This window comes from Serratia sp. JSRIV002, from assembly GCF_019968725.1.
GTDB lineage: Bacteria > Pseudomonadota > Gammaproteobacteria > Enterobacterales > Enterobacteriaceae > Chania > Chania fonticola_B.
In genome coordinates this window covers 2,530,660-2,585,668 of record NZ_CP074143.1, presented here as the reverse complement: position 1 = coordinate 2,585,668, position 55,009 = coordinate 2,530,660, and the positions used below count along the sequence as shown (strand labels likewise).

The window sequence follows — 55,009 nt, the reverse complement described above, 5'->3', positions numbered from 1 at the left end:
AAAAGGTGATAGGAGTGAGAGATAACCAGCTCCCTGCCGATTATCCGTTTGGTGACCTGCTGGAAGAATCAATCTCTGACTATGCACAGCGAATTGGCAAAAACCCGCAAACCGTTCGCACCCAGGCCGATGTCGGATCACTGCCAATTCTCCAGGACAGGCCTGGCGGAAAGCGTCGCGTAAACCTTTACGCCATCTATCTGCGTGCTAAACGCAATGCGGAAAAATTCGTAGAACGAATGGGTTAAGGAGACATGGCCATGATTGCACCATTCTTCGCTGCCGCTAACCGTGTGCTACGCATGTATGACATTCGACAAACCAGTAGTACGCGAGTCCCGGCTGACACTTCTGCCGAAGTCTTCTGGGCGGCAGAAAGGCTTCTAGATCTAGCCGGGGCCGCTGCCTACTCAGCCAGCACTGAAGCGGTAGCAATCAGGGAAGCCGCCGAGTACTGGAAGCGCTACGGAAAACATCCTGCCTTTTTCCCTGAAGAACTGATTGAGGAAGCAATCAAATGGTAATTACACAGTGTCCATCATTGGCTTCAATGCTAACCAATGGCCAGCAGATCACCCACCGCAAACACCAGCGCGGATGGATTGAGACCCCGGACGGTCGTCACTTCCAACCACGCGCCAGCGCCGTGCAGTTTATCCCTGGTATGCGCCTGCCGTTTATGTCTGGCCAGGCACGCAAGCCGCGCTGGTTCGCCCGCCTTATGGGTATATTCGCTTAATTGCGCCCTTCGGGGCGCTGCCCTATCTGTAAGCGCATCCCCTGGGTGTCCTTTCAAATAGAAGAAGGTTCCATGTAGTTGATTGCGTCTGTGTCCTTACAAGAGTGGACAGCAACAGGCGAAATATAACCACAACGGAAACATGCGCCGGGCATGAGCAGTTCCCGGCATTTATTTCAATATGGAAATACGGGATTCCCTGGCGCTTTTTATATTGCGCCGGGATTCGTATTGCCTGAATACGGAGTAACGGAAATGACAACAGCACTTTTAACACTCCTCACTATCGTCGTGGCTGTTGTCTATGCCGCGCTCGCTCTCCACTGCTGGCGTCGCTGCCGCCCGGCAGAACGTCCAGAAGAACGTAACTACGACTAACCAACCTGAAGGGGTACACCATGGCTACAATTATCGCTAATCGTAAATCATCAGTTATCGAAAACCTGCACGTCGTTATGGGTTTTATTCGAGCCGTTTGCCCTACCGACAATGTCCTGTCCAGGGAGCAAGGTAAGTTCTTGGCGGGCATGGTCAATGAGGCCATTGAAGAATTAGAAGCCAATAAGAAACGCACTGCCCACCTGGAAGAATATAAGGCGGGCTGGCTATCTGTTATTAACGCCTGCAATGAAGCTTATCCCAATTGGACACCGTTCCAGGAATCTGAATTCTTGCGCGTGGCTGATTTAATCAAGGCAATTGCCATTGACCCAGTAGGATTTCATGCCCGCGATAAAATCCTAGGTGATGATAACGGTGCATTCAGAAAGCGCTATTTTAAACATGGTAGCTGCTATCGTGTTTTGTTTGTCCATAATAAAGATGCCCAGCCTATCGACCTCCGCCAAACGATCGCTATTCAGGCGTTAAACGCCTTGATTATTTCAGGGCTGAATTCCGGCGCCTGGGAAGACTACGAAGACCTGGTCAAATCCGCCAACACCATCGCCGACGAGTTCCTGAAGGGAAGCCAAGGCGGTGCGCTATGACCATCCGTATCAAAGTTGACGATCGTTTCGTCATTACCAGCGACCAGTATCAATTCATCATCAATCACCGCAAGGTCGGCAAGACCGGCAAGGGTGCAGGCGAAGAACGCCTGGAGCCTTTCGCCTACTGCCAGACCATCAGCCAACTGGTTAACGCGCTTATTCACATCAGCGTCCGAGACTCTACCGCCCGCACCCTGGCAAGCCTAGCCGCTGAAGTAGAGCGCATCGGCCAGAAGTGTGAAGAGGCATTCAAGCACCAAGGGGAGCGTAAAGAGGATGTCAACGCTGGTTGGATGCAAAAGATAGACCTATCAGGCAAGCCAGAGGTGAAGTAATGAAACGCTGGAATGAAACAGAAGACAAGGCTTTGAAAGAAAGTGCCAGCACCTTAAGCGCTCAACAAATTGGTTGCTTACTCGGCAGAACGGAAAGATCCGTTAGAGCACGAGCGACCATCATTGGAATTGGCCTGAAAAAAAGTGGTGATACGCACCACAGCCGAAAGTATTCAGAAGCCGATATTGATCTCGCCCGCCAGCTGCACGACACAGGAATGAAACTGAATCTGATAGCTGAAAAACTGGAAATACCCTATCCATCACTAAAAAATTACTTTTACTAACGCGGCGCCGAAAAATGAGTAAGTCCCACAGAGGCCGTCGCCAGCCATCCCCGCCGCTGCCCTATCCGGGTGGCGGCGTTGTCGCGAGTGATCTCCCCTTCGCCTGGAATGAGCCACGCCCAGCGGTAAACCCACGTCTGGATGAAACCCCACAAACCGAACCGGCCCCGCATTCCCTGGCCGGTTTTCTTGCGTTGTATGCAGAAGACAACCGCTACCTGGTTGAGCAACAGGACGCGCTGACCGAGGCCACCTGGCGCAAATACTTCAACACTGAAGAACGCGACCCGGAAATGCAGAACTTCAACCAGGAAAAACGGTTGAGCAAAGCCAAGCTGGCGAAGGAACGGCAGCGACATAACCCTGCCCTGGCCGCCCAGGCTGACCTGAACGCGCAACCAAAATTTATCCGACAGCCGGTACAACAGCGGGTCGACTACTTGCGTCGGGAGAAAGGCGACGATCGGGCCAATGCGTTTTTATGTGAAATCGTCAAAAGCGAATTGGCACGGTTGGACGTAGTACGCGACCGGCAACAAACCATCGGCTTTCGTTACATGGCCCACCACGAAGGGCTGGACGCTTTACTGGTCTTGCCGGAACTCTACCAGGACGACGTTAAGGGGCTGGCCGTCAAGGTCGCCACCCATATGGATATGCTGTTCGTTGAACAGTACGAAGCGATCGTCGTCGATACCGACAACATTCCCCTGGCTGACATATTGGAGCTTTACCGCGTGGTCGCCAACGAGGCCGCCCGCCTATGCGTCCAGCCTCCGGGTTATTATGCGTTGCTGCATACCGGTACCCGCCGGGCAGACATCCCCTACGATTTGATCCCCGGCGCCTTGGCCAGGATGCGGTGCGCCAATTGGTGGTATCGCAAGTTATGGCGCCTGCGGTGTGAATGGCGGGAAGCCCAGCTCCGCGCCGTCAGCCTGGTACACAAATACGCGTCGGTCTATGTCAGCCATGACGCCCTGGTGCATAAGCGCGAACAACGCCGCAAGGCGCTGGAGTTCTTCAAGGCGCATGACCTGGTCAACACCGAAGGCGATGTCATTCCCATGGAAGACGTCGTCAACGCCAGCAACAGCAATCCCAAGCACCGCCGCAACGAGATGATGGCCGGGGCCAAGGGGCTGGAGAATATCGCCGAACTGCGCGGCGACTGCGCCGTTTTCTATACCATCACTTGCCCGTCCAAGTACCACGCAAACAAGGTGAACGGTCAGCCTAACCCGAAGTGGAACCACACCACGCCCCGCGAAACCAGCGACTACCTGGTCAATCTGTTTGCCGGTATCCGTAAGGCACTGCACCGCCGGGACTTGCGGTGGTATGGCGTGCGCGTGGCCGAGCCGCACCACGACGGCACCGTCCACTGGCATTTGCTTTGCTTCATGCGCAAGCGTGACCGTAAAGCCATCACCAAAATCATGCGGGATTTCGCCATCCGTGAAGACCGTGCCGAGCTGGGGCCGGGCCTGGGCAAGAACATCAAGCCCCGGTTTTTCGCCGATCTGATCACCAAGAAGAAAGGCACGCCGACCAGTTACCTGGCGAAATACATCAGTAAAAATATCGACGGTCGCGGGCTGAAAGACATCATCAGCAAAGAGACCGGGAAGTCCCTCAAAGACACCGTGGAGAACGTCACCGCATGGGCATCGCTGCACCGCGTGCAGCAATTCCGCTTCTTTGGCATACCTTCCCGCCAGGCTTACCGCGAGTTGCGTCTGTTGGCTGGCCAGATGTCCCGCAAGGGCGTGACCGGTCGCAAGACCCCGCGCATCAAGGACAAGGCGGTCGACGATGTGCTATCCGCTGCCGATGCCGGTTGCTTCGCGACCTACATCCTTAAACAGGGCGGCGTGCTGATCCCTCGCAAGTTTCACGTTGTCCGCACGGCGTACACCGAGTCAGACAAACCAAGCGCCTACGGTGACCACGGTGTGCGCATCTATGGCGTATACGCGCCGCGCCTGGGGGATGATTCCCGTATCTGTACCCACACCAGCACCTGGCAGATGGTGCGCAAAACCGACAGCAACACCACTAACAGCGCGCTCGACGCCAACGGCGACGACCGCGTGGGGGTTGCCGTTGACCTGCGGGGCGGCCCTTCCGCCCCTTGGACTCGTGGCAATAACTGTCCCCTTGAGCAAAATTCACCCAGCGAAGGGGGCGAAATTGCCACGCCTGATACGTTTGAACGTATCGACTTTGAGCAATTAGGCTTCAGGCAACGCCGGGAAATGTTCAAACGGCTACGGGATGGCCAGAAGAAGCCTCCAGGGGAAACACCAGCCAACCGGCGATCGACACCAGGCGAGGCCGCCCTGTCTCCAGACCAGGACGAATTGATCGGCCAATTGGACGACTACGCCTTCACCCTGGGGATTGATATCAGCCGGGCCGCCTTGCGGCGCTTGGTGATGGGCCAGACAGTGGATATTGACGGCCAGCGGTACCGGGCTGGCCGGGATGGCGTGTTGTATGTGGTTGCACGTCCACCGGAGCCACAGGACGCCGCATTGTTAGCGCGGGTGGAAAGGTTACGGCAGCGTAAAAAAGGGGCGTAAAAAAACCCGCTTTCGCGGGTTGCTGTTAAATCGCGTTGCCCTGGAGCAAATCAAGCGCCATCTGCTTTTCATCGGGCCTAAGCAAACTCAGTAGCGATCGTACCAAACTGTTACCCGTCCGGGCGCTGGGGCTGATAGTGTGCGAAAACGTCAGGTTCATAACAAACGTGTGTCCGCACTCGACATCCCGACACTGGCAGTAAAGGTCTGCCAGCTTGGGATCTTTACGGTTAGTTTTGCTTATGATCGCTGGCGACCCGCACTCAGTGCAATTAACCTTCATGACACGCATAATCTTCACCCCAAAGATTACAGAAATAATCATGATTATAGCTTAATCACGCAAAATATTAACGCCATTCCGGCTTGTATGTACCGGATATAATGATAGAGCCGTCAACCGGCAAGCCGACCCCATCGACAGCCCCGCCAACTTGGTTAACGTGAACAATTCGAATGGTATTTGATTTATAATTAAGTAAGCCTGCAATCATACTACCCACGTTCAAACCAGGGGAAATACACGATAAGAGTGTTGTAGGCCCAATATTTGAATACGGCAACCCGGTCAATAGCATTGTGCCAGTACCCGTATGTCCAGTCCACGCCACCTCACACTGAAATGACACGCAGCCGCCACTGACTTGGTAATGTAGGTTGCGTGTCGAGTAGGTTGCACTACCAGTAGTTGTTGAACCGCTAACCTTCGCTTGGTTGGTTGCTGTGTAGAACACATCTATTTGTCCGTTATCAACGACACCTATTGTCATTCCAGGCATTACACGCTGACCGCGAATAAATATGAGTGATGATGAATCACCATAAACTATTTTTTTATTCGTAACGGAATTAATATTTAGAAGATTTGGATTAATAAGCGACAATTGCGAGCCATTGACAGCAACAAATGCGGCGTTATCGCCAAGTACATTATTATGCGCAGAGTCAAAACCAGTTATAGTAACAGAACTGCCATTTAAATAACCAAACCTATCATCCAAACCCACACCGGAAACGTTTTCAGCACCATAGGAATCCATCACATACCCATGACAACGGTGAAAACGAAAACATGATAGTGTACCTGACTCTGAATAACAGGTACTGAACTTAGAATAACTACCATTTACGTGTTCAATTGAAACAGCAAAGCCAGAGAAACCAACTCGGCTATACTCATTTGATGTTCCACTGCCAGAAACAGGCTCATTATAACCGCCGCGTGGAATATGGTTTGAACCTATTAGCCCAGTCGAATGTCCCTGAAATATCACATTATCAAACTTGCATGAGTAGCTATCGCGTGAAAACTCACCAACAACCCCACCGATAAAACGACAGTTCTGGAACAGACACCGATTACTATGTGTGTGATATACATTATAATCAGATGGCTGGTTGTTTATATTTGTAATGTCAATGCCAACAAGTTGGGCGCGGCGCGTATAACTCTTATATTCATGGTGAAAAATAAACTGTGCGGTTATTTTGTCGAACTCTTCGATTTGCCCGCCAACATTTACAGCATCAGGCAAATCGTCCTTGGTTAATCTCTGTAATCCATACGTGATGAAAACGCCGATTTCAGGGTTTTCTGTTTCTAATGTCATCCAGCTTGTGACAATAATAGGTTTACTAACAAAATACGAACGCATAGATAGTTTGAAACGTATAGGCTTATATTTATTTCTCACCATGATATTGTAAGCACGATAAAAAGCAGGCCAGGAATCATCGCCAGGGACGACACCATCAGTCGGCAAACCCTTTGCTCCAAGTTGTTCAAGCGTAAGCGAGCCAAATTGAACACGCCGCCACATTAACGCCGGGTTTGGTGTTGAAAAAAGCTCTCCATCATCAGCAGTTAACCCCTCTGAAGATACCGCCTCAAGGGTGCCTCCCCCCAACAGATCCGAACAAATAGAATTATGGCCAGCAAACCAAGGTCTAGCATGATAAGCCCGTAATTTAATCCGTTGACCTATTGCTACTGGGGTCATTTTTTTTAATGTATCAACATCGGGACAAACACCGATTAATTTTAAACCGTCAGGCGCTGTAACTTGCCCACGAAATGTTAAATCACTGACATCTACCCAGGCATTTTCCCCGAACCCGCCTGTAGTTTCCGGTGTGGAGTTAGCCGGAACATTTTTAGGATGTGGGCCGCGCCATGAATAAAACATATTATTCGCTTTCCAGCGTAGCGCCTGACCGATAGTTTTTAGCTCAAAACCATCTTCAAATGAGTCTACCGGTTCAAAACCTGCGTTACGGATAGCGTCAATAACCGCATTAGGTGTTGGGTAACTTTTTTGTTCACCGTTTTCATTCAGTGACGCCTCTGCTATACCATCGACGTTTAAATATTCATCAACCCATAACTTTTCGGCTGTACGCCATACGTGGAAATACTGACCACTAACTGTTTTTTCTAAGCCTTCGGCCAGATTTACGACGGCATGGTCAAAATATAACAAACTGCGTAAGCCTGATAACGTTGCTGCTTTCGTCTCAAACCCACTTTCAAGAAATGAAGAAAACGGCAGTACATCAGCGTCGTTTAATTTATCTGTCCGGGTAAGGGAAGAAATTTTCTTCCCATTAGTATTCAGCGCCATCATTCAGCCCCTTGTGGTGTCTCAATATTAAATCTCAGGTGTAAATGCTCCGGGACTTCCGGGTCAGTGTTAACCGCATTCATAAACATCTGTTGAAGAGGGATCACTTCGTCTTTGCGATAGGTATCCCGCGCTTTTATCGGGTCGCCCAATCCGGCCGCATTTTCGGGAATAATGCCAGCCAGGCCAGCCGGGAAACGGTGGGCGTTCAAAATGTCCTGGGCGGAGATGTTCTTCACGTTGGCGAATTCGTCTTTCGCGCTGATATCCCCCACCGGGATAAACTTCACGCCTTCGGGGTCGCCTTTCGGAATGTTGATATAGAGGTTACGGAAGTTGCCGATCCCCTTGCTTTCCTCCACCTTTTTCTTGATTTCGTCCTCCACCTCATCGGACAGATTGGCGTCGGTCGTGTAGAGGATGCCCCCCATGTGGGCGCCGTTGTGGTAATAACGGCGGCGGAACAGCGTCGCCTCACTGTTGAGCAAGGCGCTGTTGATGCCGCCGATATAGTCTGGCAAGCCATAGACCTGTTGCTGGGGATCGTACTGCTTGATAAAAATCACGTCCTCCGCCGGATAAACCAGGGGTTCGCCCTGTTGCAACACGGCGAACGAGTCGTCCTTGCGCACACGTAAGTACAGCGACGGCAACGGCAGAAGGTCGATCACCCCGCCTAACCAGTTACGCACCTTCAACAAACCCGCGTCGCCAAAGGTAGTAAAGTCGAACGCCGTCGCCTTCAGTTCCTCATGGCTCAAACCCCCACCGAGGTAATCCGCCGCCAGCATGTTGCGCCTGGCGAAGATAACACCACCGTGTTGGCCGTTGCTGTTGACCAGGTTCGCCAGCGCCAGGCGATCGATAGGCTGGCGCCAAAAATCAAAGGTATTGTCGTACCAGATATCTTGATAATCGGTACCGCTGGTCAGCACCATTTCAGGCGGGCCAAAAAATACCGACTGGCCACCGCCGACAGCAGGCATCTGAGTCGAAAACTGTTTGCCGTTACGGCGGCTATGCTGGCGTTTTTTCTTTTTCATGCTGCCTTTCCGAATGCCCAGGTTGATTTGCGTTTGTGCTCGTAGTCGATTGGCTCGTTGGCTACGGCGTGCGAGATAGCGAAGAAGACGTCCGCGTGGCCGGTTTCGGCGGTACGGTCGGCAACAAAGGTCAGCGCGTTACCGCTGGCGGTGGTGGTGCGGCGAATGGCCAGGAAGCTGGCCGCGATTTCGGTCTGGTCTTTGTCCCACTCGATGCGGTCACCGCCCACCACGTCGATCATCTTCAGCACCAGGCGGTTTTTGCTCTCGACGCTGTAATGGATAGGCGTTGCTTCACGCATGGCAAAATGCTGCACCAGTTCGAACACACCGCGACCGGAGCCGGTGATATCGATACCGATGTAAGTCATGTTGTAGCGTTGTTTCAGTGCCTTGATTTGCTTCGCCTGGTAGTTGAAGTTCATCCCCTGCCAGTAGAAGGTGGCCAGAACGCGGAAGCGCTCCCCCTCAAACAGCGGTGGCGCGATGATCACAAAGGTGGAGGTGTCGCCAGTACGGGCCGGGTCAAACCCGCCCCATACTTCGCGATTGCCGAATGGCCGGTCGGCGTCCGGCTGGTGATCCAGCCAGGCGTCGGGGTCAACGCCGCAGCGCTGAAGCTGTTCAAATTTGAAGACGCTATCCCCGGAATCAACGAACACGCACATGTAAAGCATGTTGAAGGTGTCGGGGTTGTACTTGTTGCGAAGCCGCTCAATGCTGACGAGTTTCCCCAGGCCGCCCGCGATCGCATCTTCCATCGTGACCACAAAGCGCCATTGACCATCCGGGCAAAGCCGACCACCGTCGCGCATGGCGTCGAAGTCCGGGAACTTAACCGCGCTGCGCTTCTTGCTGCCGCGCTTCCATTCGTCACCTGTCCAGAACGGATAAGCCTGGTGCGTTTTCGCGCTAGGGGTGGAAAAGTAAGTCGTGCGCCAGCGGTCATGTGTGGCCATGGCGCTGGCCACTTCATTCAGGACATGGAAGTTAGGTACCCAGAAATATTCGTCACAGTACAGATGGCCGCTATGGGACTGCGCGGTGTTCTTGTTGGTCGACAGGAAAAGCAGATCGGCGCCGTTGCTCAAGCTGATATCTTTGCCGGTCAGCGTGATGTCGAACAGCTCCTGGGCAAACTTGACGATGTAAGAGCGGAACACTTCGGCCTGGCGTTTCGATGCCGACAGGAAAATCTGGTTATCCCCGGTCAACACCGCGTCTTCAAAGGCTTCAAAAGCAAAATACCAGGTCGCACCAATCTGGCGGGACTTCAGCAGGTTGCGGATAGACTGATGTTTATTGTCTCGCAACGTTTTCTGGTAGGTGAATAAGCTGTCTTCAGCAAACCGGTTGAAGTCGTCGGCGGTCAGTTTGGAAATATCATTTTTGCGGTACTTGCGCTTTTTCGGTGCCTGGTCGCCCTCAACGGCAACGCCGCCACCCTCCGGCTGCCCCGCAGCGTTGGCCGCCGCCATTTTTTCGGCGTGCTTGTTACGCTGGGCTAACAGCTTGACGTGTTTTTCGATTAAGAAGTCCAGCTCCTTGATCTCCCCTTCGCTCTTATTGTCGCGAGGGGTCAGCGCCTGAATGCGTCGGCTGATACATTCTTCGATACTTTCCAGGCCGAGCATATCCGCCCAGCCGAATTTCTTCGCCCAGTAGTAGATGATCCGCACGGACGGCAGATTAAGCTCTTGGCGAATTTCTTGCGGCGTCCACCTTTTAATAAAAAGTGAACGTGCAACGCCTTTTAAATCTTCTGAATATTTAGCCATGACTATATTATGCAGTGCCAAACCGGCAGGAATCACAATTAAAATTCGGACTCATTCGGTTAATGGCTTATATCCGAATACATCCGAAATAAAGTCGGTGCGGCTTAATAAAATATCCGCAATACTGCAAACCACTGAACAATCAATTATCCTTCACTGAATAATAAAGGTCTGTTATGCCGCAATTAATATCTGACTGGCGTTGCATCTGCACCTCTGGCACGTCCATTGATGGTCGCCCCATTGACCCGCAATGGTTGGTTGATTGTGCTAACAACTACAGCCGCGAGACCTATACCGCGCTGTTATGGCCGCAACATGAAGACGACATCACCAACCGCCAATACACCTGTAATTTAGGTGAGGTTGATTCATTGAAATATGAAGAGATCGACGGCAAGGTTAAGCTTTATGCAAAATTAATCCCCAATCAGTTTTTGATTGAGGCTAACCGCATGGGGCAAAAGTTATTTACCTCCGTGGAAATTGTGCCGGAATTTGGCGGCCAATATGCCAATTATTTAATGGGCCTAGCCGTTACCGATATCCCGGCAAGTTTGGGAACGGAAAAACTTTCCTTTGTATTTGATGGTGAAACCGTCGAAGCCAATCGCGGAAATGTGGAAGCCTTTAGCCTGGGTAAATTATCCAAGCGAGCCGAAAACCCCAGCGGTAAAAAGTCGTCATTCATTAGCCGCTTATTTACCCACGGTAAAACCTTCACCCCCGAAGACGATGCCGATCTCCCATCCGAAGAGGAAACAGGAAAAATGGATGAGTTAAAAGCCCTCATTGAAGCGCTGACCAACCGCCTTGCTGCGCTGGAAGCCAAAGCGACCGGCGATACCGCCGACACCCCGGAAGAAGCTGCCGACGCGGTAGCTGACCTGGCGGTCGAGATTGCCGAAGTGGCCGACGAAGTGGCCGCCGCCGCTGAAGACGTCGCCGACAACCCGGACGACGCGGTGAAGCAAGAAGAGTTCACCGCCAAGAAAGCCAAGCTGGCCCAGTTGTGGCTGACGTTCTCCACCAAGACCCCGGCAGCAAAACGCATGGCACGCCGCCAGGGACGCCGCCAACCGGCTGCACCGGCCCAGCAACAGGACTTCAGCGTCATTAAAGACCAGTTGGCCGCGTTGAACGACCGCATGACGCAACTGTCTGGACGCGCTACGCCGCTGCCGAGCAAGACGCCAGGCAAAACAGAAAAGCCGTTTGATTTCGTTTAACGGTCACTTTTAACCGACTTCAGGGGACGCAGAAATGCAACTGAATCAACGCGCCTACGCGCTTATTAATCAGTACGTGGCCGGTCTGGCGGCGTCGTATAACGTCGCGGACACGTCGCGATACTTTTCACTGACCGACCCGAAAGAAACCACGCTGCGCGATGCGCTGCTGCATAGCGTCGAATTCCTTCAGATGATCACCGTGATGGACGTCGACCAGCTCCAGGGACAGGTCGTGGCCGTCGGCAATCCGGGCCTGTTCACCGGGCGTAAAAAGGATGGCCGTTTTACCAAGCGTGTGGGCGTTGACGGCAACGAATACAAGCTGGTCGAGACCGATTCTTGTGCGCAACTGACCTTTGCCCTGCTGTCCGTGTGGGCGAACGCCGGTTCCGAGAATGAGTTTTTCCAGCGTGTGACCGAATTCAGCAACAATTCCTTTGCCCTGGACATGATCCGCGTTGGGTTTAACGGTACCAGCATCGCAGTTGATACTGACCCGGAGGCCAACCCGAACGGCGAAGACGTCAACCGGGGCTGGCACACCATCGTCAAAGAGCGCACCCCTAACCAAATCGTGACCGACCCGATTGTCCTGGGCGAAAACGGCGATTACAAGTCGCTGGACGCGATGGCCTCCGACCTTATCAACACCAAGATCGGCGAGACCTTCCGCCAAGAGCCGAGCCTTATCGTGTTGTGTGGTGCCGACCTGGTCGCGGCTGAAGAATTCCGCCTGTATCAAGCTGCCGACAAACCGACAGAGAAGAACGCCGCGCAGCTCCTGAGCAAGTCCATTGCCGGGCGCCGTGCCTTTGTACCGCCGTTCATGCCGGGCAAGCGCATGATCGTGACCACGCTGTCGAACCTGCACATTTACACCCAGCGCGGCACACGCCAGCGCAAATCGGAATGGGTAGACGACCGCAAGGCGTTCGAAAATAAATACCTGCGTAACGAAGGCTATGCCGTCGAGTATGACGAGCTGTACGCCGCCTTTGATGAAAACGCCGTCACGATCTCCGACGAGCCGCAGCCATAACCTTTAACCGTTAGCGAGGACAGAACATGGCACTTTCACCCTGCCAGCGCCACACCGCACGCATCATGGCCGAAAAAGCCCTGGCGGAAGGTCGCGCCTTATCAAGCAGCCCGGATGGCCTGAATGTGCAGCTCCGCAGCCTGGAAATGGACATCGCCCGCCTGCACGCGTTGCCGAACGTCGCCGACAAGGTGGAGATGAAACGTTCTGTCCTGCTGCCGAAGTGGATGCCGACCGTCGAGCAGTACCTTGACGACGGCATCAAGTACAGCAACCCGACGTTTGTCTATGTCGTGATCTGGCTGTTTGACGTTGGCGACTATGACCTGGCCCTTGAATGGGCCGATATCGCCATCGAACAAGGCCAGACCACCCCGGAAAATTTCCGCTCGTCATTGGCGACCTTTGTAGCCGACACCATGCTGGCCTGGGCAACCGCTGAAGCCGACGCAGGAAACAGCGTGGAGCCGTACTTCAGCCGCACCTTTGCCAACATTCGCGAAACGTGGCGGCTGCACGAAGAAATCAACGCCAAATGGTACAAGTTCGCCGCCTTGCTGTTGCTAAAAGACCAAGACGGCAAGGTGCAACCCACGGCGATCGACGACATTGCTGTCCTGGAGAAAGCCGACGCGTTGCTAGCCCAGGCCCACGCCTATCACCCGCCGGTCGGTGTGAGGACGCTGCGCACTAAAATCGCGGCCCGCGTGCGGGCGCTCCAGGACAAATAACGACTACCGGCAAGCCGGGGCGGGCGCGGAGGAGGCATTAAACTCGCAAGGTTTTGATGGCCTGGGATACCGGTCAGCCCGCTTCTCTCACAGGTGATTTATGAGCTTAGGATTCAGTGGCAAAAGCCTGGAATATCAGGACATCACGATCGCCAACAGTGCCGAACCGTTCTGGCCAGACTTGAACCTGGGCGAGTTTCAGCGGCAACGTGCCATCCCGCCGCACATGGATGGCGCCACCGCTGCCCAGGCCATCCTAGGAGCCGTGGGTGAGGTTAACGCCAGCCTGGCCGGGTATGTGGCCCAACAACAGGCCAAAGGTTATCAGGACGCGCTGGCAGTACCAGGGGCCACGATTGAAGGGGAAAACCAGTTAACTGCCCAGTACAAAAAAGCCGTGTATGCCCGCGCTAAAGCTGACTTGCTGGGCGAGTTCGCCAGCATTGGTCGCCGTGAAACGCACCCTGGCCAGGAAAGTACCGAGACCCGCGAATCGCTGATTGCCGAGTCGTCGTTGGTACTGCGCAACATCAAAGGGAAACTCCGCGTCGGGGTTAGCCTGATATGAGCCAGTTAACCTCGTTGACCCAGTTCCTCAAGGACAATTTACCGGAGCGGGTACGGGATTTCGACAGCTACATGGACGACCAGAAAATCGTGGTCAGCAACAAAGACATGGGGATGGGCCAGCGCCGCATAGGTTACACCACCTACACCGGCGAACTGCGCTGGGACAGTTGGCCCTACCGGATGTGTGATCCGCAGTTGCTTTATACCCTGGTGTTGGTCTGGCTGGGTGACTTTGCCGGAGCCTTGCGGGAAGACATTGGCCTGCTTGACCCTGATGTCGACGCCGTCATGATCGACGAACAAACCGCGATCGTCAGCGTTACCGTGCCGCTGGTTGATGCACTGGGGATTATTGAAGACAACGATGGGCCAATACCGCATGACGGCACGCGCTGGCGTTTGGGTGACCCGGTTGTCCTGGTAGCCGAACAGGCCACGATTTACGGCGCCGACGCGGTCGGGGCGTCGGTGGATAACCAAAGCACATGATCCAGGGAGAGCTGAACAAGGCGCAATTGGCCGCGCTGAAGGCCGCATTGGACGCGGTCGACCTGCCGCCGAAGAAGCAACAGCGCCTGTTATGGCGGATTGCCAAGCTGGGCATTATCACAGCGGCAAAACGTAACGCCCGCAACCAGACCGACCCGGACGGCCAGCCCTGGGAAAAGCGCAAGCGGGGAAAAAAGAAGATGCTGCGCCAGTTGCCGAAACTGCTGCACGTCAAGGAAATGCCGGAAATCAAGGCCGTGCGGATTTACCTCCAGGGCGGCAAGTACCAAAACGCAGGGAAACCCGTATCCGCCGGGTTAATTGGTGCCGTTCACCAGAATGGCGCCAGCGTCCAGGGGAGCGCCAGCACCGCCCCACGGGCCCGTGACCAGGACAAACCGGCCAACCCCCGGCAAGCCAGGAAACTGCGCAAGTTGGGTTATCAGGTCTGGCGGGGCAAACGGTATGCCAAGGCATCGGCACAAGAAATCATGGCCAAGATGACCATGGCCCAGGCCGGGCTGATGATTAGAAAACTCAGCGGCAAGCCGTCCAAGCAGACATGGAAAATTGACATTCCCGCCCGCGTGTTCCTGGGCGTGAATGATGAAGAATTTAACCGCATTCTGGCCCGCCAACTGCAAGCAATCGGATTTGGCGTGGCGTGAAGGCACAAGACATCAAGGGGAAACAACAATGACCTGGCCGAATGTCACCATTAACCAGCTCAACCAGTACCAGGGCAGCACCAACGAGGTGGAACGCGTCTTGCTGTTTATCGGTACCGGCGACACCAATGTCGGCAACCTGCTGTCCGTCAACAGCCAGTCCGACTTTGACGCCCTGTTAGGGGAAGACGACAGCGTGTTAAAAGCCAACGTGAAAGCCGCGTTCACCAATGCCGGGCAAAACACCTTTGGTTATGTCCAGGTATTGGCAGACGACGCCACCACCGCCGACTGGGTCGCCGCCGTCAACGCTGCGCAAGCCGTGGCCTCTGTCGAAGGTGTGGTGTTGCTGACGGATGTCGAAACCAAAGCCGACATCGACGCCGCCAACACGTTACGCGCCACCTTGATCGCCCGCTTCGGTCGCTGGACGTGGTTTATCCTGGGCGTACAGGGCATTTTGCCGACCGAAACCTGGGTGACCTATACCGCCCGCATGGCAACACTTCAAGAAGGGATCGCCGCGTTTGGCGTGCAACTGGTGCCGCGTCTGTGGGGGAATGAACCTGGCGTCCTGGCTGGTCGCCTGTGCAGTCGCGCCGTCACCATTGCCGACAGCCCTGCCCGCGTGAAAACCGGCCCCCTGCTGGACATCGGCAGCACCGAACGTCCGGTCGATAAAAACGGGGTCGAAATTACCCTGGCGGAATTGCAGACCCTGAACAGTAACCGTTTTTCTGTGCCGATGTGGTACCCGGACTTTGACGGCATGTACTGGGCCGACGGGCTGACGCTGGATGTTGAGGGCGGCGACTATCAGGTGATCGAGTACGTGCGCACCGTGGACAAAGCGGCCCGCCGCGTGCGACTGCAAGCCATCACCAAAATCGGCGATCGCAGCCTGAACAGTACGCCAGGCAGCATTGCCGCCAACCAGACCTTTTTCGGTCGTGTGCTGCGCGAAATGTCACGCAGTAGCCAAATCAACAACGTTGCGTTTCCGGGCGAGGTGAAAAGCCCCCGCGACGGCGACGTGGTGATCACCTGGATGGATAACAAATCGGTCAGCGTCTATCTGACAGTCCGCCCGTATGAAAGCCCGAAAGCGATCACCGTCAACATCTTGCTGGACACCAGCCTGGACACGGAGTAACCGCCAATGAGCACTAAACGCATTTCGGGGCAGACGTTCGACATCGACATGGGCGGCGTGGCCGTCCAGGTGAAAAACATCTCTTTGGATATCACCGATAACACCGAGGTGGCCACGACGCGCGGTATCCCTGACGGGTACACCGACGGGTCGGTCGCTGCCGAAGGGGAAATCGAAGTCGATACGCAAAACCTGAAGCTGATCCAGGTTAAAGCCCAGGCGGCAGGCTCCTGGCGCGGGATTGAGCTTCAGGACTTCCTGTTCTACGCGAAGGCCGGTAGCGAAGAACTGAAGGTCGAGGCCTTCGGCTGCAAGCTGAACGTGTCCAACCTGTTGGCGATCGACACTTCCGGCACTGGCACAACCAGTCACAAAATCAAGTATTTGGTGACGTCGCCGGACTTTGTCCGCATCAACGGTATTCCGTACCTGTCCGCTGATGATACCCGCGACCTGCTGGGATAAGGGGGCAGAAGATGCACGACCATGAAAGGAAAGTCCTCATCCTAGCGATCATCGGGGCCGTTATCGCCATTGGCCAGGTGTTGGTGAGCACCGACCCCATCACACCGCGCCTGTTTTTCGGTCGCGTGATCCTGGGGTCTGTCGTGTCGATGGTGGCCGGGGTGGCATTAGTGCAATTTCCTGAGCTGTCGCCGGTGGCCATTAATGGCATCGGCTGCGCCCTGGGGATTGCCGGTTATCAGGCTGTCGAGCGTTGGTTGCGCCATCGCGGCAGCAAAATCGTGAAAGGTGACAATCATGACGCTAAGTGAAAAACAGCAACTGTTTACCAAGCTGATCGCCCAGTTGATTCTGTGGGCTGATGAAAAGGGCTACCGCCTGACCTTTGGCGAAGCATACCGCACGCCGGAACAGGCCGCCCTGAACGCGAAATCCGGCAAGGGCATCGCCAACAGCCTGCACACCCAGCGCCTGGCCGTCGACCTGAACCTGTTCAAAAACGGGATTTATCAGACCGACAGCGCGGCTTACAAAGAGCTGGGCCTGTACTGGGAATCGCTGGGCGGTGCCTGGGGCGGGCGTTTTTCCCGACCTGACGGTAACCACTTTAGCCTGGAACATAACGGAGTCCGCTAGATGAACCTGTCACCGTTCGCCCTGATTGCGATCCTGGCCGCCGCCTTCGGGTGCGGCTGGACGACGGCGGGCTGGAACCAGGACAGCCAGCAACTGGTGATTGAGCGGGCCGCGAATGCCGGGGCCGAACAGGCGCGACGCTATACCGAGCAAATGGCCGGGGCATCGGCCAAACAGTTGGAAACCACGCTGGAGACCTTACGTGCTGATGGAATACGTACTGAACGGGAAATCCGTATTGAAACGGTTAAACCTATTTTTCGCAACGTGTGCGCTTCTGATGAGTATGTCCGGGTGTTCAACGATGCCAGCGACCGCGCCGAACGTGCCTTATCAGGCCAACCTCCGCGCCCGCTGCCCGACGGTCATGCCCCGGCTGACTGACAATACCGGCGAAGCCTTCGCCGTCGTGCTGGACGAATTCCAGCGGCTTTACCCCCTATGCGCTGCCAGGCACAACGCGCTGGTTGCAGAGATGGAACAACGAGAGAACGGGAAACTACCATGAGCGAACAAGTCAAAATCATTCTAGAAGTGGCAGGCGTAGAGCTGGTCTTTGAACCGACCACCACGGCCTATAACAAGATGGTCAACGAAACCAGCATGGACAACAAGGTCGCCCCGGCCACCAACTACCTGCGCCGCATCGTTGCCACCGAATCGAAAGAGGCGCTGGAAGCATTTCTCAAACAGCCCAGCGCCGGTATGCAGATCGCCGCCAAGGTCAACGAACGCTTTACCCCTGAACTGGACATCCAGGTAAAAAACTGACGGAGCGGGTCAAGGCGATCGAGTCCAACGAGCTGGAGCAATTCTTCGCCTTGCGGCGCCATTATTTGCCGCAGGAATCGGACGATAACGAGAGCCTGGCCCGCGCCATCTGGCTAGACAACCGGCACTGGCAATTTATGAGCATCGCCGTTAACAACGGCATTGCCAAAACGTTCAAAGGCGAAACATGAAACAGCTCGACTTTACCCTGAGCCTTATCGACAAAATGACCCGCCCGCTTAAGCAGGCCCAGTCGGCGGTCGGTAACTTTGCGGCAAAGTCGCAGGCCAATTTTCAACGGATCGGTATCGGTGCCGCCGCCATTTGGGGCGTCACCCAGTCCATCAAGGCCATGCTTGGGCCAGCCTATGAAATGCAACACGCCCTGGATGAACTCTCCTTGCGCGGCGTTGACGGCAAAGTCCTGAACAAGCTGTCTGGCGATGCCCTGCGCTTTAGCACCCGATACGGCAAATCTGCCGTTGAGTTCGTGACATCGGCATCGGCCATCAAAGGCAGCATTGCCGGTCTGACCGACGTCGAACTCCCCCGCTATGTCATGGCCGCCAATACCCTGGCCGCCGCCACCAAAACCAGCGCCGAAGAGGCGGGCGGTTTTATGGGCGCCATGTACAACCAATTTAAAAACCATGCCGACAAGATGGGCAAAGTCCAATTTGCCGAGAAGCTGGCCGGGCAAAGCGCCTACATGGTGAAGACCTTCGGCATGGACATGGCCACCATCCAGGACATGCTGGTCGGCAGCAAAGGCGAAGGCAGCAACTACGGTCTGGGGATGGAGGAACAGTTTGCCGTCCTGGGCGAATTAAATCGCACCATGGGCAGCGAAGGCGCGGGCGCTTACGAACAGTTTTTGAAAAGCGCCCAAGCAGGCGCCAAAACGCTGGGCATGAGCTTTACCGATGCAGGCGGCAAAATGCTGTCCATGCCAGCCATTCTGGAAAAACTGCAAGCCCGCTATGGCAAGACCATCGAAGGCAATCTCAAGGCCCAGGGCGAGCTGGATAAAGCCTTCGGGGAAGGGGCCAACGTGATCAAACGCCTTTACGGCAACGTGGGCGATCTGCGCAAAAACATGGACGCCATGGGCAACGCCCAGGGGATGAAGAACGCCATCGAAATGGCCGAGAAAATGGCCGACCCATGGCAACGTCTTATTGCCATCTGGAACGCGTTAAACATCATTATCGGGCGCACGCTGTTACCCGTGCTTAATCCCGTCCTGGCCAAAGTGGCCGCCATCGGGGAAAAGTTCGCCAAGTGGGCGGAAATGTTCCCGAATATCTCACGCTGGATCGGCTATATCGTTCTGGGCTTGCTGTCACTGGCCGCTGTCGGGGCGGTGATCACTATGTTAACCGGCCTCTTCGCCCTGCTTACCAGCCCGATCATGCTGATTATCGCCGCCCTGGCCATTTTGGCCTGGGCTATCTATGACCAATATTTGTATTGGAGCTGGGCATTCGGCGAGATTGGCAAAGACCTCACGGCCTTGTGGGAACAGATTGTCGGCGTATGGGATAGCGTGACCGCGTATTTCTCCGGCGTGTGGGACAGCATCACCCAGGGCTGGGAAAGGGTCGTCAACTTCTTTGCCGGGCTGTCGCCGCTGGCGGCCTTCGAAGGTTTCGCCGATGCCATCACCGGCGTATTCAGCGGGCTGTGGGACTACCTGAAAAGCGCATTCAGTGAGACCTACAACTGGATCGTTGACAAGCTGAACTACCTTCCCGGCGTCAATATCGACCTCAAAGAGACATCCCCCGTCATGCCGCCGTCCGCTCTGGGTACGCCGCAGGTCAGCCCCGTTTCCGCGCCGGTACTGACGGGCGGCCAGGCGCAATCGGTCGGGCCAGGGGGCATCGGTCGCCAGTTAGGCCAGGCGAACAATAACAGCCGACGGGTCGAGAATAACCAGAACATTAACCGGGTGGAATTCAACGTCGCGACCCCGTTGTCACCGCAACAACTTCAGGAATATCAGGAACTCTATGACTGATGACATGTATATCGACCTCCTGATAACTGACCGGGATATCACGCTGAACGCAGGCAATGAGCCGGAGCTGTGCAGCAATCGGGTCAGTATCGCCCAGGACATCAAGCACGCGCTGATGGAGTCCGGCTTGCCTGGTCTGTTGGTTGCTGAACGCAGCCCCACCCTACGGGCTGACATCATCATGCGCATGACCATCCTGGTGGAAGACGACGAACGGCTTGTCCCTGGGACGATTTTTATCAATGAAGAAACCCGCACGCGGTTAACCATCCTGGCCGAAACCTATGATTTTGGCCCGATTGATGCAGGGATATTGTATGGCGACTAAACCGAATATTGACTTTGAAGCCTCCCTCCGCGAAGGCGGAATGCCGGTTACAGAAGACCAAGTCCGGGCAGAATTTGACGCGATCGTCAAAGAAGAAGGACTCATCACCAACACGTCCAAAATGTCCCCATTCTGGCGGTTGATATCGGCGATCGTCAGTGCGCCGGTGATGTGGCTTAAAAATATCCTGGTCGCGACGGTCATGCCTAACATGTACCTGGCGACGGCCAGCGGCCCCTTTGTCGACCTGTTTGCCTGGGCGCTCAACCTCTCACGCAAAGAGGCTACCTATACCGCCGGATTGATTACCTTTTTCAAAGGGGACATGAGCGTCGCGATCACCATCCCGGCAGGAACCCTTATCCAGACCGAACGCATCAATAACACGGTTTACGCGGTGGCCGTCAACGCCGATACGGTGATACCGGCGGGGGTAAATTCGCAGGCTATCGCCGTCACCGCGACCGCGCCTGGTACCGCCTTTAACCTGGCGCCTGGCTATTACCGCATTCTGCCAAAAGAAATCAGCGGGATAGCATCGGTCGAGAACGCCGACAACTGGCTGACTTCCCCCGGTGCCGATCTGGAGTCGGACGACGACTTGCGCGACCGCAGCCGCAACCAGTTTAACCTGGTGGGGAGTTACCACGTTGACGCGGTATACCGCAGCATGATCGCCACCGTGGCCGGATTGAGCACTGACCGCATCTTCTTTGAACATGACGCCCCACGTGGGCCGGGTACCGCCAACGCCTTTTTGCTGTTGGATACGGGCGTGCCGTCCGACGCGTTTGTCGAGAAGGTCAACGACCATATCAACAATCAGGGCTACCACGGCCACGGCGATGATATGCAGTGCTTCCCTATACCGGAAACCCACCACGACCTGACCGTCCGTGCCTGGTACTTCAGCACGCTAAACCTCGACGACGACGAACAGGCCGAGCTGAAGCGGAAAATCATCGACGTGGTACGCAGTGCCTTTAGGGATAACGCCGACTACGCGGTCACCCGCACCTGGCCACACAGTCGGTTTAGTTTTTCGCGCCTGGGCGAAGAGTTACACCTGTTATTTCCTGAATTGGAGTCTGTGACCTTTTCAGTGCCGGACATTATCAGCGGTCTGAGCGTGCCTCGTCTGGACGTGTTGAGCGTGGAGTTGACCAGTGGATGAGCAACCAAAACTGACGATCACCCTGCCGTCATGGATGAACCTTGGCGAAGTTAAAAAACTGGCCGCCGCCGCGACCCGCTTCTGGCTGAAGGTCAAAGGGTGGATTAGCTGGCCGTTGGCGCAAACCGACCCGCTAACCTGCACCCTGTCCATGCTCAACCTGATCGCCTATCAGCGCGATATCACGCGCTTTGATGGGGAACCGTTATGGCTGTACCGCAAGCGGGTGAACTTTGCGTTTCTGAACGCTCAAGACAGCGGTAGCCTTATCGGTTTTTACCGAATTTTCCAGCGCCTGGGCGTTGGCGAGATTATCCAGCTTGAACGGCAACCCGGCATCGACTGGGACGTGATCATCATTCGGATGAACGATAGCCAGCTAGCCAGTAATTCGGCACTGATACAGGAAATCATTAGGCAATACGGGCGCACCTGCCGAAGGTACCAGTTCCAGGTGGTCAACACCGCAGCAACAGCGATTCACGCTGGCGAGTTCGACAACGATCACCAGGTCTGTGTCGCGACCCTGGATAAGAACATAAGAATCATGACGGAAGATACCGTCTATTTACTCACCGATGATGGTTTCTTCCTGACGGTGTAACGAGGGGTAAAGTATGTCAGCAATCATTACACGGCAGTTTGAGCAATGGTGTGCAGAGCGCACGGCCAACAACCTGCCCGCCAGGCCGGACACGTTCATTTTTGCTTATGTGCCAGGGCAAGACCCTGACGGAGAGATGGACAGGGACGAACCGTTACCGCCAGAAGACCAGGTCATGCACCGCGCACCGGTTGCCCAGTACGGCACAATAAATAACGACGCGGTGGCCTATTCCGTCGTGCTGGACACCAAGGTCGGGGACTTCGATTACAACTGGATCGGCCTGCTGGATGCGGAAAGTGACACGCTTTGCATGATTGTGCATACCCGCACCCAGAAGAAGATCGCCACTAACGGCCCATTCCAGGGCAACACCCTGTCCCGCACCTTGGTGATGGAATTCAACGGCGCGGCAGCGGCATCGCACATCACGGTCACCGCTGCCACCTGGCAAATCGACTTCTCCGCCCGTATCTTCGGCCAGGACGACCAGTTGCGTCTGGCGAATCTGGAGACATACGGCCAGGGGAGTTTCTTTGATAATGGTTTCCTGGTGATCCGCGAAGGGAATAGCTATTCGGCTATGGCAGGCCGGGGATATGTCGGGGGAATACGCGCAGAGCTAACCGGATATTACCCAATCACTGTAACCACAAAACCGACATTTATCTGGGCCGATGTGAGCTGGCAAGGGGCCACAACCAGCGCCTGGTCGGCGCATGTTGTGCTGACCGCTGCCGAAAACCTGGTCGACTACATCGACCCGCAGCGCTTTCCCCACTATGTGACCGCCATTGCCCGTATTGAAGCGGACGGCAGTGTCACCGACCTGCGTCCGAAAGGGTCACAGGGAGAACAAGAAGCCAATCGGCTGTTTTTGCGCAAAGACCAAAACCTGGGCGACGTCAAAAACAAGGCAACCAGCCGCGAAAATCTCGACGTCTATAGCAAAAGTGAAACAGATGGACGCTATGTAAACCAATCAGGCGACATCATGGCCGGGCCGCTCACCTCAACGTTTTCGGACACCTACCGGATAGTGAGCGGACGTTATGGGACGTTCTGGCGCAATGATGGCTCCGCCCTGTATTTGATGCTGACCAATCCCAATGACCAACAGGGTAACTTCAACGCCTTGCGCCCGTTTACTGTCAATTTGGAGTCGGGACGGGTATCTATCGCCAATGGCCTGTTACTTGGTGGTGACTGGCCAGCGCTCCAAATGTCGACAGGGACAACATTCCACCCTGACGGCAACATAGAGGGCAGTACCTGGGGCGGATTCCTGTCGAACTGGCTAAATGACCGTTTCACCAGCGTAAACAACAATATCGACACCCGCGCCACAAAGGACTATGTCAACGCAACCTTTGTTAAACAGTTGCGCCTGGGTGCAAACGTCTATTTTGGCGGCTATGACGGTACTGTCATGGCCCCATCTGGCTATGTGGTTACCGGTCTTGGTGACTTTGGCGCGGCTGATGGCTATGGCTATGCCGCCCCGCTGCAATATTTGATAAATGGCAACTGGATCACCATGGGGGTGGCCTGATGAGAATGAATAACTTTACTCAATACATACCAACCAACCCGCCCTTTGGGGAAAACGCTTTGTATTTGCAGGATGATAAAGGCCGTGATTGGTATGCCTCACAAAGCAAATTCAAAAAGGCGTTTAAGTTGGCGATCGATCCGGTTACAGGGGTTATTTATAGCATTACCGAAGATGTCTCCGCCCTTTTCCCTTCGGGGTTAACGGTCGTTGATATTGATGAAATCCCAGTAGGTTGCACGATTTCGGGCGACTGGATTTATCACGACGGTAACATCACAAAATCAGCCCAGTCAGACCAAAACAAAGCCAATCACCAGAAAGCGGAGCTGATGAAGACGGTCAGTGCGCAAATCGAAGTGCTCACCGATGCTATTGCCCTTCAGTTGGCCACTCCAGAAGAGGAAGCTCGGTTAGCGGAACTGCAAACGTACAGGGTGATGTTATCCCGTATTGATACCAGTACCGCCCCCGATATCACCTGGCCGGAGGCGCCATAATGTGGAAGCTGGCCCGATTGGGATTTCCCGAAGATCTGCAAGCCGTGACGTGTTCGCTGCTGGCTGTGCATCCCTGGACATATGGCGCAAACCAGGTCACCGAGTCGGGAGCATATCTTAGCCCCCAGAATGCCGTCGACCACCTGGCCGGAAAATTGCGCGGTGCGGGTGGCGACCAGGACGTGACCGTCTTCCTGTTGGCCAGCTACACCTTGCCCGATTTTAAGCAAGCCTTGGACACCATGGCGACCGTGTTCCCGCTGCCGGTATTTTTGCAGACCGCCCGCAAAAGTGCCGCAGCGGTCAACCTGGATATCACAAAAATGCAGTTGCCTGGTCAAGCCTCCGGCGGCCTGCCCGATAGCGTGCCGCTGTCCGTGAGTACCTGCCGCACGGCACTGAATGCCCAGCGGTTAGCCAAGGCCGCCGCCGAAGCCAGCCAGGGGACATCGTTGGCCAGCCTGGAAAGCGGGCTTTCTTCTTTGGCCGCGCTGCGTGACCAGGCCAGCCAGGCCGCCGGGAATGCCTTGGCAGAACTCCAGGGCAAAAGCGTCGAATTGTGGGTTTACCAGGCACATGGTGAGCCGTCGAATATCGCCGCCGACATTATCAACGGGGTACCGGTACAGGATGCGATCTACACCATGGCGACCTTGTTTGCTGGCGACCTTGGCGGCCTGAATAGGATGATAACGACATGACACAGATCATCATGCTGGCGCTCGACGGCGAAGCTATCCCGCTGCAAGAGCTGCTTGTCACGCCGCAAATGCAAATCCCTGACAAAGACCAATCCGGGCAGGCATCCGGGACGGCATCGTCGGAACAGGGCATCAAGGCGATGGAATTACGCGTTTCCGGCTATATCCCGTTCAAAAAATCGGAAGTGTTAGCCCGGTTATTTACCCTGGCGAAAGCGCAAAGCAACGGCGCCATGAAACGCTACCGCGTTGCGAACAAGACCGCCCAGGCGGTCAACTTCCGCGAAGGGGTATTCAGCGGCAATATTGACGCGGCAGAGCAGACCGGCAAAATGGCCTGGCTCGTCAACTTCACCCTTAAAGAGCGTGACAGCGTCGCCGAAAAGGCCGCAGCCCGTACCGCCTCCAGCGTGAAGAACCGAACCCAGAACGCGAACGGCACCAGCGCCACACCAGGGGCCGGTGATGAAGAAGGCAACCGGGAACTGACCACGTTCGAGCGGTTCCTGAAGAAAATCGACGATAAACTGGCACCCTCATCATGAAACCGATCATCACATTGCAGATTGACGCCCAGACTGTGCCGGTGGCCAGTTGTGAGCTGGTTATCGACCTGAGCGCGTGCGGTCGCGGGTTTATCACGGCGGGAACCGACCAGGACAACACCGGCAAACTGATCCGCGTGGACGTCGGCTATAACGAGCAGACATTACGCTGGTTTACCGGGTACGTGGAGCGCGACCAAGCCGCCGAAAATGGGTTTCGTCGCATGTTGGTGCGGGAGCTGGTCGGCGTATTCGAAAGAAGCTGGCCGATATCCATGCAACACCCCACGTTACGCCAGGTCACCGATAAGCTGGCGGCAGACTCCGGGCTGACCTTCATCCTACCGGAAGGAAAAGCCTACACCGACCGCGAAATCCCGCATTTCGTCCACAGCGGCACCGGCTGGCAACTGCTATCCAACCTGGGCCGCGCCTTTGAGATCGACGATTACATCTGGCAGCAATTGCCCGACGGTACGGTCTGGCTCGGACAATGGTCGGATTCACGCTTTGCTAACCTGCCGATCTCTATCCCGAACGAATACACCAAGGCCGCCGGGGCCGGTAACAGCATCACCTTGCCCGCTATACCGTCAATCCGTCCTGGTGTGCTGGCTGACAACCAGCGGATAACCCGCGTTGCGCTGAAGGACGACGACATCACGCTGACCTGGACACCACTTACCGCCAGCGGTAAACCCAAGCAGAAAACCCCCTTTGAGCGCCAGATTGAAAAAGCCCACCCGGAGCTGGCCGCCGGTCTTCACCTGCCTAAACTGGCCCGCGTAGAAGCCCCGGCAGAAGGCGCCAGCCTGGGCGATATTGCCGACCCTTTCCGCCCGCGCTTTGCGGTAGACGTGCAATTGCTTGACGAGAACGGCACACCGAACGCAGAGACCCCGGTTTATCCGGCGGTATCCCTGCCGGTACCGATGGCCGGTGATGAATCCGGCCTGATGCACTATCCCCCTGCCGGAACGCTGGTTGAGCTGGCTTTCACCGATGGCCGCCCGGACAAGCCCTTTATCCGCCAGGTACTGCCCCAGGGCAACAGCCTGCCCAGCATCAAGCCAGGGGAGCAACTCCAGCAGCAACGGGCAGAAGTGTCTCAACGCGTGACCCAGGCGGGCACCTGGGAGCGTAAGACTGACCAGGGAATCACCGAGAACAGCGCCACCCGCACGATCACCGCCGACGAAGAAACCCGAACACTGACCCAGCGGGCAACCACCATCCAGGCCAGCGACAGCACCACAGTGATCGGTACCGCCAAGCTGTTGGCCGGTGCGGTCGTCCAACTGTCCCAAGGCGACTACAGCCTGGGGACGTCGGGGCAATTGCTGGTCAAGGCAAAGAGCTTCACCGAGAAAATAGACCAGGGCGTCGACATCACCATCGGCGGCCAACTGACCGAAAAGATTGCCGGACTTCGCCGAAGCGCGTCCGCCAGCCTGGAGCTGATAGCCAGCAGTGTGCGCATGGGTACCGATGAAACCAACGTCCTTAGCCTGCTCCTGGAGACTCTCGACGTGATCCACGACCTGGCCCAGCATACCGCTGGCCACAGCCATTCGAACACCGGCACCCCCACCAACGCCGATGCGATCGCCGGTACCGGCACCACGGCCACCACCCTGAAAACCCGTTACGCCCCCTACATCGACTGACCCCACCCAGGGCGGATAACCCCGCCCAAACCTGCCCCCTTAAAACGATCCTGTAGCGCCCTCAGCGGGGCGCGCCTGCGCCACCACGCCCACGCATCACCGCGTAACCTATCGCCTTATCACAGCCCGCCCACAGCCCTAGCGCATGACGTGACGGAAAGCTTGCGCGACGAAATCGGCGCTACACCGCACCCGCCTGCACGTTTTGCTTACTAAAAATTTTGCAAAAGAATTTTGGTGCAAACCCTACCGCCAGCCCGCGCCGTTGCTGGGTTGTTGGCTGTCCTGGTCAATTGCACGCTGTGAAATGTTTTTCACTATTTTGCAAAATCTGGCGCGGGCGCCGTCCAGCCCTGGCTGGCTAACTGTCTGGTTTAAAAAGGATCGCGTTACTTTACGCGAGGATCGCCGGGAGAATTTTCGACGTTGTCACAATTGGCAAGCTGTGGGGAAAAGTCAGACGCGGCGCGGTCTGGCGGGTATTATGGGCAGCGGTTCAACTTTGCAAAAATTTCACAGTTGGATCGGGAAAGGATCGCGGCTATCCGTTATGGCCACAGCGCCTATCCGTTATCACGAAACCGTTATCCGTGATGATTTCATCGGGATGGCCACAACTCCCTTTAGGGTCACATTGTGGACACACAAAATAAAATATCCTTATAAATCAGAATAAATAACACAAAAAAAGGGAGGCCTAAGCCTCCCCATTAACTCCCCTACCTGAATCAGTTGTTACGGATGTATTCATCCATATCGGTTTTCAGGTTGTCGGATTTGGTACCAAAGATCGCCTGAACGCCTGAGCCAGCCACAACTACACCGGCAGCACCCAGTTTCTTCAGACCAGCCTGGTCGACCTTGGATACGTCGGCCACGCTAACGCGCAGACGGGTAATACAGGCATCCAGGTTGGTGATGTTTTCTTTACCGCCGAATGCCTGAACCAGCGCAGCAGACATTTCAGAACCGCCCTGAGCCACCTGCTCGGAAGCATTGTCTTCACGGCCAGGGGTTTTCAGATCCAGTTTGGCAATCAGCACGCGGAAGATGGTGTAGTACACCAGACCGTAGATGACACCAACGATTGGGAACAGCCAGATTTTGCTGCTGTTGCCGCTCAGTACGATGAAGTCGATCAGGCCGTGTGAGAAGCTGGTACCGTCACGCATACCCAACAGAATACAGATTGGGAACGCCAGACCGGCCAGGATCGCATGGATTACGTACAGGATCGGCGCAACGAACATGAAGGAGAACTCGATCGGCTCGGTAATACCGGTCAGGAACGAGGTCAGCGCAGCGGAGATCATGATACCGCCGACTTTGGCACGGTTTTCCGGCTTGGCTGAGTGCCAGATGGCAATCGCAGCAGCAGGCAGACCATACATTTTGAACAGGAAGCCACCAGACAGCATACCCGCAGTTGGGTCACCCGCCATGTAACGTGGAATGTCGCCGTGGAACACTTGACCGGCCGCATTGGTATATTCACCAATCTGCATTTGGAACGGAACGTTCCAGATGTGGTGCAGGCCAAAGGGTACCAGCGCACGCTCAACAAAACCGTAGATACCGAATGCCACCACAGGGTTCTGATAAGCCGCCCATTCGGAGAAGGTCTGAATAGCCGTACCGATTGGTGGCCAGATGAAGGAGAGGATCACACCCAGAATGATAGCGGCCAGACCAGAGATGATCGGCACAAAACGCTTACCGGCAAAGAAGCCCAGGTATTCTGGCAACTGAATGCGGAAGAAGCGGTTAAACATGTAGGCAGCAATGGCACCGGAGATAATCCCCCCGAGCACACCGGTATCCGCCAGGTGTTTGGCCGCAATCTCTTCGGCTGGCAAATGCAGCACCAGCGGCGCAACCACGGCCATGGTTTTCACCATGATGCCGTAAGCCACTACCGCGGCCAATGCAGAAACGCCGTCGTTGTTAGTGAAGCCCAGGGCAACACCGATAGCGAAGATCAACGGCATATTGGCGAATACGGAACCGCCGGCTTCCGCCATCACGTGAGAGACTACCAGCGGTAGCCAGCTAAAGTTGGCGGAACCGACGCCCAGCAGAATACCTGCGATTGGCAATACGGAAACCGGCAGCATCAGCGATTTACCTACTTTTTGCAGGTTGGCAAATGCGTTCTTGAACATAGTTGAGTGTGCTCCTGAGTAATAGTGCTTTGCTACTTCTCGCGAATTTTCGCGTTGCAGAGGGGGGAGAGAAAACCCCTGCATTTTCAGGGTGTCTGAGCACCCCTTTAATTTTTACGCAGAGTAAAATAAATACCCTGAACAATGTTTGATGGCAGTCACGTTTCGATGAATCTGACCGGCCATTTTTCAAAAATCGTCTACTTTTTGTGAAGAAAGATGAAAATTTGCCCGACCGATCCCCTGAAACGGGTGGGAACATTACCCGTTTCGAGGATTAATTACGAGCTTAAAAAGAATTAGATTATCGCCAGCGGTTTGCTAAGCCTAGACGAAGGTTCAGAGTTCGATGTGAAACAAACGTGAAAAGTTGGCGGTGGTCGCTTGCGCCAGGTTTTCTAGACTGACGCCCTTCAATACGGCCAGGTATTCTGCGACGTCACGCACATAGGCGGGTTGGTTTTCTTTGCCGCGATGAGGCACCGGCGCCAGGTATGGCGAGTCGGTTTCCACCAGCATACGATCTAATGGCACATAGCGGGCCACCTCGCGCAGCGGCTCGGCGTTACGGAAAGTGACAATGCCGGAAAACGAGATATAGAAGCCCAGATCGAGCAAGGCTTTCGCCGTTGGCAAATCTTCGGTGAAGCAATGCAGCACGCCGCCGCAATCCTGTGCGTTCTCTTCACGCAGAATGGCCAAGGTATCGTCACGCGCGTCACGCGTATGCACAATCACCGGCTTGTTGAGATCCCGGCCAATACGAATATGTTGGCGGAACGACTCTTGCTGTAACGGGATATTGTCTTGCTGATAGAAGTAATCCAGCCCGGTTTCCCCCAGGGCAACCACCTGCTCTGCCGCAGCCAGACTGCGCAGTTCGGCATAATCGTAGCCCCCCTCCAGATTCAACGGATGAACGCCGCAGGAGAAGGCGACATCGTTACGTTGACCGATCAGTTGGGTCATCGCCTGGTAACCCGGCAGCGTGGTGGCAACCGCCAGTACAAAGCCCACATCCTGCGCTTTGGCTTTGACCAGAGCATCGTCCACGCTGTGGTGCAAGGTGGCGAAGTCCAGGCTGTCGAGGTGGCAGTGAGAATCTACTAATAACATGATAATTAACTCTTTTACAACGAATGAGGGGGTGAGTAGCCGGTAGCGCCGAGCATCTGCTCCCAACCGAGTAACTGTTCTGTCAGCAACAGCTCGCGATTAACGCCGACCACGCTGAGTAACTGATGGCGGCAGTTAAGCCACTGCTGCATGATTTGCTGGAGCGAAACGCTGCTCAAACGGCTGGCCAATTGCTGGACCAGTGGCAATTGATCCTGGTTCAGAGCATAGCTCGCGGCACCCTGCTGGTATTTCATCGCGTCCATCAGCAACGCGCATAGCCAGTGTAGCCGGTCCGCCACGTCGTCATGGTTCAGTGCCGGCAACAGGGCCAACATATCGCACTGCGGCAGAGCGGTGTTCAAGGCGTTGCACAGTGCGGCCCGCTGTTGCCAGCGATTCGGTTGCAGCAACTGTTCGGCTGCGAGTGGAGCACCGTCATGCAAGCGTAATGCGGTCAGGCGATCGACCGAATTGCCCGCGCCCTGGCGGTTAAGCCATTGCAGACTCAGCTGTTCATCCGGGCTGGCCAGATGCCAGTAGAAACAGCGGCTACGCAGTGTCGCCAGCAGGCGTGAGGGCTCACGGCAACCTAGCAGGAAGTAGGTATTGGCCGGAGGTTCTTCCAGGGTTTTCAGCAAGGCGTTGGCGGCGGCCTCGGTCAACAGTTCTGCCTGCGATAGCCACACCACCTTGGCTCCCCCCTGCTGGGCATGGGAATAGAGGACCTCAATCACCTGGCGGATAGGTTCGATACCCAAGCTACTCTTGCCCTTTTCCGGGGCCAATACGTGGTAGTCCGGGTGGTTGCCTGCCAGCATCAACCGGCAGCTGTGACACTCACCGCAGCTCTTTTCACCATTGCGCTTTTGGCAGATCAGCCAACGGCTAAGGGCATAGAGTAGCTCAGCATCGCCGTTGCCCACCGCCGCATGCAGCAGTAATGCGTGATGGCCACGCCCAGCCGCATACTGCCCCACCAAATGACGATAGGGAGCGTTAAGCCACGGGTACCAGTTCATTACGCCCCTTCCTGCTGTTGCAGCCACTGTACAACCACCTGGCGAATATCGGCGGTGACCTGTTCCAGCGTTTGTGCCGCATCTATGGTAACGATGCTCGCATCCTGCGCCGCCAGTTCAAGATAGCGCGCGCGGGTACGTTCAAAGAACGGCAGCGCTTCTTGCTCAATACGGTCTAACTCTCCGCGCGCACGCGCCCTTTGCAGGCCTACCGACGGAGGCAAGTCGAGATAAAGGGTCAGGTCGGGGCGGAAGTCACCCAATACCGTATCACGCAGCGAACTCATCAAGTGTGGATCGATTCCCCGGCCCCCGCCCTGATAGGCTTGCGCGGAAAGGTCGTGACGATCGCCCACTACCCAGGCTCCCCGCGCCAACGCCGGTTGGATAACGGTTTCCACCAGTTGCACCCGCGCGGCATATATCATCAGCAGTTCCGCCTTGATGGTCGGCAAATCGCCGTCTGCGCCGCATTTAAACAGCTCGCGCAGCTTCTCCGCCAGTGGCGTACCACCCGGTTCACGGGTAAATACAATGTCATTAATACCCTGCTCGTTAAGCACGTTGACCACGGTATTGCGCGCGGTGGTTTTACCCGCACCTTCCAAGCCTTCAATCACTACAAAGTTACTTTTCATTCTTTTCCTTTTGTACCTGCCGATAGACACGCACCGCAGCATTATGGCTTGCCAGGTTGGTGGTGAACGTATGGCCACCCTTGCCGTCGGCAACAAAGTACAAATAATCGGTTTTAGCCGGATTGGCAGCGGCTTCCAGTGAAGCACGGCTCGGCATGGCGATCGGCGTTGGCGGCAGGCCACTGATCACATAGGTGTTATAGGGCGTTGCCGTCTCCAGATCCTTACGGGTGATGTTACCGGTGTAACTGTCGCCCATGCCGTAGATCACCGTAGGATCGGTTTGCAAACGCATGCCCAAACGCAGGCGATTGATAAACACCGAAGCGACCTTGGTGCGTTCCTCCGCTACAGCCGTCTCCTTCTCAACGATCGAAGCCATCGTCAGCAACTCTTCCGGCGTTTTGTATGGCAAGCTGGTGTCTCGCGCATGCCAAACGTCCTGCAATGCCTTGTACATCCGCAACTGCGAGCGCTTTAACAATGCCTGATCGGTGGTTCCCGCCGTATAGAGATAGGTATCTGGATACAAACGGCCTTCCAGCACGCCACCTTCCGGCAGCCCCAGTGCCTTGGCGATTTCCGCCTCGCTTTTACCTGCCAGGGTATGTTTGACGTATTTGGACTCTTGCAGCACCTGCAGCCAATCTTTCAGACGCAACCCCTCGATAAAGCGCGCGCTGAACTGGGCTTCTTTGCCGCTCGCCAACAGTTTCAGCATCTGGCGCACCGTCATCCCCGGGATTAAACGGTAGGTACCCGCCTTGAATTCGGCCAGTTCCGGCTCCAGGCGCAGTAACCACGGGAACCAACGGCCATTGTGGATCAGCTTGTCGCGTACCAGCAGCCCTTCCAGCGCCACACGGCCAGTGCCTGCGGGCAGTTTGAAGTAGGTTTCCTGCCCAATCGCCAGCGGAGTCTCGGCAAAGCGTTCAATCCGCTGATGCCCCCAATACAGCGAAGCCAACGCCAGGAGCAGCAGCAGTACAACAATCTTGAGCTTTTTTCTCTTCATCGATCAGCCATCATTAACAGTGTGGTCGCAAAAAATCATACAGTTGGCGCGAAGGGTAGCGCCATGATTGTGCCCTATTCACCGGCAGCAACGGCATCAGCGCGTTGCATATCAGCACTTCCTCCGCATCGGCCAGCGTCTCCAGCGGTTCACTGACGTAATGCAGTAGATACTCGCTGCCCGCCAGAAGTTCAATCACGCGGCGGCGCATCACACCGGCGACACCGGCCTGATCCAGATTTGGCGTAAAGACGCTTTTTCCTTTACGCCAGAACAAATTAGCCGCACAGCATTCCACCAGCATACCCGCAGTGTCAAGCACCAGCGCCTCATCGGCATCGGCCTGGTCAAGATGTGCGCGGATCAACACCTGCTCCAGGCGGTTAAGGTGTTTCAGGCCAGCCAGCAATGGATTACGCCCTAGCGCTACCGGGCTGAGCGTCAGGCTGATCCCTTCCTCACGCCATGACAGGTAATGAGCGGGATAGGTGCTGCGTGAAACGATCCGTGTAGGAGCAGCGCAGCCGCGCGGGCTGTAACCTCGTCCGCCGCTGCCTCTGGTCAGTATCGCTTTGACCACGCCAAGGGACAGAGAGCCTGCCGCATGGCGCATCTCAAGTTCAAATGCCGCCCAGTCCACTGCAGGCAGCAGCAACTTCTGTGCCGCCTGCTGCATGCGCTCAAGATGCCAAGGGAAAAGATCGATGTTGCCATCCACTACTCTGGCGGTGGTAAAGCAGCCGTCGCCAAACTGCAAACCGCGATCGCTGGCTGCCAGGGCGTCATGTTGTTGTCCATTGATCCAGTACATGCGTTTCCTCACTGTGTTATCACTACAGCATAACAGGCGCATACTACGATAAACGGCCTGGAGCCATAAAAAAAGCCCGGTCAAAATGCACCGGGCCTTTATCAACTTAAGTTGGCAATAATTATACGCGACGGAAAATCAGCGAACCATTAGTGCCACCGAAGCCGAAGGAGTTACACAGCGTGAACTCCATATCTTTGGTCTGGCGCGCTTCGTGTGGTACGAAATCCAGATCGCAACCCTCATCCGGATTATCCAGATTGATGGTAGGTGGAACCGCCTGATCGCGCAGAGCCAATACGGTAAAGATCGACTCAATCGCCCCAGCGGCACCCAGCAGGTGGCCGGTCATCGATTTGGTGGAGCTGACCATCACCCGGTTGGCATCGCTGCCAAATACGGATTTCACCGCTTGGGTTTCTGCCTTATCACCGGCCGGCGTCGAGGTGCCATGCGCGTTGATATAACCAATCTGTGACGTTGTCACACCTGCATCACGCAGTGCGTTTTCCATCGCCAAGGCGGCACCAGCACCGTTTTCCGGTGGTGATGTCATGTGGTAGGCATCGCTGCTCATACCAAACCCGACAATTTCGGCGTAAATTTTCGCACCGCGTTGTTTTGCGTGTTCGTACTCTTCCAGCACCATCATCCCCGCACCATCGCCCAGGACAAAACCATCACGGTCTTTATCCCAGGGGCGGCTTGCGGCCTGTGGGTTGTCATTGCGGGTTGAGAGCGCACGAGCCGCCCCAAAGCCGCCGACACCCAGAGGGGTACTGGCTTTTTCTGCGCCACCGGCCAGCATCACATCGGCATCATTGTAAGCGATGATACGTGCGGCATGGCCAATGTTATGGACACCTGAGGTACAGGCAGTAGCGATGGAAATACTTGGGCCACGCATGCCGTACATAATGGTCAGGTGACCGGCAATCATGTTCACAATGGTCGAAGGCACAAAAAACGGACTGATTTTCCGTGGGCCACCGTTAACCAGTGAGCTATGGTTCTCTTCAATCAACCCCAGGCCGCCGATACCAGAGCCGATAGCGGCACCAATACGATTGGCGTTCGCCTCGTTGATATCCAGCCCCGCATCCTGCATGGCTTGCATGCCGGCGACGATGCCGTATTGAATGAAGGCATCCATCTTGCGCGCATCTTTGCGCGAGATGAAATCTTCACAGTTAAAATTCTTTACCAAGCCAGCAAAGCGCGTTGCATAGGCAGTAGTATCGAAATGGTCGATCAGGCTGATGCCACTCTGACCGGCAAGAAGAGCATTCCATGTGGACTCTACCGTATTGCCGACAGGAGACAACATGCCCAGTCCGGTCACAACTACTCGACGCTTAGACACGTTTGTCCTCCAAGGAGGGAAAATATGACGCTAGGGATAGAAAAAACTTAGGCGGTCGAGTGACCGCCTAGATATGTTCGCTTACTGCTGGCTAGCGTTGATGAAATCAATAGCTGCTTGCACAGTAGTGATTTTCTCAGCTTCTTCGTCTGGAATTTCGGTGTCGAATTCTTCTTCCAGAGCCATTACCAGCTCAACGGTGTCAAGAGAATCAGCGCCCAGGTCTTCAACGAAAGAAGCGTTGTTCAATACTTCTTCCTGCTTAACACCCAGTTGCTCAACAATGATTTTCTTAACGCGTTCTTCGATAGTGCTCATACTCTTAAATTTCCTATCAAAACTCGCTTTCGCGATGGTTTTCGTAGTGTATAAAATGTTGAAAAAGATGCAACTAAATCCCGGCTGGTCAAACCACGATTTTACGCTATTTTGCGGTTTTTACCTCAAATAACGCAAATAGTTTTCGCATTTTTTAAATCATATACATGCCGCCATTGACATGTAACGTTTCACCGGTGATGTAGCTGGCCTCGTCAGAGGCTAAAAATGCAACAGCGCTGGCGATTTCTTTAGCTTCCCCAAGCCGGCTAGCCGGAACCTGAGTCAAAATGCCTGCGCGTTGATCTTCTGTCAACGCCCGTGTCATGTCCGTCTCAATAAAGCCAGGAGCCACGACGTTGACCGTAATGCCACGTGAAGCGATCTCACGTGCCAAAGACTTACTAAAACCAATCAGACCGGCTTTAGCCGCCGCGTAGTTAGCCTGCCCTGCATTCCCCATGGTGCCAACAACGGAACCGATAGAGATGATACGGCCAAACCGCTTTTTCATCATAGCTCGCATTACCGCTTTTGACAGACGGAATACGGAAGTCAGATTGGTGTCCAGGATATCCTGCCACTCATCATCCTTCATTCGCATCAGCAGGTTATCACGCGTAATCCCGGCATTATTCACTAAAATGTCGATTTCGCCAAATTCTGCGCGAATCGAGGTCAAAACGTTGTCGATAGATTGCGCATCAACCACGTTCAGCATATAGCCTTTGCCGTTCTCACCCAGATAGCTGCTGATGGCTTCAGCACCGCTCTCGCTGGTAGCGGTGCCGATAACCTTGGCGCCACGTGCAACAAACAACTCTGCAATAGCCCGGCCAATACCGCGGCTTGCGCCGGTGACCAGGACAATTTTCCCTTCGAAGCTCATGGTTATCCTCTTTTACTGTTCCAACGCCGCAGACAGGCTGGCAGTATCGTTAACCGCTGCCGCCGTCAAGGTGTCGACAATGCGTTTGGTCAGGCCGGTCAGCACTTTGCCTGGGCCCACTTCCAACAGCAGAGTCACACCCTCTGCCGCCATAAATTCTACGCTTTCCGTCCAGCGCACCGGGCTGTACAGCTGGCGAACCAACGCACTGCGGATAGCTTCTGGCGCGGTCTCTGCGCGTACATCAACGTTATTGACTACCGGAACCAGCGGCGCGTTGAAGGTGATGTCTTGCAGCGCTACAGCCAGCTTATCGGCAGCCGGTTTCATCAGTGCGCAGTGCGAAGGCACGCTCACCGGCAACGGCAGTGCACGTTTGGCACCGGCCGCCTTGCAAGCTGCGCCTGCACGCTCAACCGCTTCTTTGTTACCCGCGATAACGACCTGCCCCGGAGAGTTGAAGTTCACCGGTGAAACTACCTGGCCTTGAGCAGACTCATCACAGGCTTTGGCAATCGAGGCATTATCCAGACCGATGATGGCGTACATGGCACCGGTACCTTCCGGTACCGCTTCCTGCATCAGCTTGCCGCGCAACTCGACCAAACGGATAGCCGCAGCAAAATCCAGCACACCGGCACACACCAGCGCCGAGTATTCACCCAGGCTGTGGCCAGCCATCATCACCGGCATATTACCGCCCTGCTGCTGCCAGACACGGAAGATGGCAACGGAGGCCGCCAACAACGCTGGCTGTGTCTGCCAGGTTTTATTCAGCTCTTCTGCCGGGCCAGTCTGCACCAACTGCCACAGATCGTAACCCAAAGCCGCAGAAGCGTCGCTAAAAGTTTGTTCCACAATGGGAAACTGTGCGGCCAAATCGGCCAACATGCCAACGGTTTGAGAACCCTGGCCTGGAAAAACAAAAGCAGTTTGCGTCATTTTTTTATTCCTGTTGAATCAAAAGCGAACCAGCGCCGAGCCCCAGGTAAAGCCACCGCCGAATGCTTCCAGCAACACCAGCTGACCACGCTGGATGCGCCCGTCGCGTACGGCTTCGTCGAGCGCCGCAGGTACCGAGGCGGCAGAAGTGTTTCCGTGACGATCGAGCGTCACTACCACTTTCTCCATCCCCATACCCAGTTTTTTTGCCGTTGCGCTGATGATGCGCAGGTTGGCCTGATGCGGAACCAGCCAATCCAGTTCACTGCGGTCAAGATCGTTAGCCTTCAGCGTTTCATCAACGATATGTGCCAGTTCGGTGACTGCCACTTTAAACACTTCATTACCCGCCATGGTGACGTAAGCAGGATGATCCGGGTTCTGACGATCTTTATTCGGCAGAGCCAGCAGATTGCCATAGCGACCATCGGCATGCAGATGGGTAGAGATAATGCCCTGGTCCTCAGAAGCCCCCAGCACTACCGCGCCAGCACCGTCGCCAAACAGGATGATCGTGCCGCGATCTTCAGGATCGAGCGTGCGCGACAGCACATCTGAGCCGATCACCAGCGCATGTTTTACCGCGCCGTTCTTGACGTACTGATCGGCCACGCTCAAGGCGTAGGTAAAGCCAGCACAGGCCGCCGCGATGTCAAACGCCGCGCAGTCCTGAATACCCAGCATCTGCTGTACCTGGCAGGCAGAACTTGGGAACGCATGGCTTGAGGTGGTGGTCGCCACCACGATCAGGCCGATATCTTCTTTAGCCACACTCGCCATTTCCAGCGCGTGAGACGCGGCATGGAAGCTCATGGTTGCCACGGTTTCATCCGGGGCAGCGATACGACGTTCACGAATACCGGTGCGAGTCACGATCCACTCGTCAGACGTATCCACCATTTTTTCTAAGTCAGCGTTGGTGCGCACTTGTGCGGGTAAGTAACTCCCCGTACCGAGAATCTTTGTATACATGAACGATCAGTCACTCTTGGGTAATACAGCTTCAAGGCGCGCAGCAATCCTGTCCGGAACTTGCCGCTGCACCGCCTGTACAGCCTGTTCGATTGCCACCGCAAACGCGTTTTGGTTTGCAGCGCCGTGGCTCTTGATCACGGTTCCCCGCAATCCTAACAGACATGCACCATTATACTGGTCGGGGTTCAGATGACCAAAACGCCTTGCCACCCTTTTTTGTAACCAACGACCCAACAATTTTAACCACCACGCCTGTTTTCCCCCATCGGAGGATGACTTGAGTAGCGACAAGAACAGTCTTATCACACCCTCCATGGTTTTCAGAGTGACGTTGCCGACAAAGCCGTCGCAGACCATCACATCGGTTTTACCGGTGAGCAGGTCGTTGCCTTCCAGATAACCAATATAGTTGATTGCCTGCGTTTTTTTAAGTACGGCGGAGGCTTCGCGGATATTATCCAGTCCTTTGGTTTCTTCTTCGCCGATATTGAGCAGTGCCACACGTGGCTGCGCGATACCCAATACCTCTTCCGCCATCACTGCTCCCATGACCGCGAACTGCACCAGCATCGTGCTGTCGCATTCTACGTTGGCCCCCAGATCCAGCACCACGGTTTTACCGCGCTGTTGGTTAGGTATCACAGTCATCAACGCCGGGCGTTCAATGCCGTCCAACGGTTTGATCAGCAGCTTGGCCAGCCCCATCAACGCCCCGGTATTCCCTGCACTGACACAAGCCTGCGCCTCACCGCTTTTAATCAACTCCAGCGCAATGCGCATAGAGGTACCTCGGCTGGCCCGGATCGCTTGTGAAGGCTTCGCGTCACCGGCAATAACCGATTCGGCAGGTACGACTTGCAAGCGTTCCAGGACAGACGGATCGGCTTTGGCAAGTAACGGGGAGATGACGTCGGGATCGCCGACTAACAGGAGATGAAGCTGTAAATTAGAGGCCAGTGCCTGCAATGAAGCAGGCACTGTGACGCAGGGACCGAAATCCCCGCCCATTGCATCTAACGCCAGGGTTAGACGAGTCAAAGTATCGCTGACTTAGCCGATAACCTTGCGACCGCGGTAGAAACCGTCGGCAGTGATGTGGTGACGACGATGAGTTTCACCGGAAGTCGCATCTACAGACAAGGTGGTGGTGGTCAGGGCATCGTGTGAACGACGCATGCCACGTTTGGAACGGGTTGGTTTATTTTGTTGTACGGCCATGGACCTTACTCCTCGATTACTTACGCTTTAAACTGGCTAATACGGCAAATGGATTTGGTTTCTCCGCCTCAGGAGGCAGTTTGCCAAACACCATGTCCGCTTCGGACACTTCACAGTGTTCAGATTCATGTACCGGAACGACAGGCAGTGAAAGAATAATTTCATCTTCAATCATTGCCAACAGATCGACTTCGCCAAACTCGTCAACTTCGATCGGTTCGTACGCTTCCGGTAATGCCTCAGCCTGCTCATCATTGACGACCGGGCTAAAACAATATGTTGTGTGGACCTGGTGTGCAAACGGGACACCACAGCGTTGGCACATCAGCGTTACCGCGACGTCCGCATGCCCTGTTATCACCGCGAGGCGCTGGTTATCAATATCAAACGACAACTGCACTTCGACATCACTGTCCACACTGACCACGGAGTCGGCAACACGTGTAACCAGCTCAGGCGCGTAGGAACCAACATAGTCCAGGCGTTTCTGAGCGGTACGTACCGCATCAATGGTCAAGGGTAATTTTACCTTTTGCATAGGGCGCGCATATTAACTTTGTAACGTCATAGAGTCAAAGAAAAAGGCCCTAAAACGGCACCTTTCACCAATATTCGCTTCCAGAGCGGCCGACAGTTTAAGATGAGCGACATATTTACGCTACGGTTTGTGGAAAAAATTATGCAAAGACTCTTACTTGCCTCAACCTCGATCTATCGCCAGCAACTGTTGGAAAAGCTGCACCTGCCCTTTATTTGTGCAGCACCGCAAACCGATGAAACACCGCTGCCCGGTGAAAGTGCCGAGGCTTTAGTGCTGCGCCTGGCGGCGGCCAAGGCTCAGGCGCTGGCTATGGCCTACCCTGATTATCTGATTATCGGTTCCGATCAGGTCTGCGTGATCGCCGGAGAAATCACCGGTAAGCCCCATAGCGAAGAGAACGCCCGCCAGCAGCTACGTGAGGCCAGCGGCCAGCAGGTGACCTTCTATACCGGTTTGGCGCTCTATAATAGCCGTAGCCAACGCCTACAGGTGATGTGTGAACCTTTCCACGTTCATTTCCGTGCCTTGAGCGAAGTGGAAATCGAAACCTATGTGCGCCTGGAACAGCCGCTCAACTGCGCAGGCAGCTTCAAGAGTGAAGGTTTGGGGATTGCGCTGTTTGATAAGTTGGAGGGCCGCGATCCGAATGCGTTGATTGGCCTGCCGCTGATCGCATTGTTGGAAATGTTGCGGGCTGAAGGGGTCAACCCGCTGGTATAAACTTATTTTTTGGCTGCGGCGGTCCGTTGGCGCAATACCTGCAGGCAATGACGCAGTTCGTCATCCATCGGCGCTTCGATGCGCATCGTTTCGCCGGTGGCAGGATGTTCAAAGCGCAGCGCTGCCGCATGCAGGAACAGGCGTTTCAGGCCGGTGCCCGCCAATTGGCGATCGAACTCCCGGTCACCATAACGGTCATCAAAGGCGATCGGATGCCCAGCATGCAAGGTATGCACACGAATCTGGTGGGTACGCCCGGTGATCGGGCTGGCCTTCACCAGCGTGGCATGTTCAAAGCGCTCTTCGATCTTGAAGCGGGTCTCCGAAGGTTTGCCTTCGCTGTTGACGCGGACAATGCGCTCCCCGCTCTGCAAAATATTCTTCAGCAACGGTGCCTGCACCGCTTTGCAGTGCGACTGCCACTCGCCGCGCACCAACGCCAGATAATCCTTCTGCATCCCCTTGAGGCGCAACTGCTCGTGCAGCGAACGCAGCGCCGAACGCTTCTTGGCCACCATCAACACGCCGGAGGTGTCGCGATCCAGACGGTGCACCAGCTCCAGAAAACGTGCTTCCGGACGTAATGCCCGCAATCCTTCGATCACGCCAAAACTCAGGCCACTGCCGCCATGCACCGCCGTTCCCGAAGGTTTGTTGAGCAGCAACAGGTGATCGTCCTCATAAAGGATGCAATCCGCCAGGGCAGCAACTTTATCCAGCTTGGCGGAAACCGGCGCATCTTCACGCTCGGCGACCCGAACCGGAGGAATGCGCACCACGTCGCCCGCCGCCAGTTTATATTCAGCCTTGATGCGGCCTTTATTGACCCGCACCTCGCCTTTGCGCACGATGCGATAAATCATGCTCTTCGGCACGCCTTTCAGGCGGGCAAGCAAAAAATTGTCGATTCTCTGACCGGCTTCATCGTCAGAAATCGTCACTAATTGTACTGCGGGAATGTTCGTTTTCATGGGGCGGGATTCTAAATAGAGCGCGTCAATAGCGCCACCTCTTTTTATGTGCTTAACTGTCTCTCAGACTGTGAAAGAAACGCCAGCGAACAATAAGGCAGCAAGCCAGGTTGATCGTTTGCGGTTTCCGCCACAGTTAGCGCAAAGTCACCTTGCTATAAAGGTACTTGCAATGGAATAATGCTGTAACTTTCCGTGCCGATCCCCTTGAAACGAGGAGAATTGCGGAATTATACAGTTTGTCTGGTTGCACAAAAACGCAGCAATGGCGTAAGACGTAATGTGAAATCAAACAATTAGCGGGCTGCGGGTTGCAGCTTGGCCGGCAAATGGAATCAGATCTGTCAACATACATCAGAGGCTATTCCCTGAGTCAAAAGCGCTGTGTTTCACAAAGAAATACAGGCTTACCGAGATAATGCGCCCCTATGCAGGCGACAACCGTGAGGTTGACGGCTTTGCGAGAAGACACGGGGTTTTCGGTTTTAACCTGGCCATGAGGTTATTTTGCCCGCAGCTTTGTCGATAATGTAAAAAAAACGAGTAAGTTAAGATGAAAAGAATGTTGATTAACGCAACTCAGCAGGAAGAGTTGCGTGTTGCCCTTGTAGATGGACAGCGGCTGTACGATCTGGATATTGAAAGCCCTGGCCATGAGCAGAAAAAAGCGAATATTTACAAAGGCAAAATCACTCGAATTGAACCTAGTCTCGAGGCCGCGTTCGTTGATTACGGCGCTGAACGACATGGTTTCCTTCCGCTAAAAGAAATCGCTCGCGAATACTTCCCAAGCAATTACTCTTCCCATGGTCGCCCAAACATCAAAGATGTGCTGCGTGAAGGCCAGGAAGTCATCGTTCAGGTTGATAAAGAAGAACGGGGTAATAAAGGCGCCGCCTTGACCACCTTCATCAGCCTGGCCGGTAGCTATCTGGTTCTGATGCCGAACAATCCGCGTGCCGGTGGTATTTCCCGCCGCATCGAAGGTGACGACCGTACCGAACTGAAAGAAGCGCTCTCCTCGCTGCAATTGCCAGACGGCATGGGTCTGATTGTCCGCACCGCTGGCGTTGGCAAATCTGCCGACGCTCTGCAATGGGACCTGTCATTCCGCCTCAAGCACTGGGAAGCGATTAAAAAAGCCGCCGAAGGCCGCCCTGCTCCTTTCCTGATCCACCAGGAAAGCAACGTTATCGTGCGAGCATTCCGCGATTACCTGCGTCCGGACATCGGCGAAATCCTGATCGACAACCCGAAGGTACTCGATCTGGCCAAAGAGCACATCGCTGCCCTGGGCCGCCCGGACTTCAGCAGCAAGATTAAATTGTACAGTGGCGAAATCCCGCTGTTCAGCCATTACCAAATCGAATCACAGATCGAGTCCGCGTTCCAACGTGAAGTGCGTCTACCTTCCGGTGGTTCCATCGTGATCGACACCACCGAAGCCTTGACCGCTATCGATATCAACTCCGCGCGTGCAACCCGCGGTGGCGACATCGAAGAGACCGCATTCAATACCAACCTGGAAGCCGCAGATGAAATTGCTCGCCAATTGCGCCTGCGCGACCTGGGTGGCCTGATCGTTATCGACTTTATCGATATGACCCCGGTTCGTCACCAGCGTGAAGTGGAAAACCGTCTGCGCGATGCCGTCCGCCAGGATCGTGCCCGCATTCAGATTGGCCGTATCTCTCGCTTCGGCCTGCTGGAAATGTCCCGTCAGCGCCTCAGCCCGTCACTGGGTGAGTCCAGCCACCACGTGTGCCCGCGCTGTACCGGTACCGGCACCATCCGTGATAACGAATCGCTGGCGCTGTCTATTCTTCGCCTGATCGAAGAAGAAGCGCTGAAAGAGAACACCAAAGAAGTTCACGCCATCGTACCAGTTCAGGTTGCTTCCTACCTGCTGAACGAAAAACGTGATTCTGTCAGCGCGATCGAGAAGCGCCAGGGTGGCGTGAAAGCGATCATCGTGCCAAACGATCAGATGCAAACTCCGCATTACTCCGTGCTGCGCGTACGCAAGGGTGAAGAAACACCAACCCTGAGCTACCTGCTGCCGAAGCTGCATGAAGAAGAAATGGCCCAGCCGCAGGATGATGCGCCAGTCGAGCGCAAACGCGAGCAGCCGGCTCTGGCTTCCTTCTCCCTGTCACAGGATGCTCCACCGCAGGAAGAAGAGCCTGTGGTTAGCAAGCCTGCCGTTGCCGCCAAACCGGCAGTTGCATCACCCCCCGCTGCTGAGGCCAAACCTGGCCTGTTGAGCCGTCTGTTCGGTGGCTTGAAGTCACTGTTCGCCGGTGAAGAAACGCCGGTGGTTGAAGCTAAACCGGTCGTAGCTGAGAAAACGGAAGACAGCGACAACCGCCGTCAGGATCGTCGTGGTCAACGCCGCCAAGGCTCTGGCCGTAAAGGTGAACGTGGCGAGCGTAAAGAACGTGGCGAAGGGCGTGACAACCGTGAACGTGGTGATCGTGAACCACGCGAAAATCGCGAACCGCGCGAACCGCGTGAAAGCCGTGACGATCAGCGCCGCAACAACCGCCGTAACGCACAACAACAGACTGCACCAGCGGCTGCCAACACCGAAGTGCAGACTGAAGAAGCGGCCAAGGCACAGCGCGAAGATCAGCAACAGCGCCGTGAACAGCGTGCCGAGCGTCAACGCCGTCGTCAGGAAGAAAAACGCCAAGCTCCACAAGACGTCAAAGTGCCAGAAACTGCGGAAGTCGTTGTTGCCAGCCATAGCAATGACGAAGATGAAGACCGTCATCAGCAGCCAACGCAGCGTCGTCAACGCCGTCCACTCACGCAGAAAGTTCGCGTCCTGTCGGCGGAAGAAGAACTGCATCGCGCCGCTGAAGAGCTGTTAGCGCCTAAAGCGCCAGTTGCCAAGGTAGAAGAAAGCCAGGCTCCGGTAGTGGCTGAAAACGTTAAACTGTTGCCACAGACCATTGCGGCCCAGTCTGAAGATGACGCGCAAGCTGACAACCGTGGAAACGGTGAAAACGGCATGCCACGTCGCTCTCGTCGTTCTCCACGCCATCTGCGCGTCAGTGGTCAGCGTCGTCGTCGCTATCGTGACGAACGTTATCCGAACCAGTCGCCAATGCCGTTGGCCGGGGCGTTTGCCTCACCAGAGATGGCTTCAGGCAAGGTTTGGGTCAGCTATCCTGTGGCACAAGCAGCCGTCTACGTTGAACACGAAGAAGCTCAAGCGCCAGTGGCGGTAGAAACCGTAGCCGTTGCTGCTGCACCGGTGGCTGTTGAAGCCGCTCCTGTTCAGCCTGTAGTCAACGAAGCGCCAAGCGTCGTTGAAACCGCTCCGGCAGTGGCTGAATCGGTGGCAGCACCGGTAGTTGAAGCCCCGGTAGAAACTGCACCGGTTGAAACCGTTGTCAGTGAAACAACTGAGGATGAGACGGTTGCAGATGCCACGGTACAAGCTGAACCCGTTATCGCTGAGCCCGCAGTGCAAGAGCCTGTAGTGGAAGAAACTGTAGTGGAAGCCGTTGTGGCCGCCCCTGCAGAGGCTACTGTAACCGCAGAGCCGGAAGTCGTGTCAGCACAGCCAGAGGCTGCTCCAGCTCCAGTGCAAGCGGCCCCAGTGGTTGCACAACCACAACCGGCACTCTACAAGCATATCGCTACCGCCCCGATGACCAAAGCGCCTGCGCCGGATTATCAGCAGGAAGCCGCGAAGACCAGCGAGTGGCAGCGCCCTTCCTTCAACTTTGACGGAAAAGGTTCTGCTGGCGGCCATGCAGCGGCGAATCAGGCCACTGCTCCAGCGACCAAACCGCAGCCGGTTAACGACTAAGTTAATCCCTGCCATAAAAAAACCCGCCTAGATGGCGGGTTTTTTCTTACTACTGAACACTCATGCCCTTCTTTTCAGTTTGTTAACGCCCAATGCCCAAGTTGCTCTGTTCGCCTAAGCCAACTGATTTCAACTTGTCATTAACTAACAGATGCATCCAAACCGTTTTCCGCTTATCCTTTCACCCCGGCGTGAATAACCCCCGTTTATTCGCTTTTATTAAGATTTTTTGACCGCCGGAGCTCTGCACCATGACCGCACAACCCCAAGCCCTGAAAATCCGCCGCCCTGACGACTGGCATATCCATTTGCGTGACGACGACATGCTGAAAACGGTTCTGCCCTATACCAGTCAGGTGTTTGGCCGGGCGATTGTGATGCCGAACCTGGCCCCACCGATCACCACCGTTGCCGCGGCACGTAGCTATCGTGAACGTATTCTGGCTGCGCTCCCCGCAGAACATAACTTCACGCCGTTGATGACCTGCTACTTGACGGATTCCCTCGCTGCGGCGGAGCTGGTCAACGGGTTTGAGCAAGGGGTGTTCACCGCTGCCAAGCTCTATCCAGCCAATGCCACCACCAATTCCAGCCACGGCGTGAGCGATGTGACCGGGATTTATCCCCTGCTTGAGCAGATGCAGAAGATGGGTATGCCGCTGCTGATCCATGGTGAAGTCACCGATGCCAGCGTGGATATCTTCGATCGCGAGGCTCGCTTTATCGAACAGGTGATGGAGCCGGTACGCCGCCAGTTCCCGGAATTAAAAATCGTATTCGAGCATATCACTACCCGGGAAGCCGCTCAGTACGTGCAGGAAGGCAATCGTTTCCTTGGTGCCACCATTACGCCACAGCACCTGATGTTTAACCGCAACCACATGCTGGTAGGCGGGATCCGGCCACACCTGTTCTGCCTGCCAATCCTCAAGCGTAACATCCATCAGGAAGCGTTACGCAGCGCCGTTGCCAGCGGTTGTGACCGCTTCTTCCTCGGCACCGACTCGGCACCTCATGCCAAACACCGTAAAGAGACCAGCTGTGGCTGCGCAGGGGTATTTAACGCCCCGAACGCGATGCCCGCCTATGCCACCGTATTTGAACAATTAGGCGCCCTGGAGCACCTGGAAGCCTTCAGCTCGCTGAATGGCCCCCGCTTCTACGGCTTGCCGGTTAACCAGGACTTTATCACGCTGCAACGCCTGCCGGTGGCCCAGCCAGAGGAGATCACGTTGGGTAATGAAGCCGTGGTGCCCTTCCTGGCCGGTGAGACCATCAACTGGTCAGTGACAGACTGCTAAATATTTTATTTCTGCTCTTGCCTCCGGCGCCAGTTGACTGTATAAATATCCAGTAGACAGTTCCGGGGGCAATTATGCGTGTTGAAGTCACTATAGATAAAACCAAACCACTGCCGCCGGGGGCTATCGAAGCCCTGACCGGCGAATTCACTAAACGGGTCAATCGCCAGTTTCCTGACACTACCGTCCAGATCCGTTATGCCGGTGCCAATGGCCTTTCCGTCATGGGCGGTGCCAAAACAGATAAAGACCTGATCGAGGAGATACTCCAGGAAACCTGGGAAAGTGCCGACGATTGGTTCAGTGCAGAATAATTCTGCAATGTCGTTGTTGCCGGGGGTCGCTCTCCGGCTTTTTTGTTTCTGCCGTATCGTCGTTTTGCCTGGAAGAAACAGCACTTGTGGTCTGTAATGATTAGACAACTTATGGTGCAACAAAGGTATAAACAATGGTTCCTGATAAAGACAAGCCCGAAGAAGCGATGACCTTTGGCGAGTTGCTGGCCCTGATCGCCGATCAAAAACGGCGACTGAGCGTACTCGAGGTCGCTTTCTCTTATTTGTCTTTTGGCTTGAATGACAAAGCCAACCAGTTGCTGATCCACAACCTTAAACTGGAAGCACAAAATCAGAACCGCGATCCTGAAATGCAAAAGCATTTCGCCCATTTGGCAGCCGAATTGGAAAGTCATGCGCACGTGAAACTTCCTCCTGCCGCCGAAGAGTAATATTGTTAGATGACTTAAGCACGGGCGCAGCATGCAGCTGCCCCAACCCTTTACCTAAAACCCCCAGCTATCCACTCCGCTAGCCGATTAATTACGCAAAAAATATTTATTTGCAATAAACCGCAGGAAAACACCCCACGCCAGATCCTGAATGCGTATACTGTAAAAGCTCACCATGAAGGTGAGACACATTGATCCTCGTTAGTAACTCCAGCTAGTCACTACTTGATAAGGGGTCTTTATGGACAGAAATGATGAAGTAATACAGACACATCCGCTTGTTGGCTGGGATATCAGTACCGTCGATGTTTATGATGCCATGATGATTCGCCTTCATTACCTGTCTTCACTAGACCAAACAGCCGAAGAAGCGCAAGTGGATCGGACTCTTTGGCTAACCACAGACGTTGCCCGCCAATTAATCAATATTTTAGAGGCTGGCATCGCCAAGATAGAATCTACGGATTATTTAGACCTTGATCGCAGAAAACATTAACCCATTCACCCTCAACCGCTAAGGCGTCGGCAATTAACCGGCGCCTTTTCTTTTGTATCGACCCGCATCGGTTCATGGTGCATTACCGCCGCCAAACTCTTATCATATCTGCCATCAGCGACACATCAAAGAAAGGACATGGCACGTGGAATATGACTTGATCATCGTGGGTAGTGGCTCGGTTGGGGCTGCTGCAGGCTATTATGCGACAGCCGCAGGCCTTAAGGTCTTAATGATCGACAGCGCTTTCCCCCCGCATCGTCAGGGCAGCCACCACGGCGATACCCGTATCATCCGCCATGCTTACGGCGAGGGCGAAAAATATGTGCCTTTTCTGCTGCGTGCCCAGGCACTGTGGAATGGATTAGAGCAGAAAAGCGGCGACAAGCTGTTTCATCCCTGTGGCGTGCTCACCCTGGGGCCACAAGACAGTGAATTTGTCACCACGGCACAGCGCAGTGCCAAAAACTTCAACCTCCATAACGAGTTACTGAGCGCCGAACAGATCCAACAACGCTGGCAAGAGTTCACCGCGCCAACGGGTTATGTCGGCCTGTTCGAACCAGATGCAGGAATACTGCGCTCGGAACTGATTGTTGCCAGCTACGTCAGATTGGCCAGAGAAGCGGGCTGCGCCCAACTGTTTAATTGTCCGGTAACCGCCATCGAGCCAATCGATCAGGGGGTTGAGGTCGTGACTTCAGAGGGGCGCTACCAAGGGCGTAAAGCCGTGGTCTGCGCGGGAACCTGGGTCAAAAATCTGTTACCACAGCTTCCTGTTTCACCGGTGCGTAAGGTGTTTTCGTGGTATCAGGCAGATGGTCGTTACAGCGAAAACAACCGCTTTCCGGCTTTCACCGTTGAAGCGCAAGACGGCTGCCACTACTACGGTTTCCCCTCTGAGAATGACGGCTTAAAGGTCGGTAAACATGATGGTGGACAACCGATGGAGACAGCGGATCAGCGCAAGCCGTTCGGCTCCCTGGCCAGCGACGGTACCGAAGTATTCGGCTTTCTGCGCCACTTCCTGCCAGGGCTTGGCGTCTGTCTGCACGGTGAAGCCTGTAGCTATGATATGAGCCCGGATGAAGACTTTATTATCGACACCCTGCCTAGCTGCCAACGCCTGATGGTGATCACCGGCCTGAGCGGCCACGGCTTTAAGTTTGCCAGCGTACTGGGTGAGATAGCCGCGCTGTTTGCGCAAGATAAGCCTTCATCCCTGGATATCACACCCTTCAGCCTGCGGCGTTTCTGACCGTTCAATCCCCTGTTCGCCCCGCTCTGGCAAGCGGCAGGGGAAAACCCCAGCGATATGAATACACCAACCTACTGATATTAATGAAAAATAAGCTATGGACGGAAATATCTTCCTATAGCCACTGGATTTCCGAATTGATCCCACAACCGGGTAAGGCCTATTTTACATAATTAGGCTCTAGCCGTTTTGTATCTTCAACAAGGACGTCACTATGAAACTACTCGTTGTGGACGAATGCTGTTTCACTCGTATTGGGATCGCCAACCACTTTACTGACAACGTGTTTGCGTCAGTAAACTGCTGCCCAGACATCGACACCGCGCTTCCTCTACTGGCCAGTTTCAAACCCAGCCATATTTTGGTGAATCTGTCCAACTACTGCCGCTGCACAACAGACAATCAACTGCTTTCAGCGTTTATCACGGCGGCCTGGCGTGCAACGGTATATATTTATCTGGATGCTCCTTATCCCTACAGTGAAAGCCCGCTGCGTATTGCCAGCAATACTTTTTTATTCAACAAAACCGTGCTACCCATTGCGCTAAAAACGCTAAGTAAAAGCCCAAGTGAGCTAATGAAGGATGAAGAGGCTCATTCGCTTTTCAGCCCGCAAGAATTGACGGTAATGCGCTATTGGATGTCCGAAATGCCGAATTATCGCATCGCCAAAAAATTACAGATCAGCGCCCATACGGTGTACGTGCATAAACGCCATATCACCGAGAAAATCAACGTGCGTAACCGGCTTGAATTTTATTCACTGTATAACATACTGCGTTATTTCTATCCGCCAGAACCCACCACCTTTAAGCCGGTGGGTTCGGCTTCGTTAGAGCTGCGGGCCGCCGTTTAAGCCTTATTTCGGCGTGATTTCGTTTATCTGGCGCCCATCGCCGAGGAGCATGGCCACCTTGCGTCCTCCGTCCATAGTTTCCAACGTGATGCGCGCGATAATGGTCAAGGGGACCGAAAGCAACATCCCCACGGGCCCCATCAGCCAGCCCCAGAAGATCAGGGAAAGAAACACCACCAACGTAGAAAGCCCCAGCCCACGGCCCATGATCCGCGGTTCCAGCATATTACCGATGATCAGGTTGATCAGGATATAACCCGCAGCCACCACGGCCGCATCGGCAAAGCCGTTAAACAGCAAAGCCTGGATCAGCGGCGGAATAGCGGCAATGATCGAACCAATATTGGGCACATAGTTGAACATGAACGCCATCATGCCCCAGATAAAGGCAAAACGAACGCCAACCCAGCTCAAAAAGCCCCAGACGATCAGACCTGTGGCCAGGCTGATGGCGGTCTTGATCACCAGATAGTGCGTGACCCCTTGCAAGGCCCTGCGGATAGTGGCCATCCCTTCGGTGGGATTATCCAGCGCCTGCTGCAGCTTAAAGGGCAAGACCTTTACCTCAAACAGCATAAAGACCACCGTCATCAATAACAGGAAGATGCTGGTCATCGCGCCGGAAAGTTGCCCTAGCAGGCGGGTCACCAGGTTCATGGTGGCGCCAGGATCGACATATTTGACCACCGCATCTGCCGAGAAGGTAATATCCAGATTGAAGCGTTGCGCCTGGTATTGCAGTTCACTCAACTTCTCCAGCATCATGCCCCGATACTGCGGCAAGGAGCGAGCAAACTCATTTAATGAAGCACCCAGCATACCGATCAAGGTCAGCAACAGCAGGACAATGGCAATCACCAACAGCGTCACCCCCAGCGCTCTGGGCACCCGAAAGCGTTCCAGTAGCAGCACCAGCGGGTTTAACACGATGGCCAAGAACACCGCCAGCAGGAATGGCACCACAATATCTGCCGCCGCCTTTATGCCAGCCAGGATCACCACCAGCATGGCCAGCATCATGATCAAACGTAGCTTGCGGTCATTAAACTCGGGAATGCCCATGAAAGTTCCTTGTGTGATACAGGCCCGCCAGGCCATTGATAAATACATGTTAGCAAATTATTCCTTGCTGTCGCAGGCATATCATCCTCAAGTTGCTGAAGGAATTAAATTAATCTTGGTCGACAGAGTGAACAAATAATCGTCGCTAGTCGTTATTCAATTATTTGCCAAGGTTTTTGGTGGTATTTACGAAAAATGACAAAAGCTGACAATGAAGAATAAAGTCGATAGATTTCAATTGGCCAGCATTTCCCCAACATCGCCAAAAAAACACCCTCTCCAACGATTCCTTTGACCAACTTGCCACAACTCAAACAAATCTACTGATTAATATTTTTATGATGTTACTTAGTTAAATTTATTATTGATTTATGTTTCTTAAAGTTTAAGTATTGCTGTCGGTAAATGAGTTTTGTAAGGAAAACTGATGCTCTGGAAAAATACCGCCGACCGCTTTGGTCACGTTTCTGTACTGATCCACTGGCTGGTGGCGCTGACCGTTTACGGCATGTTCGCCCTCGGATTATGGATGGTGACGCTGGGCTACTACGACGTTTGGTATCACCAGGCGCCGGAGATCCACAAAAGTATTGGCACGCTGCTATTTATCGTCATGGTGGTACGAGTGGTTTGGCGTTTTATCTCGCCGCCGCCCAAGCCCCTGGCAAGTTATAGCCGTCTTACGCATATCAGTGCCGTGCTCGCCCATATCGCACTTTATACCGTGCTGTTCGCCATCCTGATCAGCGGCTACCTGATCTCGACCGCCGATGGTCAGGCAATCAGCGTATTTGGCTGGTTTGACGTACCGGCCAGCGTGACCGGTTTGCCACAGCAGGCCGACACCGCCGGGACTATCCACCTTTATCTGGCTTGGGCCGTCGTCGTGCTTTCAGTACTGCACGCCCTGGCCGCGCTTAAACATCACTTTATTGATGGTGATGTGACTTTGAAACGGATGCTGGGACGCAGCACCGATTAACCCTTTGGATTTATGGAGATATTGCTATGTTGAAGAAAACCGTATTAGGCTTGGCCGCGGGTGCCCTGCTGTTAAACGCCGGTTCCGCTCTGGCTGCCAACTATAAAATCGACAAACAAGGCCAGCACGCCTTTATCGAATTCCGCATCCAGCACCTGGGCTACAGCTGGATTTATGGCTCTTTCAAAGATTTTGACGGTGGCTTCACCTTCGATGAAAAAGACCCGGCTAACGATAAAGTCAACGTAACCATTAACACAGCAAGCGTAGACACCAACCACGCCGAGCGTGACAAGCACCTGCGCAGCGCAGATTTCTTGAACGTCGAAAAGAACAAGCAGGCTACCTTTACCTCTACCGAAGTGAAAAAAGACGGTGAAGGTTATGCCGTAGTCGGTAACCTGACGTTGAACGGCGTGACCAAGCCGGTTACGCTGGCAGCCAAACTGGTCGGCGAAGGTAAAGATCCTTGGGGCGGTTACCGCGCCGGTTTCGAAGCCAACGGTAAAATCAAGCTAAAAGACTTCGGCATCACCACCGACCTCGGCCCGGCTTCCCAGGAAGTTGAGCTGATCATCTCGGTCGAAGGCGTTCGCGAGAAGTAATACATTCTTTATACAACTAGGGCGCTGAATTTCAGCGCCCTTGTCTCTCTCCTACGCGCAACACCCTACTCTTTCGGTTCTGGGATATGCATGGTGGTTTGCAACAGCCCTTTGGACTTATTGAAGATTTTTACGCCATTCTCGCGGCCAGCCCGGCGGGCTCGCTGTTCTTCACGCGGTAATTTCAGCTCTTCACGGCAGGTCTCGCTGCAGCAGCCAGCAAACTTCTCGGCACAGCTTGGGCACTGGATAAACAGCAGATGGCAGCCGTCGTTCAGGCAGTTGGTGTGAGTATCACATGGCGCACCGCACTGATGGCAGTTGGCGATCACGTCCTCTGAGATACGTTCCCCCATGCGCTCGTCAAACACAAAGTTCTTGCCGATGAACTTCAGTGGCAACCCCTTCGCCTTCGCCTGGCGGGCATACTCGATAATACCGCCTTCCACGTGATAGACGTTTTTGAAGCCATTATGCAGCATATAGGCGCTGGCTTTCTCACAACGGATCCCACCGGTACAGTACATGACAATATTTTTGTCTTTCTGCTCCTGTAGCATCTCCACCGCCATCGGTAGCTGATCGCGGAACGTGTCGGAAGGCACTTCGATCGCCTTCTCAAAGTGCCCGACCTCGTACTCATAGTGGTTGCGCATATCGACGAACACCGTATTCGGATCGTCGATCATCTGGTTAACGCGATCGGCCTGCAGATACTCACCCACATTGGCAGGGTTGAAGGTCTCATCTTCAATCCCATCGGCCACAATACGTTCACGCACTTTCAGACGCAGTACCCAGAAGGATTTGCCATCGTCTTCCAGCGCAATATTCAGGCGCACCTGGTCCAGAGCCGGGTGCGAAGCAAACAACACGGTTTTGAACGCGTCAAAGTGACTCTGCGGCACGCTGATCTGCGCATTGATGCCCTCTTTAGCCACGTAGATACGGCCAAACACCTTCAGCTTATCGAACTGAATATACAGGCTATCGCGAAATGCTTTGGGGTCGTCAATGGTGAAATATTTATAAAAAGAAACTGTGGTGCGTGGCTCGGTTTCGGCCAGCATACGCGCCTTCAGTTCCTCATTAGAAATTCGGTTATGTAACACTGGCATGGTGTACTTTCCTGTCTTTCGGGAGGTGACTGATTGAGTGCCCACGGGCCGTTAGCCCGCGCGCGGCGCACATCATACCCGAAAATAGGCTGCAACACAGCATTAACCCGGCGGCAATGATTTCCGCACAAAGCTTGACGTTATTGGCAAATACCGATAAGCCTAGTGCAAGTTGTAGCAACGAATTCTGACGGACCATGAGGAAATTATGAGCCAGCTGTTTACTCCGATCACCCTGGGGCTACTGCGGTTGCCTAACCGTATCATTATCGCCCCCATGTGCCAGTACTCTGCCGACAACGGTAAAGCCACCGAATGGCATACGATGCACCTTGGCCATCTGTCTCTTTCCGGGGCGGGTTTGCTGATTGTGGAAGCCACTGCGGTATCACCAGAAGGACGTATTTCTCCGGGGGATCTGGGCCTGTGGGACGACGCTACCGAACAGGCACTTGCCGACGTGGTACAGGCGGTGAAAAAACACGCCACCATGCCTTTGGGGATCCAACTGGGACACGCTGGCCGCAAAGCTTCCTGCGCTCTTCCCTGGCAAGGTGGAGCCCAGTTGGCCAGGAGTGAGGGCGGTTGGCAAACGCTCTCTGCCTCTGCCCAGCCCTTTAACCCTCTGGATGAGGCTCCACAGGCCATGAGCCTGGAGCAAATTGAGCAGTTGAAGGCGCAATTTGTTGCAGCGGCACGGCGTGCCGACCGTCTCGGCTTCGATCTGATCGAACTGCACGGGGCACATGGTTACCTGTTGCACCAGTTCCTTTCGCCACTGGCCAATCAGCGCACCGATCAATACGGCGGATGTCTGCAAAATCGGATGCGATTGTTGCTGGAAATTTTCAGCGAGGT

The 55,009-nt window shown here is 54.7% G+C and carries 61 protein-coding genes and 1 pseudogene (2 of these 62 running past the window's edge); 41 read left to right on the top strand and 21 right to left on the bottom strand.

Going from position 1 to position 55,009, the window contains the following annotated elements; translation table 11 throughout:
- The 8 genes from KGP26_RS12075 to KGP26_RS12040 form a co-directional block, all read left to right on the top strand.
- On the top strand, positions 1 to 248 hold the 3' portion of the coding sequence (locus tag KGP26_RS12075; RefSeq protein ID WP_223665513.1) for a DNA-binding protein. Its footprint begins 19 nt before the window's first position; only the last 248 of its 267 coding nucleotides appear in the window; its start codon lies beyond the left edge, outside the window; the stop codon is at positions 246 to 248.
- A gap of 12 nt (positions 249 to 260) precedes the next feature.
- On the top strand, positions 261 to 524 hold the full coding sequence (locus tag KGP26_RS12070) for a hypothetical protein (protein ID WP_223665512.1): 264 nt from the start codon (positions 261 to 263) through the stop codon (positions 522 to 524).
- Positions 518 to 739 (top strand): phage filamentation protein Fil family protein, encoded by a 222-nt coding sequence (locus KGP26_RS12065; RefSeq protein WP_223665511.1) that lies wholly within the window; start codon positions 518 to 520, stop codon positions 737 to 739. Before KGP26_RS12070 ends, KGP26_RS12065 begins: the two co-directional genes overlap by 7 nt.
- 153 nt (positions 740 to 892) lie before the next feature.
- Entirely contained in the window at positions 893 to 1,117 is a 225-nt protein-coding gene (locus KGP26_RS12060; RefSeq protein ID WP_223665510.1) for a hypothetical protein, read from the top strand.
- A gap of 20 nt (positions 1,118 to 1,137) precedes the next feature.
- Positions 1,138 to 1,728, top strand: a complete 591-nt coding sequence (locus tag KGP26_RS12055; RefSeq protein ID WP_223665509.1) for a hypothetical protein — start codon at positions 1,138 to 1,140, stop codon at positions 1,726 to 1,728.
- Entirely contained in the window at positions 1,725 to 2,066 is a 342-nt protein-coding gene (locus KGP26_RS12050; RefSeq protein WP_223665508.1) for a DUF5405 family protein, read from the top strand. The genes KGP26_RS12055 and KGP26_RS12050 overlap by 4 nt, the downstream gene beginning before the upstream one ends.
- Positions 2,066 to 2,353: a DNA-binding protein gene (locus tag KGP26_RS12045; RefSeq protein ID WP_223665507.1), complete on the top strand. Its 288-nt coding sequence runs from the start codon at positions 2,066 to 2,068 to the stop codon at positions 2,351 to 2,353. Before KGP26_RS12050 ends, KGP26_RS12045 begins: the two co-directional genes overlap by 1 nt.
- A 14-nt stretch (positions 2,354 to 2,367) precedes the next feature.
- Complete coding sequence (locus tag KGP26_RS12040) at positions 2,368 to 4,938, top strand: replication endonuclease (protein ID WP_223665506.1); 2,571 nt, start codon at positions 2,368 to 2,370, stop codon at positions 4,936 to 4,938.
- A 25-nt stretch (positions 4,939 to 4,963) separates the two neighbouring features.
- On the opposite strand, the gene KGP26_RS12035 is transcribed toward KGP26_RS12040, so the two are convergent.
- Genes KGP26_RS12035 through KGP26_RS12020 form a run of 4 tightly spaced genes read right to left on the bottom strand, consistent with a single transcriptional unit; the run spans position 4,964 to position 10,380 of the window.
- Positions 4,964 to 5,230, bottom strand: a complete 267-nt coding sequence (locus KGP26_RS12035) for an ogr/Delta-like zinc finger family protein (protein ID WP_223665649.1) — start codon at positions 5,228 to 5,230, stop codon at positions 4,964 to 4,966.
- 58 nt (positions 5,231 to 5,288) lie between these two features.
- Complete coding sequence (locus KGP26_RS12030) at positions 5,289 to 7,562, bottom strand: hypothetical protein (protein ID WP_223665505.1); 2,274 nt, start codon at positions 7,560 to 7,562, stop codon at positions 5,289 to 5,291.
- Entirely contained in the window at positions 7,559 to 8,602 is a 1,044-nt protein-coding gene (locus KGP26_RS12025) for a phage portal protein (protein WP_223665504.1), read from the bottom strand. The genes KGP26_RS12030 and KGP26_RS12025 overlap by 4 nt, the downstream gene beginning before the upstream one ends.
- Entirely contained in the window at positions 8,599 to 10,380 is a 1,782-nt protein-coding gene (locus KGP26_RS12020; protein ID WP_223665503.1) for a terminase large subunit domain-containing protein, read from the bottom strand. Before KGP26_RS12020 ends, KGP26_RS12025 begins: the two co-directional genes overlap by 4 nt.
- 176 nt (positions 10,381 to 10,556) lie before the next feature.
- Between KGP26_RS12020 and KGP26_RS12015 the strand changes: the two genes are divergently transcribed.
- From KGP26_RS12015 to KGP26_RS11910, 22 genes and pseudogenes are all read left to right on the top strand, one after another.
- Positions 10,557 to 11,609, top strand: coding sequence for a GPO family capsid scaffolding protein (locus KGP26_RS12015; protein ID WP_223665502.1), 1,053 nt, complete (start codon positions 10,557 to 10,559; stop codon positions 11,607 to 11,609).
- A gap of 34 nt (positions 11,610 to 11,643) precedes the next feature.
- Entirely contained in the window at positions 11,644 to 12,651 is a 1,008-nt protein-coding gene (locus KGP26_RS12010; protein ID WP_223665501.1) for a phage major capsid protein, P2 family, read from the top strand.
- Between the two features lie 26 nt (positions 12,652 to 12,677).
- Positions 12,678 to 13,382, top strand: a complete 705-nt coding sequence (gene gpM, locus KGP26_RS12005) for a phage terminase small subunit (protein WP_223665500.1) — start codon at positions 12,678 to 12,680, stop codon at positions 13,380 to 13,382.
- A gap of 100 nt (positions 13,383 to 13,482) precedes the next feature.
- Entirely contained in the window at positions 13,483 to 13,950 is a 468-nt protein-coding gene (locus KGP26_RS12000; RefSeq protein ID WP_223665499.1) for a head completion/stabilization protein, read from the top strand.
- Positions 13,947 to 14,441 (top strand): phage tail protein, encoded by a 495-nt coding sequence (locus tag KGP26_RS11995; protein ID WP_223665498.1) that lies wholly within the window; start codon positions 13,947 to 13,949, stop codon positions 14,439 to 14,441. Before KGP26_RS12000 ends, KGP26_RS11995 begins: the two co-directional genes overlap by 4 nt.
- Positions 14,438 to 15,141 (top strand): annotated as a pseudogene (locus KGP26_RS11990) (hypothetical protein). Before KGP26_RS11995 ends, KGP26_RS11990 begins: the two are co-directional and overlap by 4 nt.
- Entirely contained in the window at positions 15,138 to 16,262 is a 1,125-nt protein-coding gene (locus KGP26_RS11985) for a DUF2586 domain-containing protein (protein ID WP_223665497.1), read from the top strand. The pseudogene KGP26_RS11990 and the gene KGP26_RS11985 overlap by 4 nt, the downstream one beginning before the upstream one ends.
- Positions 16,263 to 16,268: 6 nt before the next feature.
- A complete protein-coding gene (locus tag KGP26_RS11980; RefSeq protein ID WP_223665496.1) occupies positions 16,269 to 16,727 on the top strand; it encodes a phage protein in 459 nt (152 codons plus the stop codon).
- A gap of 11 nt (positions 16,728 to 16,738) precedes the next feature.
- Positions 16,739 to 17,038 (top strand): phage holin family protein, encoded by a 300-nt coding sequence (locus KGP26_RS11975; protein WP_223665495.1) that lies wholly within the window; start codon positions 16,739 to 16,741, stop codon positions 17,036 to 17,038.
- Positions 17,025 to 17,363 (top strand): M15 family metallopeptidase, encoded by a 339-nt coding sequence (locus tag KGP26_RS11970; RefSeq protein WP_223665494.1) that lies wholly within the window; start codon positions 17,025 to 17,027, stop codon positions 17,361 to 17,363. The genes KGP26_RS11975 and KGP26_RS11970 overlap by 14 nt, the downstream gene beginning before the upstream one ends.
- Positions 17,364 to 17,747 carry a hypothetical protein gene (locus KGP26_RS11965; RefSeq protein WP_223665493.1) on the top strand — a complete coding sequence of 128 codons (384 nt, stop codon included), beginning with the start codon at positions 17,364 to 17,366 and terminating at the stop codon, positions 17,745 to 17,747.
- 120 nt (positions 17,748 to 17,867) lie between these two features.
- Entirely contained in the window at positions 17,868 to 18,134 is a 267-nt protein-coding gene (locus KGP26_RS11960; protein ID WP_223665492.1) for a putative phage tail assembly chaperone, read from the top strand.
- Between the two features lie 50 nt (positions 18,135 to 18,184).
- On the top strand, positions 18,185 to 18,325 hold the full coding sequence (locus KGP26_RS11955) for a hypothetical protein (protein ID WP_223665491.1): 141 nt from the start codon (positions 18,185 to 18,187) through the stop codon (positions 18,323 to 18,325).
- The gene (locus KGP26_RS11950) at positions 18,322 to 20,154 is read left to right on the top strand and encodes a phage tail tape measure protein (protein WP_223665490.1); all 1,833 of its coding nucleotides are present in this window, start codon (positions 18,322 to 18,324) and stop codon (positions 20,152 to 20,154) included. Before KGP26_RS11955 ends, KGP26_RS11950 begins: the two co-directional genes overlap by 4 nt.
- Entirely contained in the window at positions 20,147 to 20,482 is a 336-nt protein-coding gene (locus KGP26_RS11945; protein WP_223665489.1) for a DUF2590 family protein, read from the top strand. The genes KGP26_RS11950 and KGP26_RS11945 overlap by 8 nt, the downstream gene beginning before the upstream one ends.
- Entirely contained in the window at positions 20,472 to 21,656 is a 1,185-nt protein-coding gene (locus KGP26_RS11940; protein WP_223665488.1) for a baseplate J/gp47 family protein, read from the top strand. The genes KGP26_RS11945 and KGP26_RS11940 overlap by 11 nt, the downstream gene beginning before the upstream one ends.
- 34 nt (positions 21,657 to 21,690) lie before the next feature.
- Entirely contained in the window at positions 21,691 to 22,260 is a 570-nt protein-coding gene (locus KGP26_RS11935; protein WP_371824948.1) for a hypothetical protein, read from the top strand.
- A gap of 13 nt (positions 22,261 to 22,273) precedes the next feature.
- The gene (locus KGP26_RS11930) at positions 22,274 to 23,812 is read left to right on the top strand and encodes a phage tail protein (protein WP_223665486.1); all 1,539 of its coding nucleotides are present in this window, start codon (positions 22,274 to 22,276) and stop codon (positions 23,810 to 23,812) included.
- Positions 23,812 to 24,312, top strand: a complete 501-nt coding sequence (locus tag KGP26_RS11925; RefSeq protein ID WP_223665485.1) for a tail fiber assembly protein — start codon at positions 23,812 to 23,814, stop codon at positions 24,310 to 24,312. Before KGP26_RS11930 ends, KGP26_RS11925 begins: the two co-directional genes overlap by 1 nt.
- Positions 24,312 to 25,013: a hypothetical protein gene (locus KGP26_RS11920; RefSeq protein WP_223665484.1), complete on the top strand. Its 702-nt coding sequence runs from the start codon at positions 24,312 to 24,314 to the stop codon at positions 25,011 to 25,013. The genes KGP26_RS11925 and KGP26_RS11920 overlap by 1 nt, the downstream gene beginning before the upstream one ends.
- Entirely contained in the window at positions 25,010 to 25,558 is a 549-nt protein-coding gene (locus KGP26_RS11915) for a hypothetical protein (protein WP_223665483.1), read from the top strand. The genes KGP26_RS11920 and KGP26_RS11915 overlap by 4 nt, the downstream gene beginning before the upstream one ends.
- The gene (locus KGP26_RS11910; RefSeq protein ID WP_223665482.1) at positions 25,555 to 27,225 is read left to right on the top strand and encodes a hypothetical protein; all 1,671 of its coding nucleotides are present in this window, start codon (positions 25,555 to 25,557) and stop codon (positions 27,223 to 27,225) included. Before KGP26_RS11915 ends, KGP26_RS11910 begins: the two co-directional genes overlap by 4 nt.
- A 728-nt stretch (positions 27,226 to 27,953) precedes the next feature.
- On the opposite strand, the gene ptsG is transcribed toward KGP26_RS11910, so the two are convergent.
- The 14 genes from ptsG to yceD all read right to left on the bottom strand — a co-directional run bounded on the left by ptsG (position 27,954) and on the right by yceD (position 40,232).
- Entirely contained in the window at positions 27,954 to 29,387 is a 1,434-nt protein-coding gene (ptsG, locus tag KGP26_RS11905) for a PTS glucose transporter subunit IIBC (protein WP_021804710.1), read from the bottom strand.
- Positions 29,388 to 29,726: 339 nt separating this feature from the next.
- Positions 29,727 to 30,503 carry a metal-dependent hydrolase gene (locus tag KGP26_RS11900; protein WP_059200559.1) on the bottom strand — a complete coding sequence of 259 codons (777 nt, stop codon included), beginning with the start codon at positions 30,501 to 30,503 and terminating at the stop codon, positions 29,727 to 29,729.
- A 14-nt stretch (positions 30,504 to 30,517) separates the two neighbouring features.
- Positions 30,518 to 31,525 (bottom strand): DNA polymerase III subunit delta', encoded by a 1,008-nt coding sequence (holB, locus tag KGP26_RS11895; protein ID WP_059200558.1) that lies wholly within the window; start codon positions 31,523 to 31,525, stop codon positions 30,518 to 30,520.
- Positions 31,525 to 32,163, bottom strand: a complete 639-nt coding sequence (gene tmk / locus KGP26_RS11890) for a dTMP kinase (protein ID WP_021804713.1) — start codon at positions 32,161 to 32,163, stop codon at positions 31,525 to 31,527. The genes holB and tmk overlap by 1 nt, the downstream gene beginning before the upstream one ends.
- Positions 32,153 to 33,178, bottom strand: coding sequence for an endolytic transglycosylase MltG (gene mltG / locus KGP26_RS11885; RefSeq protein ID WP_094982273.1), 1,026 nt, complete (start codon positions 33,176 to 33,178; stop codon positions 32,153 to 32,155). The genes tmk and mltG overlap by 11 nt, the downstream gene beginning before the upstream one ends.
- 13 nt (positions 33,179 to 33,191) lie before the next feature.
- Positions 33,192 to 33,989 carry an aminodeoxychorismate lyase gene (gene pabC / locus KGP26_RS11880; RefSeq protein WP_223665481.1) on the bottom strand — a complete coding sequence of 266 codons (798 nt, stop codon included), beginning with the start codon at positions 33,987 to 33,989 and terminating at the stop codon, positions 33,192 to 33,194.
- A gap of 121 nt (positions 33,990 to 34,110) precedes the next feature.
- The gene (gene fabF, locus KGP26_RS11875; protein WP_024485943.1) at positions 34,111 to 35,352 is read right to left on the bottom strand and encodes a beta-ketoacyl-ACP synthase II; all 1,242 of its coding nucleotides are present in this window, start codon (positions 35,350 to 35,352) and stop codon (positions 34,111 to 34,113) included.
- Positions 35,353 to 35,433: 81 nt separating this feature from the next.
- Positions 35,434 to 35,670 (bottom strand): acyl carrier protein, encoded by a 237-nt coding sequence (acpP, locus tag KGP26_RS11870; protein ID WP_004719003.1) that lies wholly within the window; start codon positions 35,668 to 35,670, stop codon positions 35,434 to 35,436.
- A gap of 154 nt (positions 35,671 to 35,824) precedes the next feature.
- Positions 35,825 to 36,559, bottom strand: coding sequence for a 3-oxoacyl-ACP reductase FabG (gene fabG, locus KGP26_RS11865; protein WP_024528544.1), 735 nt, complete (start codon positions 36,557 to 36,559; stop codon positions 35,825 to 35,827).
- Positions 36,560 to 36,571: 12 nt separating this feature from the next.
- Positions 36,572 to 37,501, bottom strand: coding sequence for an ACP S-malonyltransferase (fabD, locus tag KGP26_RS11860; RefSeq protein WP_094982275.1), 930 nt, complete (start codon positions 37,499 to 37,501; stop codon positions 36,572 to 36,574).
- 18 nt (positions 37,502 to 37,519) lie between these two features.
- Entirely contained in the window at positions 37,520 to 38,473 is a 954-nt protein-coding gene (locus tag KGP26_RS11855) for a beta-ketoacyl-ACP synthase III (RefSeq protein WP_218519452.1), read from the bottom strand.
- 6 nt (positions 38,474 to 38,479) lie between these two features.
- On the bottom strand, positions 38,480 to 39,514 hold the full coding sequence (plsX, locus tag KGP26_RS11850) for a phosphate acyltransferase PlsX (protein ID WP_071680507.1): 1,035 nt from the start codon (positions 39,512 to 39,514) through the stop codon (positions 38,480 to 38,482).
- Between the two features lie 12 nt (positions 39,515 to 39,526).
- Positions 39,527 to 39,694, bottom strand: coding sequence for a 50S ribosomal protein L32 (gene rpmF / locus KGP26_RS11845; protein ID WP_004943042.1), 168 nt, complete (start codon positions 39,692 to 39,694; stop codon positions 39,527 to 39,529).
- Between the two features lie 16 nt (positions 39,695 to 39,710).
- A complete protein-coding gene (gene yceD / locus KGP26_RS11840; protein ID WP_024485941.1) occupies positions 39,711 to 40,232 on the bottom strand; it encodes a 23S rRNA accumulation protein YceD in 522 nt (173 codons plus the stop codon).
- A 141-nt stretch (positions 40,233 to 40,373) separates the two neighbouring features.
- On the opposite strand from yceD, the gene KGP26_RS11835 reads away from it, so the two are divergent.
- Positions 40,374 to 40,955, top strand: a complete 582-nt coding sequence (locus KGP26_RS11835; RefSeq protein WP_218519453.1) for a nucleoside triphosphate pyrophosphatase — start codon at positions 40,374 to 40,376, stop codon at positions 40,953 to 40,955.
- 2 nt (positions 40,956 to 40,957) lie between these two features.
- On the opposite strand, the gene rluC is transcribed toward KGP26_RS11835, so the two are convergent.
- Positions 40,958 to 41,926 (bottom strand): 23S rRNA pseudouridine(955/2504/2580) synthase RluC, encoded by a 969-nt coding sequence (rluC, locus tag KGP26_RS11830; RefSeq protein ID WP_021178312.1) that lies wholly within the window; start codon positions 41,924 to 41,926, stop codon positions 40,958 to 40,960.
- 553 nt (positions 41,927 to 42,479) lie between these two features.
- Here rluC and rne point away from each other — a divergent pair.
- The 7 genes from rne (at position 42,480) to KGP26_RS11795 (ending at position 50,384) form a co-directional block, all read left to right on the top strand.
- Entirely contained in the window at positions 42,480 to 45,746 is a 3,267-nt protein-coding gene (gene rne / locus KGP26_RS11825; RefSeq protein ID WP_223665480.1) for a ribonuclease E, read from the top strand.
- 251 nt (positions 45,747 to 45,997) lie between these two features.
- A complete protein-coding gene (gene pyrC / locus KGP26_RS11820) occupies positions 45,998 to 47,047 on the top strand; it encodes a dihydroorotase (protein WP_021178314.1) in 1,050 nt (349 codons plus the stop codon).
- 74 nt (positions 47,048 to 47,121) lie between these two features.
- A complete protein-coding gene (gene dinI / locus KGP26_RS11815; protein ID WP_094982280.1) occupies positions 47,122 to 47,361 on the top strand; it encodes a DNA damage-inducible protein I in 240 nt (79 codons plus the stop codon).
- A gap of 134 nt (positions 47,362 to 47,495) precedes the next feature.
- Positions 47,496 to 47,774 carry a hypothetical protein gene (locus KGP26_RS11810; protein WP_223665479.1) on the top strand — a complete coding sequence of 93 codons (279 nt, stop codon included), beginning with the start codon at positions 47,496 to 47,498 and terminating at the stop codon, positions 47,772 to 47,774.
- 241 nt (positions 47,775 to 48,015) lie between these two features.
- On the top strand, positions 48,016 to 48,270 hold the full coding sequence (bssS, locus tag KGP26_RS11805) for a biofilm formation regulator BssS (RefSeq protein WP_024485935.1): 255 nt from the start codon (positions 48,016 to 48,018) through the stop codon (positions 48,268 to 48,270).
- 145 nt (positions 48,271 to 48,415) lie between these two features.
- The gene (gene solA, locus KGP26_RS11800; RefSeq protein ID WP_223665478.1) at positions 48,416 to 49,528 is read left to right on the top strand and encodes an N-methyl-L-tryptophan oxidase; all 1,113 of its coding nucleotides are present in this window, start codon (positions 48,416 to 48,418) and stop codon (positions 49,526 to 49,528) included.
- Between the two features lie 214 nt (positions 49,529 to 49,742).
- Positions 49,743 to 50,384 (top strand): LuxR C-terminal-related transcriptional regulator, encoded by a 642-nt coding sequence (locus KGP26_RS11795; RefSeq protein WP_037374869.1) that lies wholly within the window; start codon positions 49,743 to 49,745, stop codon positions 50,382 to 50,384.
- Between the two features lie 3 nt (positions 50,385 to 50,387).
- Here the strand turns inward: KGP26_RS11795 and KGP26_RS11790 are convergent, their stop codons facing one another.
- Positions 50,388 to 51,446, bottom strand: a complete 1,059-nt coding sequence (locus tag KGP26_RS11790; RefSeq protein WP_094982283.1) for an AI-2E family transporter — start codon at positions 51,444 to 51,446, stop codon at positions 50,388 to 50,390.
- A gap of 427 nt (positions 51,447 to 51,873) precedes the next feature.
- On the opposite strand from KGP26_RS11790, the gene KGP26_RS11785 reads away from it, so the two are divergent.
- The gene (locus tag KGP26_RS11785) at positions 51,874 to 52,428 is read left to right on the top strand and encodes a cytochrome b (protein WP_021804727.1); all 555 of its coding nucleotides are present in this window, start codon (positions 51,874 to 51,876) and stop codon (positions 52,426 to 52,428) included.
- Between the two features lie 26 nt (positions 52,429 to 52,454).
- A complete protein-coding gene (locus KGP26_RS11780; RefSeq protein ID WP_021804728.1) occupies positions 52,455 to 53,033 on the top strand; it encodes a YceI family protein in 579 nt (192 codons plus the stop codon).
- Positions 53,034 to 53,098: 65 nt separating this feature from the next.
- Here KGP26_RS11780 and KGP26_RS11775 read toward each other — a convergent pair whose 3' ends face one another.
- Positions 53,099 to 54,151, bottom strand: a complete 1,053-nt coding sequence (locus tag KGP26_RS11775) for a rhodanese-related sulfurtransferase (RefSeq protein ID WP_021804729.1) — start codon at positions 54,149 to 54,151, stop codon at positions 53,099 to 53,101.
- 208 nt (positions 54,152 to 54,359) lie between these two features.
- On the opposite strand from KGP26_RS11775, the gene KGP26_RS11770 reads away from it, so the two are divergent.
- A protein-coding gene (locus tag KGP26_RS11770) for an NADH:flavin oxidoreductase/NADH oxidase (RefSeq protein WP_021804730.1) crosses the window boundary here: on the top strand, positions 54,360 to 55,009 show its 5' portion. 448 nt of this gene lie beyond the right edge of the window; 650 of the gene's 1,098 nt are visible here — the first part of the coding sequence; it begins with the start codon at positions 54,360 to 54,362; its stop codon lies beyond the right edge, outside the window.

What these genes read in the sequence shown, in the direction of transcription:
- KGP26_RS11995 (WP_223665498.1), top strand. Translation starts at nt 13,947, where the DNA reads ATGAGCCAGTTAACCTCGTTGACCCAGTTCCTCAAGGACAATTTACCG.
- KGP26_RS11855 (WP_218519452.1), bottom strand. Translation starts at nt 38,473, where the DNA reads ATGTATACAAAGATTCTCGGTACGGGGAGTTACTTACCCGCACAAGTG.
- KGP26_RS12030 (WP_223665505.1), bottom strand. Translation starts at nt 7,562, where the DNA reads ATGATGGCGCTGAATACTAATGGGAAGAAAATTTCTTCCCTTACCCGG.
- KGP26_RS11900 (WP_059200559.1), bottom strand. Translation starts at nt 30,503, where the DNA reads ATGTTATTAGTAGATTCTCACTGCCACCTCGACAGCCTGGACTTCGCC.
- KGP26_RS12020 (WP_223665503.1), bottom strand. Translation starts at nt 10,380, where the DNA reads ATGGCTAAATATTCAGAAGATTTAAAAGGCGTTGCACGTTCACTTTTT.
- pyrC (WP_021178314.1), top strand. Translation starts at nt 45,998, where the DNA reads ATGACCGCACAACCCCAAGCCCTGAAAATCCGCCGCCCTGACGACTGG.
- pabC (WP_223665481.1), bottom strand. Translation starts at nt 33,989, where the DNA reads ATGTACTGGATCAATGGACAACAACATGACGCCCTGGCAGCCAGCGAT.
- KGP26_RS12050 (WP_223665508.1), top strand. Translation starts at nt 1,725, where the DNA reads ATGACCATCCGTATCAAAGTTGACGATCGTTTCGTCATTACCAGCGAC.
- KGP26_RS11965 (WP_223665493.1), top strand. Translation starts at nt 17,364, where the DNA reads ATGAACCTGTCACCGTTCGCCCTGATTGCGATCCTGGCCGCCGCCTTC.
- KGP26_RS12010 (WP_223665501.1), top strand. Translation starts at nt 11,644, where the DNA reads ATGCAACTGAATCAACGCGCCTACGCGCTTATTAATCAGTACGTGGCC.
- KGP26_RS12000 (WP_223665499.1), top strand. Translation starts at nt 13,483, where the DNA reads ATGAGCTTAGGATTCAGTGGCAAAAGCCTGGAATATCAGGACATCACG.
- KGP26_RS12045 (WP_223665507.1), top strand. Translation starts at nt 2,066, where the DNA reads ATGAAACGCTGGAATGAAACAGAAGACAAGGCTTTGAAAGAAAGTGCC.
- KGP26_RS12060 (WP_223665510.1), top strand. Translation starts at nt 893, where the DNA reads ATGAGCAGTTCCCGGCATTTATTTCAATATGGAAATACGGGATTCCCT.
- rpmF (WP_004943042.1), bottom strand. Translation starts at nt 39,694, where the DNA reads ATGGCCGTACAACAAAATAAACCAACCCGTTCCAAACGTGGCATGCGT.
- KGP26_RS12065 (WP_223665511.1), top strand. Translation starts at nt 518, where the DNA reads ATGGTAATTACACAGTGTCCATCATTGGCTTCAATGCTAACCAATGGC.
- KGP26_RS11940 (WP_223665488.1), top strand. Translation starts at nt 20,472, where the DNA reads ATGGCGACTAAACCGAATATTGACTTTGAAGCCTCCCTCCGCGAAGGC.
- mltG (WP_094982273.1), bottom strand. Translation starts at nt 33,178, where the DNA reads ATGAAGAGAAAAAAGCTCAAGATTGTTGTACTGCTGCTGCTCCTGGCG.
- KGP26_RS11780 (WP_021804728.1), top strand. Translation starts at nt 52,455, where the DNA reads ATGTTGAAGAAAACCGTATTAGGCTTGGCCGCGGGTGCCCTGCTGTTA.
- KGP26_RS12070 (WP_223665512.1), top strand. Translation starts at nt 261, where the DNA reads ATGATTGCACCATTCTTCGCTGCCGCTAACCGTGTGCTACGCATGTAT.
- tmk (WP_021804713.1), bottom strand. Translation starts at nt 32,163, where the DNA reads ATGAAAAGTAACTTTGTAGTGATTGAAGGCTTGGAAGGTGCGGGTAAA.
- yceD (WP_024485941.1), bottom strand. Translation starts at nt 40,232, where the DNA reads ATGCAAAAGGTAAAATTACCCTTGACCATTGATGCGGTACGTACCGCT.
- KGP26_RS12015 (WP_223665502.1), top strand. Translation starts at nt 10,557, where the DNA reads ATGCCGCAATTAATATCTGACTGGCGTTGCATCTGCACCTCTGGCACG.
- fabD (WP_094982275.1), bottom strand. Translation starts at nt 37,501, where the DNA reads ATGACGCAAACTGCTTTTGTTTTTCCAGGCCAGGGTTCTCAAACCGTT.
- KGP26_RS11790 (WP_094982283.1), bottom strand. Translation starts at nt 51,446, where the DNA reads ATGGGCATTCCCGAGTTTAATGACCGCAAGCTACGTTTGATCATGATG.
- KGP26_RS11960 (WP_223665492.1), top strand. Translation starts at nt 17,868, where the DNA reads ATGAGCGAACAAGTCAAAATCATTCTAGAAGTGGCAGGCGTAGAGCTG.
- KGP26_RS11795 (WP_037374869.1), top strand. Translation starts at nt 49,743, where the DNA reads ATGAAACTACTCGTTGTGGACGAATGCTGTTTCACTCGTATTGGGATC.
- holB (WP_059200558.1), bottom strand. Translation starts at nt 31,525, where the DNA reads ATGAACTGGTACCCGTGGCTTAACGCTCCCTATCGTCATTTGGTGGGG.
- KGP26_RS11945 (WP_223665489.1), top strand. Translation starts at nt 20,147, where the DNA reads ATGACTGATGACATGTATATCGACCTCCTGATAACTGACCGGGATATC.
- KGP26_RS11785 (WP_021804727.1), top strand. Translation starts at nt 51,874, where the DNA reads ATGCTCTGGAAAAATACCGCCGACCGCTTTGGTCACGTTTCTGTACTG.
- KGP26_RS11925 (WP_223665485.1), top strand. Translation starts at nt 23,812, where the DNA reads ATGAGAATGAATAACTTTACTCAATACATACCAACCAACCCGCCCTTT.
- KGP26_RS12025 (WP_223665504.1), bottom strand. Translation starts at nt 8,602, where the DNA reads ATGAAAAAGAAAAAACGCCAGCATAGCCGCCGTAACGGCAAACAGTTT.
- gpM (WP_223665500.1), top strand. Translation starts at nt 12,678, where the DNA reads ATGGCACTTTCACCCTGCCAGCGCCACACCGCACGCATCATGGCCGAA.
- KGP26_RS11930 (WP_223665486.1), top strand. Translation starts at nt 22,274, where the DNA reads ATGTCAGCAATCATTACACGGCAGTTTGAGCAATGGTGTGCAGAGCGC.
- KGP26_RS11985 (WP_223665497.1), top strand. Translation starts at nt 15,138, where the DNA reads ATGACCTGGCCGAATGTCACCATTAACCAGCTCAACCAGTACCAGGGC.
- dinI (WP_094982280.1), top strand. Translation starts at nt 47,122, where the DNA reads ATGCGTGTTGAAGTCACTATAGATAAAACCAAACCACTGCCGCCGGGG.
- KGP26_RS11910 (WP_223665482.1), top strand. Translation starts at nt 25,555, where the DNA reads ATGAAACCGATCATCACATTGCAGATTGACGCCCAGACTGTGCCGGTG.
- fabG (WP_024528544.1), bottom strand. Translation starts at nt 36,559, where the DNA reads ATGAGCTTCGAAGGGAAAATTGTCCTGGTCACCGGCGCAAGCCGCGGT.
- KGP26_RS11950 (WP_223665490.1), top strand. Translation starts at nt 18,322, where the DNA reads ATGAAACAGCTCGACTTTACCCTGAGCCTTATCGACAAAATGACCCGC.
- bssS (WP_024485935.1), top strand. Translation starts at nt 48,016, where the DNA reads ATGGACAGAAATGATGAAGTAATACAGACACATCCGCTTGTTGGCTGG.
- ptsG (WP_021804710.1), bottom strand. Translation starts at nt 29,387, where the DNA reads ATGTTCAAGAACGCATTTGCCAACCTGCAAAAAGTAGGTAAATCGCTG.
- KGP26_RS12055 (WP_223665509.1), top strand. Translation starts at nt 1,138, where the DNA reads ATGGCTACAATTATCGCTAATCGTAAATCATCAGTTATCGAAAACCTG.
- KGP26_RS11975 (WP_223665495.1), top strand. Translation starts at nt 16,739, where the DNA reads ATGCACGACCATGAAAGGAAAGTCCTCATCCTAGCGATCATCGGGGCC.
- KGP26_RS11980 (WP_223665496.1), top strand. Translation starts at nt 16,269, where the DNA reads ATGAGCACTAAACGCATTTCGGGGCAGACGTTCGACATCGACATGGGC.
- KGP26_RS11810 (WP_223665479.1), top strand. Translation starts at nt 47,496, where the DNA reads ATGGTTCCTGATAAAGACAAGCCCGAAGAAGCGATGACCTTTGGCGAG.
- rne (WP_223665480.1), top strand. Translation starts at nt 42,480, where the DNA reads ATGAAAAGAATGTTGATTAACGCAACTCAGCAGGAAGAGTTGCGTGTT.
- KGP26_RS11935 (WP_371824948.1), top strand. Translation starts at nt 21,691, where the DNA reads ATGAACCTTGGCGAAGTTAAAAAACTGGCCGCCGCCGCGACCCGCTTC.
- KGP26_RS11920 (WP_223665484.1), top strand. Translation starts at nt 24,312, where the DNA reads ATGTGGAAGCTGGCCCGATTGGGATTTCCCGAAGATCTGCAAGCCGTG.
- acpP (WP_004719003.1), bottom strand. Translation starts at nt 35,670, where the DNA reads ATGAGCACTATCGAAGAACGCGTTAAGAAAATCATTGTTGAGCAACTG.
- rluC (WP_021178312.1), bottom strand. Translation starts at nt 41,926, where the DNA reads ATGAAAACGAACATTCCCGCAGTACAATTAGTGACGATTTCTGACGAT.
- KGP26_RS11970 (WP_223665494.1), top strand. Translation starts at nt 17,025, where the DNA reads ATGACGCTAAGTGAAAAACAGCAACTGTTTACCAAGCTGATCGCCCAG.
- KGP26_RS11835 (WP_218519453.1), top strand. Translation starts at nt 40,374, where the DNA reads ATGCAAAGACTCTTACTTGCCTCAACCTCGATCTATCGCCAGCAACTG.
- KGP26_RS11775 (WP_021804729.1), bottom strand. Translation starts at nt 54,151, where the DNA reads ATGCCAGTGTTACATAACCGAATTTCTAATGAGGAACTGAAGGCGCGT.
- KGP26_RS11915 (WP_223665483.1), top strand. Translation starts at nt 25,010, where the DNA reads ATGACACAGATCATCATGCTGGCGCTCGACGGCGAAGCTATCCCGCTG.
- KGP26_RS12040 (WP_223665506.1), top strand. Translation starts at nt 2,368, where the DNA reads ATGAGTAAGTCCCACAGAGGCCGTCGCCAGCCATCCCCGCCGCTGCCC.
- KGP26_RS12035 (WP_223665649.1), bottom strand. Translation starts at nt 5,230, where the DNA reads ATGCGTGTCATGAAGGTTAATTGCACTGAGTGCGGGTCGCCAGCGATC.